54 protein-coding genes and 1 tRNA gene (1 of these 55 running past the window's edge) are annotated in these 57,671 nt (G+C 36.0%); 25 read left to right on the forward strand and 30 right to left on the reverse strand.

What is annotated here, in order from left to right; genetic code table 11:
* Window positions 1–566: 566 nt before the first annotated feature.
* From FKR84_RS09880 to uvrC, 5 genes are all read right to left on the reverse strand, one after another.
* Complete coding sequence (locus FKR84_RS09880; RefSeq protein ID WP_141422149.1) at window positions 567–1,340, reverse strand: DUF3108 domain-containing protein; 774 nt, start codon at window positions 1,338–1,340, stop codon at window positions 567–569.
* A 299-nt stretch (window positions 1,341–1,639) separates the two neighbouring features.
* Window positions 1,640–2,800, reverse strand: a complete 1,161-nt coding sequence (hppD, locus tag FKR84_RS09885; protein ID WP_141422150.1) for a 4-hydroxyphenylpyruvate dioxygenase — start codon at window positions 2,798–2,800, stop codon at window positions 1,640–1,642.
* Window positions 2,801–2,881: 81 nt separating this feature from the next.
* A complete protein-coding gene (locus tag FKR84_RS09890) occupies window positions 2,882–4,042 on the reverse strand; it encodes a homogentisate 1,2-dioxygenase (protein WP_141422151.1) in 1,161 nt (386 codons plus the stop codon).
* 145 nt (window positions 4,043–4,187) lie between these two features.
* Window positions 4,188–6,422 carry a patatin-like phospholipase family protein gene (locus tag FKR84_RS09895; RefSeq protein ID WP_141422152.1) on the reverse strand — a complete coding sequence of 745 codons (2,235 nt, stop codon included), beginning with the start codon at window positions 6,420–6,422 and terminating at the stop codon, window positions 4,188–4,190.
* Between the two features lies 1 nt (window position 6,423).
* Complete coding sequence (uvrC, locus tag FKR84_RS09900) at window positions 6,424–8,214, reverse strand: excinuclease ABC subunit UvrC (RefSeq protein WP_141422153.1); 1,791 nt, start codon at window positions 8,212–8,214, stop codon at window positions 6,424–6,426.
* A gap of 93 nt (window positions 8,215–8,307) precedes the next feature.
* Between uvrC and FKR84_RS09905 the strand changes: the two genes are divergently transcribed.
* The 4 genes from FKR84_RS09905 to FKR84_RS09920 are packed head-to-tail and all read left to right on the forward strand — an operon-like array spanning window position 8,308 to window position 11,152.
* Window positions 8,308–8,730: an ATP-dependent zinc protease family protein gene (locus tag FKR84_RS09905; protein WP_141422154.1), complete on the forward strand. Its 423-nt coding sequence runs from the start codon at window positions 8,308–8,310 to the stop codon at window positions 8,728–8,730.
* Between the two features lie 4 nt (window positions 8,731–8,734).
* The gene (rimK, locus tag FKR84_RS09910; protein ID WP_141422155.1) at window positions 8,735–9,607 is read left to right on the forward strand and encodes a 30S ribosomal protein S6--L-glutamate ligase; all 873 of its coding nucleotides are present in this window, start codon (window positions 8,735–8,737) and stop codon (window positions 9,605–9,607) included.
* Between the two features lie 4 nt (window positions 9,608–9,611).
* Window positions 9,612–10,580: a succinylglutamate desuccinylase/aspartoacylase family protein gene (locus tag FKR84_RS09915; RefSeq protein ID WP_141422156.1), complete on the forward strand. Its 969-nt coding sequence runs from the start codon at window positions 9,612–9,614 to the stop codon at window positions 10,578–10,580.
* Window positions 10,581–10,585: 5 nt separating this feature from the next.
* Entirely contained in the window at window positions 10,586–11,152 is a 567-nt protein-coding gene (locus FKR84_RS09920; protein ID WP_141422157.1) for a 5-formyltetrahydrofolate cyclo-ligase, read from the forward strand.
* 5 nt (window positions 11,153–11,157) lie between these two features.
* Here the strand turns inward: FKR84_RS09920 and FKR84_RS09925 are convergent, their stop codons facing one another.
* The 4 genes from FKR84_RS09925 to ileS form a co-directional block, all read right to left on the reverse strand.
* Window positions 11,158–11,778 carry a lipoprotein signal peptidase gene (locus FKR84_RS09925; RefSeq protein WP_141422158.1) on the reverse strand — a complete coding sequence of 207 codons (621 nt, stop codon included), beginning with the start codon at window positions 11,776–11,778 and terminating at the stop codon, window positions 11,158–11,160.
* 34 nt (window positions 11,779–11,812) lie between these two features.
* Entirely contained in the window at window positions 11,813–12,439 is a 627-nt protein-coding gene (locus FKR84_RS09930; RefSeq protein ID WP_141422159.1) for a hypothetical protein, read from the reverse strand.
* 98 nt (window positions 12,440–12,537) lie between these two features.
* Entirely contained in the window at window positions 12,538–12,936 is a 399-nt protein-coding gene (locus FKR84_RS09935; protein ID WP_141422160.1) for a TraR/DksA family transcriptional regulator, read from the reverse strand.
* Window positions 12,937–12,938: 2 nt separating this feature from the next.
* Complete coding sequence (gene ileS, locus FKR84_RS09940) at window positions 12,939–16,370, reverse strand: isoleucine--tRNA ligase (protein WP_141422161.1); 3,432 nt, start codon at window positions 16,368–16,370, stop codon at window positions 12,939–12,941.
* 174 nt (window positions 16,371–16,544) lie between these two features.
* On the opposite strand from ileS, the gene FKR84_RS09945 reads away from it, so the two are divergent.
* From FKR84_RS09945 to FKR84_RS09955, 3 genes are all read left to right on the forward strand, one after another.
* A complete protein-coding gene (locus FKR84_RS09945) occupies window positions 16,545–16,973 on the forward strand; it encodes a tellurite resistance TerB family protein (RefSeq protein ID WP_141422162.1) in 429 nt (142 codons plus the stop codon).
* A gap of 169 nt (window positions 16,974–17,142) precedes the next feature.
* Window positions 17,143–17,439 carry a type II toxin-antitoxin system HigB family toxin gene (locus FKR84_RS09950; protein WP_141422163.1) on the forward strand — a complete coding sequence of 99 codons (297 nt, stop codon included), beginning with the start codon at window positions 17,143–17,145 and terminating at the stop codon, window positions 17,437–17,439.
* A gap of 11 nt (window positions 17,440–17,450) precedes the next feature.
* Entirely contained in the window at window positions 17,451–17,822 is a 372-nt protein-coding gene (locus FKR84_RS09955) for a helix-turn-helix domain-containing protein (RefSeq protein ID WP_141422164.1), read from the forward strand.
* 294 nt (window positions 17,823–18,116) lie between these two features.
* On the opposite strand, the gene fbp is transcribed toward FKR84_RS09955, so the two are convergent.
* Window positions 18,117–19,127, reverse strand: a complete 1,011-nt coding sequence (fbp, locus tag FKR84_RS09960) for a class 1 fructose-bisphosphatase (protein ID WP_141422165.1) — start codon at window positions 19,125–19,127, stop codon at window positions 18,117–18,119.
* A gap of 75 nt (window positions 19,128–19,202) precedes the next feature.
* Here fbp and FKR84_RS09965 point away from each other — a divergent pair, with 75 nt between their 5' ends.
* From FKR84_RS09965 to FKR84_RS09990, 6 genes are all read left to right on the forward strand, one after another.
* A complete protein-coding gene (locus tag FKR84_RS09965; protein WP_233357730.1) occupies window positions 19,203–19,682 on the forward strand; it encodes a GNAT family N-acetyltransferase in 480 nt (159 codons plus the stop codon).
* A complete protein-coding gene (locus FKR84_RS09970) occupies window positions 19,682–20,941 on the forward strand; it encodes an aspartate kinase (RefSeq protein ID WP_141422166.1) in 1,260 nt (419 codons plus the stop codon). Before FKR84_RS09965 ends, FKR84_RS09970 begins: the two co-directional genes overlap by 1 nt.
* Before the next feature lie 45 nt (window positions 20,942–20,986).
* Entirely contained in the window at window positions 20,987–22,795 is a 1,809-nt protein-coding gene (locus tag FKR84_RS09975; RefSeq protein WP_141422167.1) for a GNAT family N-acyltransferase, read from the forward strand.
* Window positions 22,788–23,828 carry a carboxypeptidase-like regulatory domain-containing protein gene (locus FKR84_RS09980; protein ID WP_141422168.1) on the forward strand — a complete coding sequence of 347 codons (1,041 nt, stop codon included), beginning with the start codon at window positions 22,788–22,790 and terminating at the stop codon, window positions 23,826–23,828. Before FKR84_RS09975 ends, FKR84_RS09980 begins: the two co-directional genes overlap by 8 nt.
* A gap of 14 nt (window positions 23,829–23,842) precedes the next feature.
* Entirely contained in the window at window positions 23,843–24,940 is a 1,098-nt protein-coding gene (locus FKR84_RS09985; RefSeq protein WP_141422169.1) for a carboxypeptidase-like regulatory domain-containing protein, read from the forward strand.
* 88 nt (window positions 24,941–25,028) lie between these two features.
* Complete coding sequence (locus FKR84_RS09990; protein WP_141422170.1) at window positions 25,029–25,670, forward strand: SDR family oxidoreductase; 642 nt, start codon at window positions 25,029–25,031, stop codon at window positions 25,668–25,670.
* Window positions 25,671–25,752: 82 nt separating this feature from the next.
* On the opposite strand, the gene FKR84_RS09995 is transcribed toward FKR84_RS09990, so the two are convergent.
* The 10 genes from FKR84_RS09995 to FKR84_RS10040 all read right to left on the reverse strand — a co-directional run bounded on the left by FKR84_RS09995 (window position 25,753) and on the right by FKR84_RS10040 (window position 36,848).
* Window positions 25,753–26,829 (reverse strand): TlpA family protein disulfide reductase, encoded by a 1,077-nt coding sequence (locus FKR84_RS09995; protein ID WP_141422171.1) that lies wholly within the window; start codon window positions 26,827–26,829, stop codon window positions 25,753–25,755.
* A gap of 298 nt (window positions 26,830–27,127) precedes the next feature.
* On the reverse strand, window positions 27,128–28,072 hold the full coding sequence (locus tag FKR84_RS10000) for a 2-hydroxyacid dehydrogenase (protein ID WP_141422172.1): 945 nt from the start codon (window positions 28,070–28,072) through the stop codon (window positions 27,128–27,130).
* Between the two features lies 1 nt (window position 28,073).
* Window positions 28,074–28,472 (reverse strand): acyl-CoA thioesterase, encoded by a 399-nt coding sequence (locus FKR84_RS10005; protein ID WP_141422173.1) that lies wholly within the window; start codon window positions 28,470–28,472, stop codon window positions 28,074–28,076.
* Window positions 28,473–28,654: 182 nt separating this feature from the next.
* Entirely contained in the window at window positions 28,655–30,007 is a 1,353-nt protein-coding gene (mgtE, locus tag FKR84_RS10010; RefSeq protein WP_141422174.1) for a magnesium transporter, read from the reverse strand.
* Window positions 29,988–30,845: a 16S rRNA (adenine(1518)-N(6)/adenine(1519)-N(6))-dimethyltransferase RsmA gene (gene rsmA, locus FKR84_RS10015; protein ID WP_141422175.1), complete on the reverse strand. Its 858-nt coding sequence runs from the start codon at window positions 30,843–30,845 to the stop codon at window positions 29,988–29,990. Before rsmA ends, mgtE begins: the two co-directional genes overlap by 20 nt.
* The gene (locus FKR84_RS10020) at window positions 30,829–31,149 is read right to left on the reverse strand and encodes a DUF4286 family protein (protein WP_141422176.1); all 321 of its coding nucleotides are present in this window, start codon (window positions 31,147–31,149) and stop codon (window positions 30,829–30,831) included. The genes rsmA and FKR84_RS10020 overlap by 17 nt, the downstream gene beginning before the upstream one ends.
* Window positions 31,150–31,178: 29 nt before the next feature.
* Window positions 31,179–32,966 (reverse strand): tetratricopeptide repeat protein, encoded by a 1,788-nt coding sequence (locus tag FKR84_RS10025; protein WP_141422177.1) that lies wholly within the window; start codon window positions 32,964–32,966, stop codon window positions 31,179–31,181.
* A gap of 292 nt (window positions 32,967–33,258) precedes the next feature.
* Window positions 33,259–34,530, reverse strand: a complete 1,272-nt coding sequence (gene serS, locus FKR84_RS10030) for a serine--tRNA ligase (RefSeq protein WP_141422178.1) — start codon at window positions 34,528–34,530, stop codon at window positions 33,259–33,261.
* 81 nt (window positions 34,531–34,611) lie between these two features.
* On the reverse strand, window positions 34,612–35,934 hold the full coding sequence (locus FKR84_RS10035; RefSeq protein ID WP_141422179.1) for an HTTM domain-containing protein: 1,323 nt from the start codon (window positions 35,932–35,934) through the stop codon (window positions 34,612–34,614).
* The gene (locus FKR84_RS10040) at window positions 35,934–36,848 is read right to left on the reverse strand and encodes a bifunctional riboflavin kinase/FAD synthetase (protein WP_141422180.1); all 915 of its coding nucleotides are present in this window, start codon (window positions 36,846–36,848) and stop codon (window positions 35,934–35,936) included. Before FKR84_RS10040 ends, FKR84_RS10035 begins: the two co-directional genes overlap by 1 nt.
* A gap of 98 nt (window positions 36,849–36,946) precedes the next feature.
* Here FKR84_RS10040 and FKR84_RS10045 point away from each other — a divergent pair, with 98 nt between their 5' ends.
* On the forward strand, window positions 36,947–40,225 hold the full coding sequence (locus tag FKR84_RS10045; protein WP_141422181.1) for a reprolysin-like metallopeptidase: 3,279 nt from the start codon (window positions 36,947–36,949) through the stop codon (window positions 40,223–40,225).
* Between the two features lie 164 nt (window positions 40,226–40,389).
* Here the strand turns inward: FKR84_RS10045 and pth are convergent, their stop codons facing one another.
* The 3 genes from pth to FKR84_RS10060 all read right to left on the reverse strand — a co-directional run bounded on the left by pth (window position 40,390) and on the right by FKR84_RS10060 (window position 42,716).
* A complete protein-coding gene (pth, locus tag FKR84_RS10050; protein WP_141422182.1) occupies window positions 40,390–41,019 on the reverse strand; it encodes an aminoacyl-tRNA hydrolase in 630 nt (209 codons plus the stop codon).
* Between the two features lie 75 nt (window positions 41,020–41,094).
* Window positions 41,095–41,742, reverse strand: coding sequence for a 50S ribosomal protein L25/general stress protein Ctc (locus FKR84_RS10055; RefSeq protein WP_141422183.1), 648 nt, complete (start codon window positions 41,740–41,742; stop codon window positions 41,095–41,097).
* Between the two features lie 32 nt (window positions 41,743–41,774).
* Entirely contained in the window at window positions 41,775–42,716 is a 942-nt protein-coding gene (locus tag FKR84_RS10060; protein WP_141422184.1) for a ribose-phosphate pyrophosphokinase, read from the reverse strand.
* Between the two features lie 142 nt (window positions 42,717–42,858).
* Here FKR84_RS10060 and FKR84_RS10065 point away from each other — a divergent pair.
* The 3 genes from FKR84_RS10065 to FKR84_RS10070 all read left to right on the forward strand — a co-directional run bounded on the left by FKR84_RS10065 (window position 42,859) and on the right by FKR84_RS10070 (window position 44,876).
* Window positions 42,859–42,940, forward strand: a tRNA-Leu gene (locus tag FKR84_RS10065).
* 407 nt (window positions 42,941–43,347) lie between these two features.
* The gene (locus FKR84_RS13380) at window positions 43,348–43,686 is read left to right on the forward strand and encodes a hypothetical protein (protein WP_233357731.1); all 339 of its coding nucleotides are present in this window, start codon (window positions 43,348–43,350) and stop codon (window positions 43,684–43,686) included.
* A 26-nt stretch (window positions 43,687–43,712) separates the two neighbouring features.
* Window positions 43,713–44,876 (forward strand): FMN-binding glutamate synthase family protein, encoded by a 1,164-nt coding sequence (locus FKR84_RS10070; RefSeq protein ID WP_233357732.1) that lies wholly within the window; start codon window positions 43,713–43,715, stop codon window positions 44,874–44,876.
* Window positions 44,877–44,898: 22 nt separating this feature from the next.
* Here the strand turns inward: FKR84_RS10070 and FKR84_RS10075 are convergent, their stop codons facing one another.
* The 3 genes from FKR84_RS10075 to FKR84_RS10085 all read right to left on the reverse strand — a co-directional run bounded on the left by FKR84_RS10075 (window position 44,899) and on the right by FKR84_RS10085 (window position 47,917).
* Entirely contained in the window at window positions 44,899–45,954 is a 1,056-nt protein-coding gene (locus tag FKR84_RS10075) for a serine hydrolase domain-containing protein (RefSeq protein WP_141422185.1), read from the reverse strand.
* A gap of 167 nt (window positions 45,955–46,121) precedes the next feature.
* Window positions 46,122–46,874, reverse strand: coding sequence for a SpoIIAA family protein (locus tag FKR84_RS10080; RefSeq protein ID WP_233357733.1), 753 nt, complete (start codon window positions 46,872–46,874; stop codon window positions 46,122–46,124).
* An 86-nt stretch (window positions 46,875–46,960) separates the two neighbouring features.
* Window positions 46,961–47,917 (reverse strand): DUF481 domain-containing protein, encoded by a 957-nt coding sequence (locus FKR84_RS10085; protein ID WP_233357734.1) that lies wholly within the window; start codon window positions 47,915–47,917, stop codon window positions 46,961–46,963.
* Between the two features lie 261 nt (window positions 47,918–48,178).
* On the opposite strand from FKR84_RS10085, the gene FKR84_RS10090 reads away from it, so the two are divergent.
* The 4 genes from FKR84_RS10090 to FKR84_RS10105 all read left to right on the forward strand — a co-directional run bounded on the left by FKR84_RS10090 (window position 48,179) and on the right by FKR84_RS10105 (window position 52,128).
* A complete protein-coding gene (locus FKR84_RS10090) occupies window positions 48,179–49,315 on the forward strand; it encodes a mechanosensitive ion channel family protein (protein ID WP_141422188.1) in 1,137 nt (378 codons plus the stop codon).
* A 195-nt stretch (window positions 49,316–49,510) separates the two neighbouring features.
* A complete protein-coding gene (locus FKR84_RS10095) occupies window positions 49,511–50,092 on the forward strand; it encodes a HupE/UreJ family protein (RefSeq protein WP_141422189.1) in 582 nt (193 codons plus the stop codon).
* Between the two features lie 15 nt (window positions 50,093–50,107).
* A complete protein-coding gene (locus FKR84_RS10100; protein ID WP_141422190.1) occupies window positions 50,108–50,542 on the forward strand; it encodes a deoxycytidylate deaminase in 435 nt (144 codons plus the stop codon).
* A complete protein-coding gene (locus tag FKR84_RS10105; protein WP_141422191.1) occupies window positions 50,539–52,128 on the forward strand; it encodes a S41 family peptidase in 1,590 nt (529 codons plus the stop codon). The genes FKR84_RS10100 and FKR84_RS10105 overlap by 4 nt, the downstream gene beginning before the upstream one ends.
* Window positions 52,129–52,136: 8 nt before the next feature.
* On the opposite strand, the gene FKR84_RS10110 is transcribed toward FKR84_RS10105, so the two are convergent.
* Together FKR84_RS10110 and FKR84_RS10115 are read right to left on the reverse strand one after the other, a co-directional pair.
* Entirely contained in the window at window positions 52,137–52,340 is a 204-nt protein-coding gene (locus FKR84_RS10110; RefSeq protein WP_141422192.1) for a hypothetical protein, read from the reverse strand.
* A gap of 2 nt (window positions 52,341–52,342) precedes the next feature.
* On the reverse strand, window positions 52,343–52,918 hold the full coding sequence (locus tag FKR84_RS10115) for a MarC family protein (protein WP_141422193.1): 576 nt from the start codon (window positions 52,916–52,918) through the stop codon (window positions 52,343–52,345).
* Window positions 52,919–53,157: 239 nt separating this feature from the next.
* Here FKR84_RS10115 and FKR84_RS10120 point away from each other — a divergent pair, with 239 nt between their 5' ends.
* Window positions 53,158–53,742: a DUF3109 family protein gene (locus FKR84_RS10120; protein ID WP_141422194.1), complete on the forward strand. Its 585-nt coding sequence runs from the start codon at window positions 53,158–53,160 to the stop codon at window positions 53,740–53,742.
* A 4-nt stretch (window positions 53,743–53,746) separates the two neighbouring features.
* On the opposite strand, the gene FKR84_RS10125 is transcribed toward FKR84_RS10120, so the two are convergent.
* The gene (locus FKR84_RS10125) at window positions 53,747–54,946 is read right to left on the reverse strand and encodes a sensor histidine kinase (protein ID WP_233357735.1); all 1,200 of its coding nucleotides are present in this window, start codon (window positions 54,944–54,946) and stop codon (window positions 53,747–53,749) included.
* A 272-nt stretch (window positions 54,947–55,218) separates the two neighbouring features.
* The gene (locus FKR84_RS10130) at window positions 55,219–55,944 is read right to left on the reverse strand and encodes a LytR/AlgR family response regulator transcription factor (protein WP_141422196.1); all 726 of its coding nucleotides are present in this window, start codon (window positions 55,942–55,944) and stop codon (window positions 55,219–55,221) included.
* Window positions 55,945–56,215: 271 nt separating this feature from the next.
* On the opposite strand from FKR84_RS10130, the gene FKR84_RS10135 reads away from it, so the two are divergent.
* The 3 genes in view from FKR84_RS10135 to FKR84_RS10145 are tightly spaced (at most 39 nt apart) and all read left to right on the forward strand, a layout consistent with a single transcriptional unit that may run on beyond the window.
* Window positions 56,216–57,016, forward strand: a complete 801-nt coding sequence (locus FKR84_RS10135; RefSeq protein ID WP_141422197.1) for a hypothetical protein — start codon at window positions 56,216–56,218, stop codon at window positions 57,014–57,016.
* An 18-nt stretch (window positions 57,017–57,034) separates the two neighbouring features.
* Window positions 57,035–57,382: a DUF4870 domain-containing protein gene (locus FKR84_RS10140; protein ID WP_141422198.1), complete on the forward strand. Its 348-nt coding sequence runs from the start codon at window positions 57,035–57,037 to the stop codon at window positions 57,380–57,382.
* 39 nt (window positions 57,383–57,421) lie between these two features.
* Window positions 57,422–57,671, forward strand: partial view of an outer membrane protein gene (locus FKR84_RS10145; protein WP_141422199.1) — the 5' portion only. It continues 263 nt past the right edge of the window; the window shows 250 of its 513 coding nt (coding positions 1–250); the start codon lies at window positions 57,422–57,424; its stop codon lies off the right edge, out of view.

A 57,671-nucleotide genomic window follows, 5' to 3' on the forward strand; every position in this document is an offset into this window, starting at 1 on the left:
GAGTACAATCAATGTGATCAGGAACAAATTACTAGCCAGGATTTTTGCAGTTGTAAAACGGAGAACGCCATATGTTGATACCTTGAAATATGCAGCTTAAAAATGTTGAAAATTTTAACTAAAAAGCTTTTTTTAACCATAGAATACGGGAGAACCAATCCCAAACTCAAGCTGGGGACTAGGCTTAACCGATTTTTGCGAAAAACTTCCCTCGTTACGGCGCAAACTAAAGGTATTTGTAGGTTTTTATAAATTTATAAAGCTCATAATTTTGCTTGTGCCTATTCAATTTTAGCGACTGGCGCTAGTTTGCTTAACCCTCCACTCACATCATTTTTTGTGCATTACTCTCGTTATTCTTCCTCGTTGTATGCAAGAACTTCGCTTAGGCCATAAAAAAATAAAAAACCTTAAAGAAAGGTATCATACTATAAATCTCTCAAACCCTTGGCTATTTATTGGCGTGTCATTCGTTTTGATTATTTTAATCGGACACTAGTAACTTAAATACAAAAATTAACTATTTAATTCTTTAAATAGTTGCTCTCCTTTACGGAAAGAAAAGCTTACTTTTTAAACTGAAAAGAATGTTTTAAACCTCTAAATGCATCTAGGTCTGCTTCTAACGACCCTACTGCTAAATCTGCTCTTATTTTTAAAGGAATTTTATTAGCATCATCGCTAACCCAAAAAGTCAAACTTTCTTCTTCTTCAAAAATACGACCTGCTTGCACATAAGGTCTGAATTTTAAAGCTTTTATTTTCCCAAATTTGGTTTTAATGGTTTCCCTACCCAAGAATACCGTTTTAAATTTATAGTTTTCATCATCAAAAAACATATCTACCACCACGGCATCGTTTTTCTCAATTGTTTTTTCATCTATTTCATTCCGTAAAAAGTAAAAAACAGAAATCATGTCTTGCACCTTAGGTTTGGTATCAAATCTATTACGGGTATTGCGTTTTTTATCGTGTACCAACGCCCTGTTGTTAACTTGATCAAAATTAATTATACGGTCTTTGGTATGGCCGCCTTCGTTAATATCGCGTATAAAACGCAGAGGCAATTGGTTATCTTGGCGCACATAACTCTCGTACCTATCGTCTACTTTAAAAAACAAATCTAATAAACCGGTAGATTTACCCCTGCCTTTAATATGATACACCGGCATATCAAACAAGGTTTCTTCATGCACTGCTAAAGTTGCATAACTGGCATTAAACCAGCCGTAATGTATTCTAAATTTAAACCACTCTCCAGGTTGGTAAGCAGAACTTTGTGCAGAAATAGACCCAACGGAAAATAAAACGCTAAAAAACGCAAACAACAACTTCTTCATGAATATGTATTTAAGTTTAGAATTTGAAATTTACAATATTTATTCCAAAATTGGTTTAAAACACATAAAACCCTATCAAATACATGATAGGGTTTTACGCTTATTAACCAACTAAAACTTAAATTTATGAAAAAAATTACTTTTTCAAATGCACTCAAGGAAACCACCCCCTGAATGCGGATGCAAAAATACGTCAGCTTTGAAATATCTGCAATGAAAAAGTAATATTTAACCTTTTTATTAACATATTTTCATTAAATTTAAGATTATCTGTTTATTTGTTAATTTATTCGTAATACTTACAAGGTTCCTCGCAATCCTTGCTCGCGTTCTATAGACTCAAACAAGGCTTTAAAGTTACCGGCACCAAAGCCTTTTGCGCCCATTCGTTGAATTATTTCAAAAAATAAAGTCGGTCGGTCTTGTAAAGGTTTGGTGAAAATCTGTAACAAATAACCTTCTTCATCGGCATCTACCATGATACCCAAACTTTTTAGCTTATCTAAATCTTCTCGTAATTCGTGGCTGTGCTCTTCTAAACGTCCGGGAACGGCATGGTAATATTCGTCTGGCGGAACCGATAAAAACTCCACTCCTCTTTTACGCAATTCTGATACGGTGGTAATAATATCGTCTGTAGAAACCGCTACGTGCTGTACGCCGGCGCCTTCGTAAAAATCTAAATATTCTTCAATTTGCGATTTTTTCTTGCCTTCGGCAGGTTCGTTAATCGGGAATTTAATTCTTCCGTTCCCGTTACTCATTACTTTACTCATTAAAGCCGAGTATTCGGTATGGATTTGCTTATCGTCAAAAGATAAAAAGTTAACAAAACCCATCACGTCTTCATACCATTTTACCCAGGTGTTCATCTCGTTCCAACCTACGTTTCCTACCATATGGTCTATAAATTTAAGACCGGTTGCCTCCGGGCGGTAGGCAGATTCCCAAGCTACATAGCCAGGTAAAAATGTGCCATCAAAATTTTTGCGTTCTATAAACATATGTACGGTTTCGCCATAGGTGTAAATACCGGCTTTTACCACTTCGCCACTAGCGTCTTTATCTGTAGTTGGCTCCATATACGATTTTGCACCTCTTTTGGTGGTTTCTTCCCAAGCTGCTTTGGCATCTTCTACCCAAAGGGCAATTACTTTTACGCCATCACCATGTTTTACAATATGTTCGTTGATATGGTTTTTAGAAGTTAAAGGCGAGGTAAGCACCAATCTAATTTTATCTTGTTGCAATACATACGAAACCTCGTCTTTACTTCCGGTTTCCAAACCTTTATAGGCTAAAGACTGAAAACCAAAAGCGGTTTTATAAAAATGCGCTGCTTGTTTAGCATTTCCTACATACAGTTCGATATAATCGGTACCTAATAAAGGAAGGAAATCTTGCGCTCCTTCAAATATCTTTTCGGTACCATAGTTTACCGATTCTATTTTCTTGCTCATTCTGTTATAATTTAAGTTTTAATTTATTCTTTTTTCTTTACGGAAGTTAAACAACCGTTTCTGCTACATTGAAATTGTCTTTTATTCTTCTAACCAGGATTTGTAATAGCTGTCATCTGCTATTTTCATTCCATCTTCGGTAACCTGCAAGGGTTTAAACGTATCTACCATTACTGCCAACTCTTCTGTTTTGGTTTGACCAATACTTCTTTCTACAGCGCCCGGATGCGGCCCGTGCGGAATACCTGCCGGATGTAACGAAATATGGCCAGCTTCAATATCGTTCCTGCTCATAAAATCGCCATCTACATAATATAAAACCTCATCGCTATCTATATTGCTGTGGTTGTAGGGCGCCGGAATACTCTCTGGATGATAATCGTATAAACGCGGACAAAAACTACATACCACAAAAGCATCTGTTTCAAAAGTTTGATGCACTGGCGGCGGTTGATGAATTCTGCCGGTTATGGGTTCAAAATCATGAATGGAAAACGCATACGGATAGTTATACCCGTCGTAACCCACAACATCAAAAGGATGCGTGGCGTAAACCATATCAAAAATTTTGTTTTGTTTTTTTACTTTCATCAAAAACTCGCCTTTTTCGTCGTTGCTTTCCAACTCGTGCGGCTGGCGCAAATCTCTTTCGCAAAATGGCGAATGTTCTAACAATTGCCCAAAATGATTTCGGTAGCGTTTTGGGGTGTAAATTGGTCGGGTAGACTCTACAATAAAAAGCCGGTTGTCTTCGTCGTCAAAATCTAATTTATAGATTACCCCTCGTGGAATAAGCAGATAATCGCCGTATTTAAAATCTATATTACCCAAATGGGTCCGTAGTTTTCCGCTGCCTTTATGTACAAAAATCAGCTCGTCTTCGTCTGAATTTTTGTAGAAATAATCGTTGGTAGATTGTTGCGGCGCGGCCAAAATAATACTTACATCTGCGTTGGTAAGCACGGTTTTACGGCTCTCTAAATAATCTGGCGCCGGCACTACTTGAAAGCCTTTTAGGCGGTAAGAATGCAGGTTATTTTCTACAGCTATTTTTGGACTTACATCATAGCTGCCTTTTATTTCTTTTACTTGGGTTGGCCGGTGAATGTGGTACAGGTTAGATGACATACCGTCAAAACCAATGGTACCAAATAATTGTTCGTGATACAGACCGCCATCTGGTTTTTTAAAAACCGTATGGCGCTTATGCGGGATTTTTCCTAATTTATGGTAAAAGGGCATTTTTTAACGTGTTTTAAAATTTCGCCAAAAAATAAGCATTATTAAGGGTAATTAAAAACAAAATCTCAAAATTCATACGATTAATACATTTTGTGTTTTTTCCGTAAAGGAAATAAAAAAGAGAATTATAAGTAGTTTTTATATTCTAAAACCAAAATCCAAGACTTAAAAACCACTCGCTTTCTGCCCTTTCCGGGGAATAGGAGTATTTGGCTTCCAGCGGACCTAAAAAAGTTTCTAGGCCGTAACCTATTGCAAAACCGGTATAATCTGGCGTAGAAATCCACTCGGTTGTTCTAAAAATATCGTCTTCTGCATTAGCAATATTGTAGCTGGCAATAAGGTGATTTTTTTTAAAGATTTCGTAATCTAACTCCAGCGATGCTTTTATATAACTGTCTCCCGAAATGCTTAAAAAATCGTAACCATAAAAAGGTTTTATATTGTTTACGTAATTATTTCCGTAGCCACCAAGGTAAAAGTTGAGCACATTGCTTTGGTCGCTTCCTATTTTAAAACCGGTTTCTGTACTTAACCTTACGGCGAAATTCTTAAAAATAGTTTTTGCCACTCCCAAGCTGCCGCGCGCCAGAGAAAATTCAGAAAAATTAATACTGGTATTGGCTTCTACCAGATACAGGTGGAAATCTCCCATAAAATGCGCACCTTCTGTAGGGAAATAAGCGTGGTTATAGGTATCGTACTCCAAATAGCCATAAGGTGCAAACAAACTGCTTTCTTCTAAAATAGTAAAACTGGGGTTTTGGCTGTCTTCCGTTAAAAAAGTTTTGGTTTTCACCCGCATGTATTTATGCTCCAGTCCCATGCCAAATTTAAACACTCTGTTTAAAAAAGTTTCTATATAAAAACGGTTACTAAGGTCTAAATAGTCTATGTTTAACTCATTAATATCTAAAATGGAAAAAGAAGAATTACCGTCTAAAAAATCGACGCCCACTTCTCTATCAAACTGATTTAGTGTAGAGTTTAGGCCAATGCTCCAATAATTACCTTTATCTATATAGTAATTAAAATTATACCTAAAATTATCTCCCACTATTATGTCTAAAGAAGTAACATCGTTAGTTAAAAATAGACTTTTGTGGGTAAGGTTAACCAATGCAGCACTTTCATACAATTCGTCATAATGTAAGGCAAAGCGTAAATTGGTGTTGTTTTGGTTTTCACGAACAATTAAATTAAGGTTTTTAGACGCTTGCTTGGTGTCTTTCAATTGGTACTCTACCCGCTGAAAGTTTCCGGTGGCCGAAAGTCGGTTAATTGCTTCGTTTAACTGGCGGTAACTTATTTTTTTCTTTAACGGAAGTTTTAACTTTCCGGTTATATAATTTCTGGGATAGGTACTGTTTCCACTAATTTTTATATGATTAATGCTAATAGAGTCTAAACGATTTAATACTGTTTCTTGAACTTTAGACTTGGCGCTCTGTCGTTTTGCAAGTTGCTTTAAAGCTATTATGTTTTTTCTGGCTGCTGTCTCGCCACTATCTATAATTGCAGCGCCTTCATCAAAAGAAAGAATAGAAAACTTTCTTATATCCGGATTAATATACAAATCTGTTTTTGCAATTTTATTTTCCATATCTTGTATGGTTCTAAAATTGTTTACTTGGGTAAGTATTTCTAAGGCACTTTGCAATTTTTTTCGGTTAACCAAAGTATCTTGCACATCTACCCCAACAATATAATCTACATTTTTTCCCTTTAAAATTTCTACCGGATAATTATTAGAGATACCGCCATCTGCAACTAGCTGGTCGTTTATAAGAACCGGACTAAACAAAGAAGGAATGGCACCACTGGCAGCAACGGCTTGTGGCAATGAGCCACTATCTAAAATTACTTGTTTCCCCGTTTCTATATCTGTTCCTGTGCAAAAAAACGGAATTGGCAATTTGCTAAAATCTTCTATGTTATGCACGTGTGCGGTAAGCCTGGATAAAAGATTATACAAATTCTGACCTTTGCTTAAGCTAGATGGTAATGTAAGATTAAAATTATTAAACGGTAAGGTAATTGCGTACCTGTCTGCTTCTTCACGTTCGTAAAAGCTTTTAACTCCCCTAGGCAAATCGTCTTGAATAAGTTTACGGAAATTGGTTTTCCTAAAAATAGAGTCTAATTCTTGTGGAGAATATCCCGAAGCATACAAAGCACCAACAATTGCGCCCATACTACTGCCACCAATATAATCTATACGCACGCCCACCTCGTCTATTACTTTTAACGCGCCAATATGCGCCAAGCCTTTGGCACCACCACCGCTAAGCACCAAGCCTACTTTTACATCTTTTTGTACAGGATTTTGAGCAAAAACCGAAAAGCTAAAAAATATAATTAAAAGGCTTAAAAATCTCATATTATTGATGGTAATGATTATAGACCAAGGTTGCCTTGGCATTTCCTACTACTTCAGAAAGTTCTTTTTTGGTAGCTTTACGGATACGTTTGACCGAGCGGAAATTCTTTAATAATTCTAAAGCGGTTTTTTGTCCAATGCCAGAAATATTTTCCAACTCTGTATCTATTGCGCTTTTACTTCTTTTGTTGCGATGAAAGGTAATACCAAAACGGTGCGCTTCGTTCCGCAATTGCTGTATTATTCTAAGCGTTTCAGATTTTTTATCTAAATATAAAGGTATAGAATCGCCAGGATAAAACAATTCTTCCAGTCTTTTAGCAATACCAATTATGGCAATTTTACCGCGAAGGTCTAGTTGTTCTAAAGCACTAACGGCCGAAGAAAGTTGCCCTTTCCCGCCATCTATAATTATGAGTTGTGGCAAGGGCTCGTTTTCGTTTAACAAACGCCTGTAGCGCCTAAAAACAACTTCCTCCATAGAAGCATAATCATCCGGGCCTTCTACGGTTTTTATATTAAATTTTCGGTAATCTTTTTTGCTGGGTTTCCCGTCTTTAAAAACTACACAAGCCGCCACCGGATTGCTACCTTGAATGTTAGAATTATCAAAGCACTCTATATGTCTGGGTTCTTCACGTAGGCGTAAATCTTCTTTCATTTGCGCCATTATTCTATTGGCGTGGCGGTTAGGGTCTACAATTTTCATTTGTTTAAACCGCTCTTGTCTAAAATACTTCGCATTCCGTAAAGATAAATCTACAATAGCTTTTTTATCGCCCAGTTTTGGAACGGTAACTTTTACCGTTTCGCCGACATCTACTTTAAAGGGCACATAAATCTCTGTAGAATTAGATTGAAAACGCTGCCGAATCTCGGTAATGCCAAGTTCTAATAATTCCCTGTCAGATTCGTCCAACTTTTTTTTCATCTCGATAGTATGCGAACGAATTATCGCCCCGTGCGAAAGTTGTAAAAAGTTAACATAGCCATAGCCTTCGTCACTAAAAATAGAAAATACATCTACGTTATTTATCTTAGGGTTTACAACGGTAGATTTGGCTTGGTATTTTTCTAGAGTTTCTATTTTATCTTTTATACGCTGCGCATCTTCAAACTCCATCTTCTCGGCATGCCCTTGCATTTGCTGTCTAAAACGGTCTAAAGAATCTTTAAAATTACCTTTTACAATTTGACGTATTTGCTCTATGTTGTTATGGTAATCTTGTTCTTCTTGATGGCCTTCGCACGGGCCTTTGCAATTGCCAAGATGATATTCTAAACAAACCTTGTATTTGCCACTTCTAATTTTTTCTTCCGATAAATCGTAATTACACGTACGCAATTTATACAAATCCCTAATAAGCTCTAACAGCGCATTTACGGTTTTTCCGCTGGTAAAGGGCCCAAAATATTCGCTACCGTCTTTTATTAATCTTCGGGTAGAGAAAACCCGGGGAAAGCGTTCGTTTTTAATGCAAATCCACGGATAGGTTTTATCGTCTTTTAGCATTACGTTAAACCGTGGCTGGTATTTTTTTATCAGATTGTTTTCCAGCAAAAGCGCATCGGTTTCAGAGTTGACAACGATATGCTTTATCTCTACAATCTTTTTTACCATTACCGCAATACGGTGACTGTCGTGCTTTTTATTGAAATAAGAACTAACTCTTTTTTTAAGGTTTTTGGCTTTTCCTACGTAAAGTATTTTTCCGTTTTTATCAAAATATTGGTACACTCCAGGGCTAGAGGGCAGGGTTTTTATCTGTATTTCTAAAGGCGGTTTTTTCATTGCTTCAAAGATAAAGCTATTTAAAAGCAAAAAAAATGCTTTTAATTAATTAGGCTTTTTGTCTATATTTTTTACGAATTAGTATATTGCACTATGAATAAAAAAATAATAGGAAGGGTAGATAAAGCAAACTTCCCAGAACTTGGGCTTAAAGATATTGCGGTAAAAATAGATACCGGCGCATATACCTCTTCAATACACTGTAAAGATATACGTGAAGAAAACGGCGTGCTACACTGTAAGTTTTTAGATCGAGACCACCCAGGTTACAATAAAAAAATTTTAACTTTTTATGACTACAGCACTATTAAGGTAAGAAGTAGTAACGGGCTTGCACAAAAACGTTACGAAATAAAATCTAAAATCCAGTTATTTGGCAAAACTTATAAAATATCTTTATCTTTAAGTGACCGTCAAGAAATGCGGTTTCCTGTTTTGCTAGGCAGAAAATTTTTAAATAAAAAATTCGTGGTAGATCCACAACAAAAAGACGTTTCTTTTAACTTGCAACAATAAACTTATGAACATAAAAATATTATCCCGTAATCCAAATCTTTACTCTACGCAACGCTTGGTAGAAGCTGCCAAAAAGCGTAAACATAATGTAGAAGTAATAGATCCATTAAAATGTGATATCGTTATAGAAAAAAGACGTCCTAATATATATTATAAAGGTGGTTATATAGAAGATGTAGACGCTATAATTCCGCGTATTGGCGCTTCTGTTACTTTTTACGGAACTGCGGTAGTACGCCAATTTGAAATGATGGGCGCTTTTACAACCGTAGGTTCTGAAGCTTTGGTGAGAAGCAGAGACAAATTGCGAAGCTTACAAGTTTTATCGCGCGCAAAAATTGGTTTGCCTAAAACGGTTTTTACCAATTACTCTAGGGACGTAGAAGGGGTTATTAAACAAGTAGGCGGGACACCTTTAGTAATAAAATTATTAGAAGGCACGCAAGGTTTAGGCGTAGTTTTGGCAGAAACCCGTAACGCAGCAGAATCTGTAATAGAGGCTTTTAACGGCTTGCAAGCCCGTGTAATTGTACAAGAATTTATTAAAGAGGCCAAAGGAGCAGATATTAGAGCTTTTGTAGTAGACGGCCACGTAGTTGGCGCTATAAAACGACAAGGAAAAGAAGGCGAGTTCCGTTCTAATTTACATCGTGGCGGTTCTGCATCTGTTATAGAACTTACAGACGAAGAAGAAGTTGCTGCTGTGCGAGCTGCAAAAGCTATGGGCTTGGGCGTTGCCGGGGTAGATTTATTGCAAAGTGGCAGAGGACCTTTAATTCTAGAGGTAAACTCTTCTCCAGGATTAGAAGGTATAGAAAAAGCTACTGAAAAAGATATTGCAAAAAGTGTTATTCGATACATAGAAAAAAACGTATAGAATTATGCGTGACAGTGAAAAAGAAGATGTTTTAGAACTTTTAAACCATAAGATTAAGCCAGGCGAAAGTGCTCGTGTAAATTTTAATACTGCCAAATTATACACTACCACAGCGGTAGAAGTACCTATTTTAATAGAACGTTCTATCAATCCCGGTCCTACAATATTAATAACCGGTGGCATTCACGGCGATGAGATTGCAGGAGTAGAAGTTGTACGACAACTCATTTCTAAAGGAATAAATAAACCTAAACGCGGTACCATAATTTGTATACCGGTGGTAAATGTTTTTGGTTTTCTGAATTTAAAAAGAGAATTTCCAGACGGTCGCGATTTAAACCGCATGTTTCCCGGCTCAAAAACCGGCGCTTTAGCCAGCCGATTTGCATATCAATTTACCCACGAGATTCTACCACACGCAGATTTTTGTATGGATTTTCATACCGGTGGCTCTACTCGTTACAACGCTGCACAAATTAGAGTGCAAGAAGGTGATGAAGATATCTTTGAATTAGCAAAAATTTTTAATGCACCTTTTACCGTATTTTCTAAAACCATTGCAAAATCTTACAGAGGAGCCTGTGCCAAATTAGGCAAACCTATTTTATTATTTGAAGGCGGAAAGTCTTTAGAAAACGATAAAACCATTTCTAAATATGGCGTTGATGGCGTAATGCGAATCTTAAAGCATTTTGATATGCTACAAGGCAATTTTGAAGTTTCCGAACCGGACTTTACCAATATACTCATTAAAAAAAGCCAATGGATGCGTGCCAAATACAGTGGTTTGCTACACGTTAAAATACCTATTGGTAAATTTGTAGAGAAAGGCGAATATATTGCAATAATTACCGATCCGTATGGTAGTTTTAGACATAAAGTACGTGCTTCCAACACCGGTTATATAATAAATGTAAACCAATCTGCTATTGTATACCAAGGCGATGCAATTTTTCATATTTCCAAAAATTAGACGGAATGTTAAAAAAAGAACTTCGGGAAAAATATAAACAAAAAAGAAAAGCTTTATCTGCGGAAGAAATTGACGAAAAGAGCTTAACAATAGCCAACAAACTATTAGAACTACCTATTTGGGATTACACCTATTACCATATTTTTTTAAGTATTGAAAAACAGCAAGAAGTAAATACCGAGTTTCTCCTACATATTTTAAGCGGAAAAGACAAGAATATTGTGGTTTCTAAAAGCGATTTTAAAATCCACCAAATGACCAACATTTTACTTACCGATAATACCAATCTAAAAGTAAATAAATGGGGCATCCCAGAGCCTACCGAAGGCATAGAAATTATGCCAAAAAAAATACAAGTGGTTTTTGTACCGCTTTTGGCTTTTGATATAAACGGCCACCGCACCGGTTACGGAAAAGGTTTTTACGATAGATTTTTAGATACTTGCGCCCCAAACACCCTAAAAATTGGTCTTAGTTTTTTTTTCGCGGAAGCTAAAATTGAAGACACCAACCCACACGACAAAAAATTAGATTATTGTGTAACCCCTAATGAGATTTATAAGTTTTCTTGAAATAATTATTTCTTGGCTTCTTTCTCTTCTTCCTGCGGAAAAGCTTGTTTGTTAAAAAACAACAATAAAATTACGCCAATTGTTATAGCAGAATCTGCAATGTTAAACACCGGTTCAAAAAAAGTAAAGTAGTTGCCACCCCAAAATGGGATCCACTCCGGCAAATAACCGCTCCACAGCGGGAAATAAAGCATATCTACTACTTTACCGTGAAAAAGCGTACCATAACCGCCCGCATCTGGCAGAAAAGTCGCAATTTGATTATGGCTGTCGTTAAAAATAATTCCGTAAAAAACCGAGTCTATAATATTACCAAAAGCTCCGGCAAAAATTAAGGCAATAGAAATAAGTAAGATTTTAGAGCCGTTTTTTCTGGCAGAATCCCAAAGCCAATAACCTATACCTACAATGGCCACCAGTCTAAAAAGTGTAAGAAAAAGCTTACCGTATTGCCCGGGAATTTTTGCGCCCCAAGCCATACCTTCATTTTCTACAAAAAGAATTCTAAACCAATCAAAGACTTTAATTTCATCGCCAAGGGCAAAATTGGTCTTTATATAGAACTTAGAAATTTGATCGATGATCAAAATTACCAAAATGAGCCAGGAAGCTTTTTTTAACGACATTTACTTAAAATTTTGGCGGTAAAAATACATTTTTTTATTCAATTTTTTTCACAACTATATCGCCAGAGATAGATTTTACTTTAATTAGGTTACCAAAACCTACACGCGGGTCTATTTTTACTGCTCCTAAATTAGATTTTGCTTCTACTTCTGCTTGTTTTGTTTTTACAAATACATCGCCGGTATAGGTTACAACAAATGCTTTTCCGGTAAAGTTAGATAAGCTGCATTGCCCTGCTTTAAGTTCGGTTTCCAGGTATTTAAAAGCGCCATTTGCATAAACAGATGCCAAGTTAGAAAGTACAACTACCTTAAAGTTTTGTGGCACATCTATTTCTAGATTTAGGGCAAATACTTTGTGGGCTGCCAATTTATCTTGCCCGCCAAGCAATAGTTTGTTGTAATGCGATTCTAGTTTTAGTTCTTTGCCTTCTATACTGTTTTTTATATAAATATCCTGCAAGTATTCTCCCTCTGCCGTTACGCTGTAGCGGATAGTTTTTCGCTTGGAAGCATTTATGGTAATTTTAAAAACCTCATCGGCTTGTACAAAAACGCTGCTAATATCTTTAGCCGAAATAATGGTTGTTTTGGTGCGTTGCGCGAAGCAATTATTTCCGTAAAGGAAAAAAACCAATAAGACAACCGTTAAATTTTTCATAGCCGAAAAATAAAAAAAAGCTGCTTCAATCCGTCTTAAAATATACTCCTAAAAATAGGCACGGTATTGAAACAGCTTTCTAAATGCAGAAGCAATAATTATTGCTGCATATTTTTTGCTTCTATGCTTAGCGTAGCGTGCGGCACCAATCTTAAGCGTTCTTTTTTGATTAGTTTACCGGTTACACGGCAAATACCGTAGGTTTTATTTTCTATACGTACCAACGCATTTTTTAAATCGCGAATAAACTTTTCTTGGCGTATGGCCAATTGGGAGTTTGCTTCTTTGCTCATTGTTTTGCTGCCCTCGTCAAAGGCTTTAAACGTTGGCGATGTGTCGTCTGTACCATTTGAGCTATCGTTCATATACGCGCTTTGGTACATTTCTAATTGTTGAGTAGCTTTTACTATTTTATCTTCTATAATAGCTTTAAACTCTGCCAACTCTGCGTCTGTAAACCTTTCTTTTTGTGTATTTTGTGCTTCTTGTGTTGTCATAGTTAGTGTTTTTTTATGGCCAATTGGGTATTTACATCATCAAAATTTATCGCTATCCCATTGTCCAAATTGCTTTCTACAATTTCGAGTTTTGCAGTAAGCGTTTCGTTTTTAATATATGTCTTGTTATCATTAACGGCATCCTCGATCATCCCGTCACTTTTAATTTTTACCTCAATTTTATCGGTAACTTCAAAACCGGAATCTTTTCGTAAGTTTTGAATTCTGTTTACTAATTCTCGCGCTATTCCTTCTTTTATTAATTCTGGTGTAAGGCTAACATCTAATGCTACGGTTAGACCGCTGTTGCTGGCTACTAACCATCCCTCAATATCTTCTGAAGCTATTTCTACTTCGTTGAGCTGCAACATAGTCATTTTCTGGTTAATTTCAATATTTATTTGGCCTTCTTTTTCCAGTTTTGCAATATCTTCCGGACCCATTGTTTTTATGGCTGCCACCACTTTTTTCATGTCTTTGCCAAATCGCGGCCCTAAGACTTTAAAGTTTGGTTTTACGGTTTTCACCAAAATACCGGAAGCATCGTCTATAAGCTCTATTTCTTTTACGTTTACTTCAGATTTAATCAAATTTGCTACTGCATTTATCTCTTCTTTTACCGCATCGTCCAACACCGGAATCATAATTCTCTGTAAGGGTTGTCGTACTTTTATCATTTCTTTTTTCCGTAAAGACAAAACCAACGAAGAAATGATTTGCGCTTTGTGCATTTTCTGCTCCAATCCTTTATCTATAAAGGTTTCTTCTTGTTTTGGAAACTCTGCTAAATGTACACTTTCTGCAGTATCTTTTTTAGTAACCTGTGTTAAATCTTTATACAACGCATCCATATAAAAAGGCGCTATTGGTGCCGCCAATTTAGCTACATTTTCTAAGCAAGTATATAAAGTTTGGTAAGCAGAAATCTTATCTGCATTGTATTGGTCTTCGCCGGAATTGATTTGGGCTGCGGGTTTCCAGAAACGTCTTCTGCTTAAACGCACAAACCAGTTGCTTAGGTTTTCTTGTACAAATTCTGAAATTGCTCGCGCAGCCTTGGTAGGCTCGTAATTAGAATAGAATTTTTCTACTTTACCAATAAGTGTATGCAATTCTGAAAGTACCCATCGATCTATTTCTGGTCTTTCTGCAATTGGTATTTCTGCTTCGGCATAGGTAAAGTTGTCTATGTTCGCGTAAAGTGCAAAAAAGTTGTACGTGTTATATAAAGTTCCAAAAAACTTTCTTCTTACTTCTGCAATTCCTTCTATATCAAATTTTAAATTATCCCAAGGATTGGCGTTGGCAATCATATACCAACGGGTAGCATCTGGTCCAAAAGCTGCCAAAGTCTCAAACGGATCTACGGCATTGCCCAAACGTTTAGACATTTTTTGGCCGTTTTTATCTAATACCAAACCGTTAGAAACTACATTTTTATAGGCCACATCGTCAAACATTAAAGTTGCGATGGCGTGCAAGGTATAAAACCAGCCGCGTGTTTGGTCTACGCCTTCGGCTATAAAATCTGCTTTACGTTCTGATTTTTCTACAATTTCTTTGTTTTCAAACGGATAGTGCCATTGTGCGTAAGGCATAGAACCGGAGTCAAACCATACGTCTATTAAATCTGCTTCGCGGTGCATGGTTTTGCCAGATGGCGCTACCAATTTAATTTTATCTACAATATTTTTATGCAAATCTATTTTATCGTAATTTTCTTCGGACATATCGCCTACCACAAAATCTTCAAAAATATCTTTTTGCATCACGCCGGCTTCCACGGCTTTTTGCATCTCTTTTTTTAATTCGGCCACCGAGCCAATTATCAATTCTTCTTTGCCATCTTCTGTGCGCCAAATAGGCAACGGAATTCCCCAAAATCTGGAGCGCGATAAATTCCAATCGTTGGCATTGGCTAACCAGTTACCAAAGCGGCCTTCGCCGGTAGAGGCAGGTTTCCAGTTTATACCTTTGTTTAACTCGTGCATCCGGTCTTTTACCTCAGTTACTTTAATAAACCAAGAATCTAACGGATAATATAAAATAGGTTTATCTGTACGCCAGCAATTTGGATAACTATGTACGTATTTTTCTACTTTAAAAGCTTTGTTTTCTTCTTTTAACTTAATGGCAATTTCTACATCTACCGATTTTTCTGGCGCCTCACCTTCGTCATAATATTCGTTTTTAACATACTTGCCGGCAAGCTCGCCCATTTGCTCTCTAAAACGGCCTTGTAAATCTACCAGCGGCACCAAATTACCGTTCTCGTCTTTTACCAACATTGGCGGAATTTCTGGTGTTGCCTTTTTAGCAACCATCGCATCGTCTGCCCCAAAAGTTGGTGCGGTATGTACAATTCCTGTACCGTCTTCTGTAGTTACAAAATCTCCGGCAATTACCCTAAAGGCATTTTCAGGATTGTCGTGCGGCAAAGCATAAGGTAAAAGTTGTTCGTATTGAACACCAACTAAATCTTTACCTTTAAATTTTTTGCCAATCCAATACGGTATTTTTTTACTTTCTTTTGTATAAGCTTGTAAATCTTCTTCGTTTTCTACCTGCTCAAATTTTTTATCAAATTGTTGTTTTGCCAAAGCTTCTGCAACAATTATGGTAATTGGCTCGAAAGTATATTGGTTATAAGTTTTTACCAATACATAATCTATTTTTGGGCCAACGGTCAAAGCCGTGTTACTAGGCAGCGTCCAAGGTGTGGTTGTCCAGGCAATAAGATTAATTTCGCCTTCGTTTTTAAGAAAATCTGGTAGGCTTTCTTCTTTTGCTTTAAATTGTGCAGTTACCGTAGTATCTGTAACGTCTTGATAAGTACCGGGTTGGTTAAGTTCGTGCGAGCTTAAACCGGTTCCTGCTTTTGGTGAAAATGGCTGAATGGTATAGCCTTTGTAAATAAGGCCTTTTTTATAAATTTCAGAAAGCAAATACCAAACGCTTTCCATATATTTTGATTTATAGGTAATATATGGATCGTCCATATTTACCCAATAACCCATTTTTTCGGTAAGGTCCTTCCAAACATCGGTGTAGCGCATTACGGCATTTTTACAAGCGTCGTTATAATCTTCTACGCTAATTTTTGAGCCAATGTCTTCTTTGGTAATTCCCAGTTCTTTTTCTACGCCCAACTCTACCGGCAAACCGTGCGTATCCCAACCGGCTTTTCGTTTTACCTGAAAACCTTGTTGGGTTTTAAACCTACAAAAAATGTCTTTGATGGTTCTTGCCATCACGTGATGAATACCGGGCAGGCCATTTGCAGAAGGAGGTCCTTCAAAAAACACGTAAGGTTTGTTTGCATCTCGGGTAGAGATACTTTTTTCAAAAATGTTTTGCTTTTCCCAAAAATCGCGTGTTTCTTTAGCTACTTTGGGCAAGTCCAGCTCTTTATATTCTGCAAATTTTTTATTCATGAATATGCCTTTTTTAATAGTCTGCGAAATTAAGGAATTTTGCCAAACAGAGACTGCAAAAAATAAAAAAACCTATCCCTTTGATGGTTAAATATTTATAATTTAACTTATCGTAAATTATTTTTATTAAAACAGCTTTCTGTATATTTGTTTTAACAAACACAAAAACTCATTATGTCGTTTACAGATTTATTTGATTCAGGGCATCACCAGCGCAATATTGGTCGTTTTGCAGCCATTGTAAATATTGCCTCAGTAGATGGCGAAATTAACGCAGAAGAAGAACGCGTTTTAAAACGATTGGCAAAAAAACTTGGCATAGAAGAAGATGAATATGCCAAAATTATTAAAAATCCTACCGGCTATCCGGTAAATCCGCCTAACTCTGCTGCAAAAAGATTAGAACGTCTTTACGAAGTACTTATCGTGATTTTTGCCGATCATAATATGGATAAAGACGAAGAATTTATGCTTAAAAAATATGCAGTAGCTTTAGGTTTTGACCCAGAAACTTCGCAAGCAATTATAGATCGTTCAGTAAGTATATTAGGTGGCAGATTAAGTTTTGACGATTACTTGTATTTATTAGAACGCAAAGATTAATTTTTTTGGCTGTAGCCGAATAATTTTGTGCTTGGCGCGATAAATTCCGTAAAGGGAGAAGTTTAACTAATAGCGATTAATAGTTAGTCTACCTTTTTAATACAAAAACACATCTATCTATGGTTCTTTATTTGAGAACTATTTGTATATTTGTCTTAGTAAATGATCAATGAAACGAATAATTGCGAAAAGTACACTGCGAGAATTCTGGAAAAATCATGCTGACTCAGAACAATACTTGAAAACTTGGTACGACACAGCAAAAAAAGCAAATTGGTTCTCGCCAAATGATGTAAAACAGACCTACATAACCGCAAGTATATTAAAGAATGGTCGAGTAGTTTTTAACATTAAAGGAAATTCTTACCGACTTGTAGTCAAGTTCAATTATGAAAAACAATGGGCGTTTATCCGATTCATCGGTACGCACCCAGAATATGATAAAATTGATGCCGATACGATTTAAATAGGACGATTATGAATTTAAAACCGATTAAAACAGATAAAGACTACCAAAACGCACTTAATAGATTAGAGGTTATTTTTGATGCCCCAATTGATACCAAGGAAGGAGATGAAGCGGAAATACTCTCGTTGCTTATTGAAAATTACGAAAACGAACACTACCCTATCGAGGCACCAGACCCAATTGAAGCAATAAAGATTAGAATGGAAGAACTGAATCTACGTCAAAAAGATTTGGTAGGCATAATTGGTGGAAAAAGTCGAGTATCAGAGATTCTAAACCGAAAAAAAAGATTAACGGTGGATATGATAAGAGAATTGGAGCAAATTCTTCAAATCTCTGCTTCTGTACTGGTCAATAATTATAAACTTGCCAAAAAATAACGAAAGAATAAATTAACTATTTTTTCGCATAGCAAAGTTTTACACTTTTTAATTCGGTTCAATATCTTCTCTTTATTCTTTTCGCTGTAGCGGAAATTTTTTTAGGATTATTCTCGTTACTATTACTGTTTATTAAACGTGGCAGATAGAATGCTCTGATAGAGAATATTGAATAAATTTTTCTCTGTAACCATGACATCTCGACTGCGTTCGATGTGACAGAGTTTCATTTGCGCTCGCTGTGACAGGTGTTAAGAGGTGAAATCGCTTAAATAATTCCAGGTCTTTCGGTGTTTATTCCGGAGCGTTTTTCATAAATTCTTCTGCCTTTTTCACCATATTCTCGCTTCCGCAGAAAAATGGGGTGCGTTGGTGTAATTCTTTTGGTTCGATGTCCATAATTCGGTTAAAACCATCGCTGGCCACGCCGCCTGCTTGTTCTGCCAAAAATGCCATTGGATTGCATTCGTAGAGCAAACGCAACTTTCCGTTTTCAGATTTTGCGGTTTTTGGATAGATGTAAATTCCGCCTTTTATAATGTTTCTATGAAAATCTGAAACCAAAGAACCAATATAACGTGAGGTATACGGTCTGTCGCCATCTTCTGCTTGGCAATATTTTAAATAATCTTTTACGCCTTGCGGGAAATGCGCGTAGTTACCTTCATTAATCGAATAAATTTTACCGTCTTTAGGAAAACGCATATTTGGGTGCGAGAGATAGTACGTGCCAATTGCCGGGTTTAGCGTAAAACCGTTTACCCCGTGACCGGTTGTGTAAACCAACATTGTAGAAGTGCCGTAAATTATATAACCGGCAGCTACTTGTTGATTACCGGGTTGTAAAAAATCTTCTTGAGTTACCGGTTTTCCGACTTCGGTTTTGCGGCGGTAGATAGAAAAAATGGTTCCTACAGAAACGTTTACATCTATATTAGAACTTCCGTCAAGCGGATCCATCAAGACCACATATTTATTTTTATGATCGTTATTTTGACCTTGAATGGTAATATAATCGTCGTTTTCTTCGGAAGCGATACCGCAAACAATTTCGCGGTTGGTTAGGGTTTGGATAAATTTTTCGTTAGCATAAACATCTAATTTTTGTTGCTCTTCACCTTGCACATTGGTATCTCCCGCCGCACCGGTAATATCTACCAAGCCGGCTTTGTTTACCTCGTGATTAACCACTTTTGCAGCCAAACGAATGGAGTTGATAAGTCGTGATAATTCTCCTGAAGAATACGGAAAAGAAGATTGATTTTCTATAATAAATTCTCCTAAAGTTTGGTTTTTCCTACCCATTTTTTCTTGTGTTTGTGCACAAAAATAGAAAAAAAGAAAATCTAATGCCTACTTTTGTAGCTAAACCTTTTAGTTATGCAAATTAATATACGGCCCGCAACCAAAAAGGATATGCCAGAGGTTTTTTTACTGATAAAAGAATTGGCAGCATTTGAAAAAGAACCGGATGCGGTAATAATTACTACAGAAGATTTAGTACGCGATGGTTTTGGAGAAAATAAGCTTTTTACTTGCTTTGTGGCAGAATTGGATGGCAATATAGAAGCGATGGCGCTTTTCTACTTTAGGTATTCTACCTGGAAAGGCAAAACCGTACATCTAGAAGATTTGATGGTGCGCCGCGAACATCGTAAAAAAGGTTTAGGCATTGCCTTGTATAAAAAAGTAATGCAATATGCTATAGATAATGGCGTAAAACGTGTAGAGTGGGTGGTTTTAGATTGGAATACCGGCGCGATAGATTTCTACAAAAAAACCGGGGCAAAAGTACACACCAATTGGAATACGGTACAATTTGAAGAAAAAGCCATAAAGCAATTTTTAAACCAAAATTGATGGAAGTTTTTAAATTTGGTGGCGCTTCTGTAAAGGATGCACAGGCCGTGCAAAATATGGCTCGTATTCTTGATAACATTGGTGATAAACGTAAATTAGTCGTGATTTCTGCCATGGGCAAAACCACCAATGCTTTAGAAAGAGCCATTAATTATTATGTGCAAAATAAAACTGTGCCTCTTACCTATCTGGAAGAAATCAAGCAGTTTCATTTAGATGTTTCTACGCAACTGTTTTTATCTGCGCCAGCGCAACTTGGACAGAAAATTGAAGCTTTTTTTAAAACCATAATTACTTTTTTAGAAAACAATAAAAACTGGGATTACAATTATATTTATGACCAAGTGATTTGCTATGGCGAGCTTTTGAGCACGGTAATTATTAGCGAATACTTAAGTTTTAAAAACATAGAAAATACTTGGTTAGACGCCCGCGAAATTATACAAACCGATTCTACTTACCGCGAAGCAAAAGTAGATTGGGAACTTACCAAAATAGCTGTACAACAAGCGGTAAACCGGCAAAAATTGAGCATTACCCAAGGCTTTGTTGGCGGTAGTTTTAACAATAACAGCACTTCTTTGGGTCGGGAAGGCAGCGATTATTCGGCGGCTATTTTTGCCTATTGCTTAGACGCTAAACAAGTGTGTATCTGGAAAGATGTAGACGGATTTTATAACGGCGATCCTAAGATATTTCCTAACACGCGGGTTTTAGAACAAATTTCTTACAGAGAAGCAATAGAACTGGCTTTTTACGGAGCTTCTATTATTCATCCCAAAACTTTACAACCCTTACAAAGAAAGGAAATACCGCTTTATATAAAATCTTTTTATAAGCCGGAAAAAGTTGGTACTTTAATAACCAACGGACCAAAAATAAAGCCTAAAATTCCTTGTTTTATAGTGAAGCATAACTTGGTTTTAATCTCGCTTTCTACATTAGATTTTTCTTTTTTTGTCGAAGAAAATATCAGCGAGGTGTTTGCGCTTTTACACCACTACCAGGTTAAAGTAGACCTTATACAAAACTCTGCTATTAGTTTTTCGCTTTGCGTAGACAATAGGTTCAATCTGGTAGATGATTTACTGCTGCATTTAAAGAAAAAGTATAAAGTAAGCTTTAACAAAAATGTTTCTTTATATACCGTTCGGCATTTTGATAATGCTACCATAGCTTCTATAGAAAACGTTAAAAACATCCTTTTAAAACAACAAACCCGAGAAACCGTGCAGTGGGTAACCCAAGAAAAAACTTAAGCAAGTTTTAGATTTTGTTATATTTGTTTATAAACTGAGCATTAAATGGGATTTGTAACTGCCAAAGAAGTGGCCAAAGGCTTAAATTTAAGTAAATTTGGTTTTTTAGGAACCGCCTTGGGCGCATCTGTAATGGGTTTAACCAAACTCAACAAACTCAACAAAATTTACGAAGACCGTAAACATTTGAGCGGTTTAGAATTTTTACATTCGGCGCTTTCGCATTTGGAAGTAGATTATGAAATTCCCGAAAAAGACTTAAAACGTATTCCTAAATCCGGCGCTTTTATTACAATTTCCAATCATCCGTTAGGTGCCATAGACGGTATGATTTTACTGCAAACCCTGGCAAACCGTCGCGAAGATTATAAGGTAATTGCCAATTTTTTATTGCATCGGCTTAAGCCTTTAAAGCCTTATATTATGCCGGTTAATCCGTTTGAAGACCGCAAGGAAGTAAAATCGAGTTTAGAGGGAATAAAAACGGCCATACAACATTTAAAAGCCGGGCACCCGTTGGGCATTTTCCCTGCCGGGGAAGTTTCGACACATCGCGAAGATAAAATAATTGTAGATCGTGAGTGGTTGCCGGAAGCTATGAAGCTTATTCAAAAATCTAAAGTGCCAATTGTTCCCATTTATTTTCACGCAAAAAACAGTCCCTCGTTTTACCGTTTGGCAAAAATAAACGACTCGCTGCGTACCGCTAAAATACCTAGCGAAATGCTAACGCAGAAAAAGCGTAAGATAAAAGTGCGTATTGGTAATCCAATTTCGGTAGAAGATCAAGAAAAACATCGCGATATAGAAGATTTTACGCATTTCTTACGGAAAAAAACGTATATGCTGGCGAGCGCCTTCAGTAAAAAAAGTTTCTTAAAAAACATTCAAATTCCTAAGCAGATAAAAATACCGCGCTCTCCGCGAAAAATTGCCAACGAAACTGCCGAACCGGTGATGCAAAAAGAAATAGAGTTTTGCCGGGAGAACGAAAAGCGTTTGCTAAGCAGTAAAAATTATGAAGTGTTTTTGGCAGAACGTAAATACATTCCTAATATCGTGAACGAGATTGGGCGTCTGCGCGAAATCACCTTTAGAGCAATTGGCGAAGGAACAAATAATGAAACAGATTTAGATGAATTTGACGAGTATTACCACCACATGTTTTTGTACGATAATCAAGCGCATAAAATTGTGGGCGCATACCGAATGGGATTTGGTTCTAAGATTTTCCCAAAATATGGTATAGACGGCTTTTACTTGCAACAATTGTTTCGGTTTGAGCCGGAACTTTACAAATTAATGCGGCAGTCTATAGAAATGGGTCGGGCTTTTATTGTAAAAGATTACCAGCAAAAACCTATGCCTTTGTTTTTGTTATGGAAAGGAATTGTGCATTGCACCTTGCGTTTTCCGGAACATAAATACTTGATTGGCGGCGTGAGCATAAGCAATAAATTTTCAGATTTTTCTAAATCTATGATGATCGAGTTTATGAAATCCCATTATTACGATCCTTATGTGGCGCAATATGTTAGGCCTAAAAAAGAATTTAAGGTAAAACTAAAAGACGCTGAAAAAGATTTTGTTTTTGACGAAAGCAAAGCAGACCTCAACAAATTTGATAAATTAATAGACGAGCTGGAGCCGGACACTTTACGGATGCCAGTGCTGCTAAAAAAATACATCAAGCAAAACGCCAAGGTGGTAGCCTTTAACGTAGACCCTCTTTTTAACAACTCTGTAGATGGTTTGATGTACATTAGAATTGCAGATTTGCCGGAAAGCACGGTAAAACCCGTAATGGAAGAATTTCAGGAAGAGTTGGAAAAGAAGATGGAAAATAATGCTTAAAAAGTTGCTTTTTTTACTGAGTATTATAGCATTTTGTTTTTCCGCGAAAGCGCAATACAGCATTAGCGGAAGGGTTATAGATTCTATTACTTCTAAACCTGTAGAAAATGCCAATGTTTATATAGATGGTACTGTTTTTGGTACAATTACAGACGCGCAGGGTAAATTTGTTTTAGAAATAGAAAAACAAGTTAACTTTCCTCTTGTGGTAAGTTCTGTTACTTATAAACCAAAGGTTTTAAGCTTGAATTTTACTTCAAAAAACATAGCTTTTGGTACTATAGCTTTAGAAGAGGAAGTAAATAATCTTACCGAAGTTTATATAGAAAACGACCCGTGGTCGCGTAAACGAAAGCTTAAGTATTTTAGAAAATGGTTTTTGGGGGAAGAATATAAAGCTAAAAAAACAAAGATTTTAAACGAAGCTGCTATTCGACTCAAATTTATTCCTTCTACCAATAAATTAATTGCCTACGCAGACGAAGCTTTAAAAATTAGAAACAAAAAATTGGGATATCTTATAAGCTATGATTTAATGGAATTTGAATTATTATTTAGCCAGATAGAATTTGTGGTAAACAATAAAAAGAAAACCAATTATAAAGAAGAATCTTCTTACTTTTTGGGCACCTCTTTTTTTAAAGAATTAAAACCAAAAAAGATTGAAAAATATAGAAAAGTACGTAAGAAAAGGTATCAAGGCTCTACCCTGCATTTTATGCGTGCTTTGTACAACAACCAGTTAAAAGAGAAAAATTATCGGATTTTTATTAAAAAAACCGAGATCGAGCCGTCTCAAATTTTTGAAGTATTGCAAACAGATAATTTGACGCACGTGCGTTTACACAACAAAAAAACCACCGTTTTATACGACGATTTTTACCAGTCTTTTATAAAAGTGGACCAAGTGCCAACAGATTTTAGCATAGACAAAAACGGCAATTACAAGCCTGTTAATGCATTATACCTTGGCGGCGAAATGGGACAAGAAAAACTATCTGATTTTTTGCCATTAAACTATAAACTCGAGTAATTCAAAACAAAACTATGCGTCTTATTCTTTCTATACTTTTGGTTGCTTTTTGCTGCACACCAAGCTGGGCGCAAGATGCAATTAGAGGTTTTGTAGTAGACTCTGCCACCAATAAACCTATAGAAGGTGCTGCGGTTTTTTATGAAAACACAATGCGTGGCACCAGTACTAACCAACACGGTTTTTTTGTGCTTCGCGCGGAAACGAAAATCAAATCTCTCCTAAACATTAGAGCTTTGGGTTATAAGCAAGTTCGTTTAGAGAAACCCAAATTAAACCAAAATCAGCGCTTTTTGTTGGTAGAAAAAGACACCCAATTAGAAACCGTATATCTAAATACAGCAAGTAAACCTACTACAAAAAGCCATAGCCGCGAAAGCGAACCGCATTTTCGGGAATATTTTCTATCTTATTTTAAGTATTACTTTTTAGGAGGCGGGCATCGTAGAGGTACCCGCATTAAAAATTTAGATAAAATAAACATAAGCCATTCGCCAGATAAAAAGAATATTAAATTCTCCAGTAAACGTCCTTTAGAGATAGAAAATGAATATTTAGGCTATACGATTACTTACTATTTAGACAATTTTGTTATAAACCGTAAAGAAAGTGAGCTGGCATCCAATCTGGCAAATGATTCTTACCAACACTTAGGAAACGGTTTTTTTAAAGAATTAAATCCGGATAGGGTAAAAAACAAGTATAAAAAAAGACGTAACGAGGTTTACCAACATTCTATTCTGCGATTAATGCGTGCTCTGGCAGATAGCAGTCTGGCCAAAAACGGATTTAAATTGGTAAACGAAAAAGGAGAAGATATTGCCTTGCAAAGAACCAAACACAAGAGCTTTACGGAAATTAAACCTCCGTCTGTCTTTTATGTTTACCGGGCGGGAGATATCAAGAACCATGATAAAAAAACATGGGAACAAATTCAGTTTATTTTAGAAAAAATAAAGCCTACCCCTCTTACCAAAGTAATTGCTAAACAAAATTTTGGCATAGATAAGTGGGGCAATTTCTTTCCGCACGACGCGCTTCGGTTTGAAGGTTATTTGGGCAAAAAAGGATATAGCGATGCTTTACCCTTAGATTTTCAGCCGTATGAATAAAAGAAGGTTTTGAAGCGTTAAGCCTTTGTTATTTAAGCCTTTTTTTAGACTATTTACCACAAATCTTCTTATTTTTAAATAAAAAATTATGGAAAAAGTATTGGTAGCCGGTGCAAACGGCACGACAGGAAGAGAGATAATAAACATTTTGCAAAATCACCCGGATTATGAACCGGTGGCAATGATTAGAAAAGAAGAGCAAAGTGCCTATTTTGATAATAAAGACGTAAAAACCACCTTGGCAGACCTAGAAGGCGATCTTACCGAAGCGGTAAAAGGCATAGACCGCGTAATTTTTGCAGCAGGTTCCGGCGGAAATACCGGGCCGGACAAAACTACTTCTGTAGACGAAAAAGGTGCTATGCATTTAATAGATAAAAGCAAGGCTGCCGGCGCACGAAAATTTGTAATGTTAAGCGCAATGGGAACCGACAAACCAGACCAAGTAGATGGCTTAGAACATTATTTACGCGCCAAAAAAACAGCCGACGATCATCTTAAAGCCAGCTTTTTAGATTACAGTATTGTAAAACCCGGTATGCTTACCAACAACGAGAAAACCAATAAAATAAAAGCAGCAGAAAAGCTAAACGAGCACGGCGAAATCTCCCGAAAAGATGTAGCCCAAGTATTGGTAGATTGCCTGCCGGCCAATATGATGAAAAACAAAGAATTTGAAATCCTATCTGGCGATCAAGCTATTGAAATTGCTTTGGAAAGCCTAGAATAACTATAATCTAAAGAAAATTTAAACCCCTGTCCAAATTAATTTGGGCGGGGGTTTTTGTGTTTTAAATCTGGTTCATTATTTTCTAATTTCTTAATGCCATATTTATTATGTCAATTATTTTTGATTCTTCTTCTTTACGAACTCCTGAACCAGAATAGAGTATTTCTTTATTTTTATCGATAATCACGATTGCGGGATAGGCTTTTATGTTATACGCATTATTCTTTGCAAGTAATACTTCGTATTGTATATTAAAATCTTCCGTAAATTTTCTAATTTGTTTTTTATTTTCATCAATAAGATTGACACCTAAAACTACTACGTCCTCCTTAGTAAAATCATTACGTAATTTATTTATAAAGGGTATCGCTTTTATGCACGGGTAGCAGCTCATATACCAAAAATCTAAAATTATTATTTTTCCGTAATAACTACTAAGGCTTAGCGTTTCGTCTTGAGAAAGCAAATAACCTTCAAAGTCTTTGACTTTAATACTGTTTTTAGAAACTGGTTTTTGCTTCTTCTCGAAAGAATCGTAGCGATATTTTTTTAAATTTTCAATTTCGCTTTTGAAATTAACGTCCGATTTTTGTCTAATATTTTCGAATAAGAATTCTTTATACTGACTGTTTCCTTGAAAATTAACGTGCGAAGTAATTTTATAAGAAAGCCTGTTTTTTAGGTCGATATAATAGTTGAAATAAATATTATTAAACTCCTTAAAATCTTTTTTATCTCTTCTTATAACTACTTCTCTTCTATTTTTCTCAATTATTCTTAAACTATCGGATAAATCTTTAGCTTTTATATACCTGTTTGGTAAAAGAAGATTTTTTATATTCAAGTCTACTTTCTTAGAAGTAGTATAAACTTTATCTTTTTTAGAAATACTGTAAAGTGTATTACCCCAGTTTATATAAAGTGTATGCCTATTGAAAATTTTAAAATTATAACCATATAAACTGTCTTGCTTATTTTTTTCTAAAACAACTGTATACTGTCTATTAGTGGTATCTGTTTTAAAAAAATATTTCATCTTGACGTGCACGTTATACAACAAAGTTTCATTTTCAAACAAATCATTTTCTATACCATTTGCTTGGGAAAAACCAAATGTAGAAAATAAGATTACTACGTAGACAAGTTTAATTTTATTCATTTTAGGTTTAATAAATGGCTCCCACAAGCGCTCTCCCGACGCTTCAGGATGCAATGCGTGCTTTGTACAACTTTGTAAAACATATATTCCATTTTTTCAAATTCTATACTTTTCATAAATTTATAAAACGCATTTGGTGTAAAACAAAAATGTAAAACAAAAAATCGCAGCGGGTGCTAGTCATAGACGAGCGATAAGGGATTTTTCGTTAATAAGCAGACATCAATCTAATGTTATTTTATGCTTTCTACAAATTTTAATCAGAATTATTTACCTTTAAACCAATAGTTAGAAATGTTTATTTACTAAAAACTGCCGCTATTTTATCTACTATTACTTGTGCTAATTTTTCTTTGCTCTCTATTGTCCATCCCGCAATATGCGGACTTAATAAAACATTGTTGGCTTGAATAAGGTATTGAAAAGCTGCCGGCATGTTTTCTTTGTTGCTGAATAAATTTTCAAAAGAACTTTTCTCGTATTCCAATACATCTAAGCCGGCTCCCAAAACTTTTCCACGCTTTAAAGCTTCTATCAAATCTTGGGTTACCACGCTTTGTCCGCGAGCGGTATTAAGCAACCAAAAATTCTTTTTAAAGCGGGCAATAAAAGTTTTATCTACCATATTTTTGGTTGTTGGTGTTAGTGGCGTGTGCAAACTAAGTACCTCTGCGTTTTCTTGCAACTGCTCTAAACTTACTTGCTTGGCGTCTTTATTACCTACATTTTCTTTAATATCGTAACAGATTACCTCGCAATCAAAACCGCGTAATTTTTTGGCAAATGCTTTGCCCATATTGCCGTAGCCAATTATGCCAATTGTTTTGCCGTCTACCTCCAAACCTCTGTTTTCTTCGCGTTTCCAAATACCTTGTCGCACTTCTGCATCGGCTGTTTTTAATTTATTAAATAGAGCCAAGAGCATTCCTAAAGCGTGCTCGCCAACTGCATTACGATTACCTTCTGGGGCAGAAAAAAGCTTTATACCTTGTTTTTTGGCAAATGCCGTATCTATATTTTCTAAGCCGGCCCCTAACCTGCCAATAAATTTTAAGTTGCTTGCCGCCAAAAGAAATTTTTTATCTATGGTAAACCTACTGCGTATTATTAGTCCGTCGTAAGCTTGTATTTTTGTCTGAATTTCTTCTTTAGAAGCCGTATATTCTTCTTCGTTTTGGAAACCGAGTTTGTGCAGTTCTTCTAACAATAACGGATGGTTTTTATCTACGTGCAATATTTTCATACTATTCAAAATAAGGTTGGGTTATTTCGGGCGTAATGCGGGTTGGTTTTTGGGTTTTCAAATTAATTAAACACCAAGTGGTTTTTGCTTTTACCACCAATTTATTATCGCTTTTGCGGATTATCTCTGTGCGGCGTTCACATTTAATATTGCCGTAGTTGTGTATCCAGGTTTTTAAGATAAGTTCTTCTTTTTTAAAGGCGGGACGTTTATATTCTATAAAATGGTCTAAAACCACCCAACCCACTTTTTGACGTATGTCTTGCGAGGTTTTGTTTTCCCAGTGTTTTTGTGCCACATCTTGAATCCATTGTAGATATTTTACATTGTTAACATGGTCTAATTGATCGATAGCCGAATTGGGCACCTCAATAATATATTGAAAAGAAATAGGCTGCATACAAAGACTTTTTTCAAAGATACTTATAAATTAAAATTTCCCTATGTCTTTAAAACAACTTTAAAAGCTGCTTTTTGCGTTAGGGATAGCAGTGGTAGCTTTTTTATGGCAGCGCCTAAAAAACTACAAACGTATAGCCCGACCTTGGCCGCCTTAAAGCGGACAAGGAAACGCCCAAATTATTAAAATCCTAAAATAAGTTTAGCGATGCTAAAGTAGATAAGAATACCAAAAATATCGTTGCTCGTAGTAATAAACGGTCCGGTTGCCATAGCTGGGTCTATGCCTTGTTTATCTAAAATAATTGGAACAAAAGTGCCAATTAACGAGGCGTTAATGATTACCAATATCAAAGAGATGCCAACCGTTAAAGAAAATCCCCAGCCTAAATCAAGCAAGAACATTCCGCCGCCTATTAACAGACATGCCAAAACAAAACCATTGAGCAAACTAAGGGAAACTTCTTTTAGCAAACGCTTAAGCAACGAACCTCTAAGACTACGATTGGCCAAGGCCTGCAATACAATTGCCGAAGATTGTACGCCAACATTTCCTGCCATTGCGGCCATAAGCGGCACAAAGAAAAACAGTGCGGCGTGGGTTTTTATAGCTTCGTCAAAGGCTTCTAATACATTTACACTCACAAAACCGCCCAAAAGTGCCAAAATTAACCACGGCAAACGTGCCCGGGTAAGCTGCCATAAACTGTCGTTTGCCTCTACATCTTCTGAGATACCCGCTGCCATTTGGTAATCTCTTTCGGCTTCTTCTCGTATAAAATCTACAATATCGTCTATGGTAATGCGACCAACCAGTTTGCCCATTTCGTTAACTACGGGAATGGCTTCCAGGTCGTATTTTTGCATTATGCGCGCCACTTCTTCTCCCGGTGTGTTTACGTTTACATAGTCTACTTTTTTTATATAAACATCGCTTATTTGCGCGTTACTTGGCGCGGTAAGCAAATCTTTGAGCGAAAGCCTGCCTTTTAGATGGTTTCTATTATCTACTACATAAATACTGTGTACGCGGGTTACGTTTTCGGCTTGTTCGCGCATCTCGCTCATACAGCCGGTAACACTCCAGTTTTCGTTTACTTTTACTAATTCTTTTGCCATTAAACCGCCGGCAGAATCTTCGTCATAGCGTAAAAGTTCTACAATATTGTCTGCGTGTTCTTCGTCTTGAATATATTTTATAACACGCGCTTTAACATCTGGAGAGAGTTCTGCCACAATATCTGCGGCATCATCTGTATCCATCTCTTCAATCTCGTTGGCAATTTCTTTTGCAGAGAGATTGTTTAAAACTTTTTCGCGGTCGTCGTCGTTAAGCTCTAATAGAACCTCGGCGGTTTTATCTGTTTTTAGGAGTTTTATAACGTAGGTGGCATCGTCTAACGAGAGTTCGTCTAAAATTTCGGCAATATCGGCGTGGTGCAAATCTTCTAATTGCAGCAGGAGTTGCTTGTTGTTTTTTTCTTCAACAAGTTGCTCTATTTTTTCTATAAAATCGTTACTGATTTGAAACTGCATCCGCTTCTATTTTTTGTGTAAGATTTATAAATTCTTCTACCGAAAGTTGCTCGGGCCGTTGCCCAAAAATAATTTCTTCTCTTAATTCTTGGCTTAAGCCGAAACTTTTTAGGCTGTTGCGCAAGGTTTTTCGCCTTTGCTGAAAAGCGGTTTTTACCACTTTAAAAAATAATTTCTCTTCTACCGGAAGACTAAAATCTTCTTTCCGCGTTAAGCGTAAAACCCCGCTGTCTACTTTTGGCGGCGGATTAAAAACGCTCGGTGGTACGGTAAATAAATACTCTACCGTATAAAACGTCTGGGTTAAAACAGACAAAATACCGTAAGCTTTACTGCCCGCCGGCTCGCAAATGCGCTTGGCTACTTCTTTTTGAAACATACCGGTAAACTCCGGTATTTGCGTTCTGTTCTCTAAGGTTTTAAAAACAATTTGGGTAGAAATATTGTACGGAAAGTTACCGGTAACGGCAAATTCTTCTTGACCAAAAATGTTTTGTAAATCAATTTTTAAAAAATCTGCTTCTATAATAGAAAAATTGTCTTTTATGTCTAATTGCGGATGTTCTAAAGCAAAGGACTCCTGCAAATAAGCAACCGACTCCCGGTCAAGGTCTAAAGCGACAACTTTTATGTCTTTTTGTAATAAATATTTGGTAAGCATCCCGGTGCCGGGCCCAATTTCTAAAACCTGCTTATAGCCGTTTAAACTTAGGGTTTCGGCTATTTTTTTGGCTATATTTTCATCGGTAAGAAAATGTTGCCCTAAATGTTTTTTAGCGCGAACAGGTCCTTGTTCAAGATTTTTTTTTTGAGACTTATAATTATTGCGCTTCTTCATGTTGACTAACTATCTCTAATTCTGTGCGAAAACTAACACATTTATCTTTAAATTGTTTTGATTCTGCCCGTAACTTTTTTGCATCTTCTGCATAATAGCGTTCCAGCAAAGCTTTGCTCTCTGCTGTATATTGCACAGAATAGGTAATGCCGCCCATTGGTTCTTGTACCAAAACTTTACTCATTAAAGCTTTGGTAAATTTGCCGGTGGCCAACATTTGCGGTATGTGTTCTTGCCGCATCCATTTTACCCATTTATCGTGTACAGATTCTTGTACGTTTATGGTTACGTTATAAATATACATAGCTGTTTTTTTTGTAAAGTTACGTTAAATCACTGGATAGCGTCTCCCCTTAATTTTCTAAATTGCTTGCGCGCTTCTACAAAATGAATGCTGTCTGCAAAATCAAAAATGATATTTTGATAGTGCTTTTTAGCTTCTTCAGGTTGGTTTAGTTGGTACTGATACAATTCTGCCAAATAAAAATGCGCGTCGTCTGCCAGAATATCATCGCCGTAATACCTTATAATTTTTTGATAGCTTTCTGCAGCTTCTTGGTAGCGCTTTTCTTTTTCTAAAATTTTGGCTTTTCTGTAAAGCGCTTCGTCTTCTATTTTTTCGCCTTTATGCTGACTTAAAATACTATCTAAAAAAGTTTTTGCCTTTTTATTTTCTTGCTGAAAAGCATACAAATCTGCCTTGGCAAATAGTTTTAAGGCAGTTTGTGTAGAATCTTCTTGCGAGTTGTCTGAAATAAGTAAATGCAATTCTAAAGCATCGTTGGCAATAAGTTGCGAGCTGGAGCTTTTTAGAACTTTAAGTTGCGTTTGTGCCCAATCAAAATCTCCTTTATAGTAACTGGTGCGCGCTACCCTAAAGCGTGCTTCTTGTGCTAAATTGGTGTTTTTTATTTTTTTCTGAATTTGACTGTAATAAATCAAAGCTTGGTTAAATTGCTCTTGAAACACCAAAATATCTGCTAAAAGTAATTTTATTCTTCCTTCTTCAAACCGGTTTAAATTCTGATTTAGTAAAGCTTGCAAAATGTTTTTTGCTCTTGCCGGTTCTTTTTTGGTAAAGGCCAAAAACTCTGCAAAAGCGAGTTGCAAACCTAAAGTATTGGTGGCGCGGCCGTAGTCTTCTAACAGGTTTTCAAAATCTTTGGTGATATCTTTATAATCTTCCGGTTCGGCCTTTGTTATTGCCAATTGCAGCAACTTTAAATGCGCATTTAATTGCTGCCGCTCACGATTGGAGTTTTCTATTACATACTCCAAAATATCTTTGCTAAGCTCTGTTTGTTTGTTTTTGGTAGTAATTTCGGCCAAATCGAAAAAAGGGTGTAATTGCTTTTTTTCCGAACGCATAAAAATCGCTTTTTGCTGGATAAAAGCTTTTTTAAAATCGTTTTGTTGTGTAAATAACCAAGCCAGTAATTCGTTATACAGAACTTTTGGTTGCTGCTGATTTTTTCTCAGCAATAGTTTACGCAATTCTACATTGGCTTCATTATCTACATCTTCTGTAATATATTGTGAAAAATTTCGGTTAACCGAATAAAAATATTCCGGTTTTTCTTCGATTAAATCGGTATAGGTTTCAAACATTTTTGCCAGTTTGCCTTGCTCACCATAAATCCTGGCCAGTTGCACGGTAAAGTTTGTATTGGGTGCATTTTTTAATCCAATTTCATAGACCTCAACGGCTTCGTCCAATAAATTATAATCCTGAAAAGCATTACCAATAACATAGGTATAATTGGGTTTTGTTTTTACTTTATCTATCGCCTGTTCATAAAAGTCGGCTGCTTTTTCCGGTTTTTGCATCAATTGGTAGTTATAACCAATTTCTACCAAAAGGTTTGGATAAAAATTGGCCTGATCTTCGTTTTTAAGCAATAGTTTTTCTGCCAATTGGTATTGCTCCAATTCTTGATAAACTTTGGTAAGCTGTTGCATATACCGAAGGTTGTTGGGCGCTTTTTCTAACAGTTTTTGGTAGATGCTTTTTGCCTTTTCGTATTCGCCTTGGTCCATATAATTATCTGCCAATTGTGGCGACTGTGCGAACAAATTTCCGCAAAGAAAAAACAAGGCTATATATAAAAGTGAAAAACGCATTTTGCTAAGATAACAAAATGCGTTTTTATTGGGAGTTTTGTGTGTTAAAGATTTAATTAGCTTAAATTATATTCAACCTAAGCATTTCCAACAAAAAATCAAACAAGAATATTAATCTTGCATTCTTAGAAACTTTGTTCATTTTCTTTGCTCGTCCAAAGAAAACGAACCAATCCCCAACTCTAGTTGGGGACAAAAATTCTTTACGGAAAAGTTTAGCTATACGGAAGAAAAAGAACCAAACACATTAAAATTCAGATTATATTCACATTTAAAGCTTCTTTAAAACCCATTAATTTATCAAGTCAAATCCTGCATACGGCACCAAAACTTCGGGTACTTTTATGCCGTCTTTGGTTTGGTAGTTTTCTAAAATTCCGGCTAAAACACGAGGTAAGGCCAAAGCACTTCCGTTTAAGGTATGCACCAACTCTTTTTTACCTTCTTTGTTTTTGTACCGAACTTTTAAGCGGTTTGCCTGAAAAGTTTCGAAATTTGAAACCGAAGAAATTTCTAACCAACGATCTTGCGCGGTAGAAAACACTTCAAAATCGTAGGTTAAAGCCGAAGTAAAACCAAGATCGCCACCGCAAAGACGCAAAATACGATAAGGTAATTTTAAATCGCGCAGCAATTCTTTTACGTGCGCTACCATCTCGTCTAAAACTTTATACGAATTCTCTGGTTTTACCACGTTTACCAATTCTACTTTATCAAATTGGTGCAAACGATTTAAACCTCTTACGTGCGCGCCGTATGAACCGGCTTCGCGTCTAAAGTTAGCAGTATAAGCCGTACATTTTTTTGGCAAATCTGCATCTGTTAACAAATCGTCCCGAAACATATTGGTAAGCGGCACTTCTGAAGTAGGAATTAAATATAAATCGTCGCTTGCTATATGATACATTTGTCCTTCTTTATCGGGCAATTGTCCCGTGCCAAAACCCGAAGCTTCGTTAACCACCAACGGCACTTGATATTCTGTATAACCGGCTTGAATATTTTTGGTTAAAAAATAAGTAATTAGAGCGCGTTGCAAACTGGCTCCTTTTCCTTTATAGATAGGAAAACCGGCACCGGTAACTTTGTTTCCCAGTTCAAAATCTATCAAATCATATTTTTTGGCCAATTCCCAATGTGGTAAATAACCTTCTTCTAAGACCGGAATATCACCTTCTTTAAATACTTCTTCGTTGTCTTCTTCTGAGCTTCCTGCCGGCACCGATTGGTGTGGCACATTAGGAATATTATAGAGAATTTGCTCCATATCGTGAATGGCAGCATTCAAATCTTCGGTAAGTTTTTTAGAGTTTTCTTTTAAATCTGCCGTCTGCTCTTTTACTTTATTGGCTTTTTCATGCTCGCCAGATTTAAAAAGCATGCCAATTTCTTTAGACAGTTTGTTAGATTTTGCTAAAATGTTGTCTAATTCTTGTTGGGTAGAACGGCGTTTTTCGTCTAAAGCCAACACCTCTTCAAAAAGCTGTTCGGCATCAAAATTACGCTTCTCTAAAGCTTTGATAAAAGCTTCTTTATGCATTCTAATTTGCGCTACTTGTAACATGAAAATTCGGTTTAAATAAAAAGTAATTTAATTTAGTAAGATTTTCTGCATCTTAAACCTGCAAATGTACTTATTTCTTGTTTAAGATTTATCTAAGTTAGAAGGTAAAATCCACGGGTTGTGCCAGAAATAGTTCCATTCGGCTGCAGCCATATCTACCTCATTATCTATAAAGCGTTCGTAAGGTCTTTGGTTTACGCTTACGCGGGAATCTACATATATTGCAATATTCTTACCTTTTTGAGCATATTCTTTTTTAAGCCGTTGCGAAAATTGCCAAATCATATCTGGCTTGGTCGCCAAAGCCCGGCGCTGTTTTTTGCTTAGGTAATCTTTTAAATTTACAAAATGTTCGTCGCCGGTCTTTTTATTGACAATCTTAAAATTAATAATGCCAGATTTGGTGCGCAACATCATTCGCCAGCTTAAACGGTGGCCTTCTTCTGTCCATAAAACATTTTCTTTTATAAGCCAATGTCTTAGCGGCAAACCTATTTGTACAATAAACCAAATACCAAAAAAAGTAACTAGCAAAGGTTTATAATTTGGCACAATTACTTCGGCTTTGTTGTAAAAAAGCTTTCGTTTTAAAAAGCGTTTATGAATGCTTTCTTCCGAAAAGAAAAACAAGCAAAATGCCAAAGATAAATAAGGAAAAATACCAATATGAAAAACTGCACTATTAAAAAGGTGAAAGAAAACCGCTAAAATAAAAACCGGCAACCTGGTTTTGCGCCACAACAATAAAGGAACAATTAACAAATCGAAAAATATACCAAAATAAGCTACCACCACCGGTACCCAATCCGGTTTAAGTAAAAACCCGATGTAGGGCAAACGTGAGCGGGCATCCATAAGTATTGTTGGCATGGTTAAATCTAACCAATCTGGATACAATTTTGCTACGGCGGCATAGGTATAAACAACTCCCAATTGTAAAATGATAAAGATTTTTACCCAGCGTGGCATGCTTATTTTCCGTAAAGCCGGATTTTGACGCGCATCTAAAGAAAGATACCGATTTGCCGGCACGATAAGCATAAAAATGCAAATTAACAGCAGCAAATAATAATGGTTGTTGTAACTGGATTTTTGTAGAAAATAAACACCGGCCCACATAAGGGTAAAGCCAAACATACTAAAACGGTATTTATAACCTAGAGCTACAAAAACGCCAAAAACGCCCATAATAAAAAAGTAAAGGTACATTTTTGGTCCTAGTAGTGCTTGCAAAAAATCGAGGCCTATAAAGTTAAAAGTTTGCGAAGGCTCTACCATAACCCGTTTTACCCAGCCGGTAGCAATTGCGCCCCAAGCTTCTAAGGTAATTAGAACACCAAAAAACACCCGAAAAAGCACTAACGAGCTATTGTCTATATGCGTAAAGAGCCAACGATTGAGCATTAGTGTAGATCTTTAGAAAGCTTGGCAATGTATTGTCTTGCTATTTTCTCGTCGTTTTGCATAGCTTCTACGAGTTTTTCTGTGGAGTCGAAATTTACTTCTTTTCTGAGGTGCGATAAGATTTCTATTTGCAATTTTTTACCATACAAATCTTGATCAAAGTCTAAAAAATACGTTTCTATTGTTTGTTCTTTTCCGCCAACAGTGGGATTGGTGCCAATATTCATCATCCCAAAAAGGCTCTTGCCGTCTAAGTTAGTTTTTACAACATATACGCCGTTAGCCGGAATGATTTTATAGCTTTCTTCTATTTTAAGATTTGCGGTAGGATAACCAAAACCTTTACCCAAACCCTTGCCGCTTATCACCGTGCCCGTTAAAATAAAAGGCTTGCTTAAATATTTGTTGGCTTTTTCTATTTCGCCATTATTTAGGGCTTTCCTGATTTTGGTAGAACTTACAGCAACTTCTTCTACATCTTGTTTACTAATTTCTTCTACGCTAAAGCCGTATTGTTTTCCAAATTTTTTCAGGTCTGTAATATCTGCGGTGCGGTTTCTTCCAAACCGATGGTCGTAACCAATAATCACGTGCGCCACATCCAATTTTTTCACCAAAATCTCTTCTATATATTCTTGTGCTTTTAATCGAGAAAATTCGCGCGTAAACGGGTGGACTATTAATTTGTCTATTCCGGTGTTATAGAGTATTTGTTTCCTTTCTTCTATGGTATTGATTAGCTTTATACCGGCCTCTTTTTGCAACACCATTCTAGGATGTGGAAAAAAGGTTAAAACCGTAGAGGTGAGCTCGTTATCGCCCCCATAATCTATCAATCTTTTTAAAATTTTGCGATGACCAATATGCACCCCATCAAAGGTGCCAATAGTAACAACAGATTTTCCGGTAGCCATATTTAAGAAATTGATTTTGTTAATCTTAAGGATTTTTACTTCTAAAAAATAAAAAATTACTAATTTTGAGAAAATACCTTAACCCTAAAAATTATTCTATGAAAACAAATTTACGCCAAGTTTTTTCTTTGCTAATGTTTTTTGCTGTTTTTTCTATGGCAGCTCAAAATAATTACTGGGAGAAAACATCGGTTTCTACCCTAAAAAATGAAAAGACTATTGAAAGGGCAGTTACCCCAACCAAATTTGAAGTATTTAAATTAAACTTAAATGCTTTTAAAAACGCTTTAATTGGTGCGCCCTTACGGGGTAGCATTTCCGGAAAATCTACAAAAATTGTAGAATTCCCCACTCCGGAGGGAAAACTAGAGAAATTTCGAGTGGCAGAATCTCCAATAATGGAGCCTGGTTTAGCAGTAAAATTTCCGGGTATCAAAACCTATAAAGCTACCGGAATTGACGATCCTACCGCTACTATGCGTTTTAGTGTTACGCAGTTTGGTGTACACGCTATGAGTCTTTCCGGCCAACGTTCTACCACTTATATAGATCCTTATACAGAAGACAGAACTTCGTATATGATCTTTAGTAGAAAAGATATTGGTGCAAACCCGCAAGACTTTGAATGTCTTACCGAACAAGGTATAGATCTTAATTCTATTGAAGAAGAAGTAAGCACCAATAGAAACGATACAGACGATAGTGTTTTACGAACCTACAGATTAGCACAATCTAATAATGCTCCTTATGGTAACATTTTTGCCAATCCGGGAACAGAAGTAGAAGATATTCAAGCGCAAATGGCTATCACTATAAATCGCGTAAACGAAATTTATGAACGTGATTTGGCAATTACTTTAGTATTTGTAGCCAATAACGACCAATTAATTTATTGGGGAGATAGCGCAGACGATCCTTGGGACGGCGAATATAACAACACCACACAACAAGTTATTGATAGCACGATTGGAAGTGCCAATTATGACATTGGCCATAATTTTAACACCACCGGTGGCGGGAACGCAGGCTGTATTGCATGTGTATGTATAGATGGTAGTAAAGGAAGTGCATATACTGGAAGCGACAATCCTGTTGGCGATCCTTTTTATATAGATTATGTGGCACACGAAATGGGACACCAATTTGGTGGTTATCATACCATGAACACCTGTAGTAGAAGTGGTGATGGCACTACAGAAGTAGAGCCCGCTAGTGGTAGCTCTATAATGGGCTACGCGGGTATTTGTAGTACTAACGTACAATCTAACTCAGATGCGCATTTTAATTATGTAAACGTTCGTGATATTTCAGAAAACATTCAACCCGGAGGTAATAGTACTTGTGGGGCGCAAACGCCTTTAAACAATCAGCCTCCGGTTGCAGATGCTGGGACAGATTATACCATTCCTATTTCTACTGCCTATGTATTGCGTGGCAGTGCCACTGATCCTGATGGGACTGCGACTTTAACCTATAACTGGGCACAAAACGATCCAGAAGAAGCTCCGGGAACAGGAAGTCCACAACCTACTTGGACAGCAGGACCACTATATCGTTCTATTATGCCAGCACAAACCCCAGATCGCTATATGCCAAAATTATCTGATGTAGTTGCCGGTAATTTGACCCCTACCTGGGAGGTAACCCCTTCTGTATCTAGAATTATGAATTTCTCATTTATAGTTCGCGATAACGGTAGCGGTTTTGCAGCAGGAATAGGACAGACAGATGCAGATCTTATGCAAGTAACTGTAGACGATAGCGCAGGACCATTTGTGGTTACTTCGCAAAATACCGGAACAACTTGGACGGCTGGAGAAACCCAAACCGTAACTTGGGACGTAGCTAATACGGATGTAGCACCAATAAATGCTGCTAATGTAAATATCTTATTATCTAATAATGGTGGTTTGAGTTTTGATACCGTTTTAGCATCTAATGTTCCTAACAACGGCTCTTACGATATAACCGTTCCTGCAGTACAATCTACTCAAGAAGCTAGAGTTATGGTAGAAGCAGCAGATAACATTTTCTACGCCGTAAATACAGAAGCATTTACTATAGAAACAGCAGAATTTGAGATAAACTTTACGGAAGATGAAGTGGCAACCTGTCAACCAAATAATGCAGAATACAACTTTACGTACAACACATTAAATGGTTTTAACGAAGAAACAACTTTCTCTGTTTCGGGATTGCCAGCAGGAACCACGGCAAGTTTTAGCCCCGCAACTGCAACAAATGATGCTACCGCTGTAGACTTAACTATTACAGATATAGCCAATGCAGCTGTTGGAGAATATGTACTTACCGTTACCGGTACTTCAACTTCTATAACCAGAACAGAAGATATTGTATTAAATATTTATAGCGACAATATAGATCCTGTAGTACTTTCTACTCCAAATGACGGAGAGTTAGATTTAGATTTGGTACCTTTATTTGCTTGGGAAGAAGATGAAAATGCAGAAAACTATCAAATACAAGTTGCAGAAGATGCAGACTTTAACAGTATAGTTTTAGAGGAAATAACAGATAGTAACTCGTATACTTCCTCTGTTACTTTTGAGGAGGAAACTACTTATTACTGGCGTGTTAGAGCAATTAACTCTTGTGGAAACGGTTCTTATTCTTCTGTAAGAAGTTTTACGATAGGAGAATGTAGCCTATGTAACTCTGTTGCCAATACAAGCTTTGAAACTAGTGTAACAAAAGTTATATTGAATACCATTGATAATTCTAGCGGAAAACCGTCTGGTTATAGTGATTATACAGATATCTCAACCACCTTGGTACAAGAAGAAAGCTACGACCTTACAGTAAATGTGAACACAGATGGTGATTATCTAGCAGCCGCCAAAGTATGGATAGATTGGAACCAAGATTGTAATTTTGACGGTCCGAATGAAGAGTACGATTTAGGTTCTGCTACCAACACAGCAGATGGTCCTACCGCAGCTTCGCCACTTAACATTACCGTTCCGGCAAATGCTGTTTTAGGCAATACCACTATGCGTGTGTCTGTTCAATACAATTCAGCCACAACAGCTTGTGCTAATGGTTTTGACGGAGAGGTAGAAGACTACACCATTAATGTAACAGACGAACTTTCTGTAGACGCTAATAATTTAGATGCTTTTAGTATATATCCTAACCCTAATAGCGGTCAGTTTACTTTAGGTCTATCTAGCGGCACACAAGAAAAAGTAAAAGTTAACGTGTTTGACCTTAGCGGAAGATTGGTTTACGAAAAAGAATTCGAACCTAGCAATTCTTTCGAAAACCAAATAAATCTTGGCAACGTACAAAGCGGAGTTTATTTAATAAATATTTCCTCAGGAAATAGTAATACTACCAAAAAACTTATTGTAGAATAAGCTAGATTGGTGTTAAACAATAAAAAGGGAAGCAATTTTTGCTTCCCTTTTTTTATTCTATTTATTGGTTGCGAACAGTATTTTATTTTTCAGTAAAGATTATTCTAATTGGTTTACGGAACTTTTTCTTCCGTAAAGGAAAAATCAAAGAATTTCTTAAGCCTTTATTTATTATTAAAATTATTCATGGTATTATGTATTCCTGCGGTGCCAAAAGACTTTACCAATTGCCAGGCTTTCTCCAACCTTTGAGGTAGTTTTTCTTCTTCTTTCGCAGACCACTTGCCCAAAACATAATCTACTTGGTTTCCTTTAGAAAAAGCATCGCTAATGCCAAACCTAAATCTGTTGTATTTGGTGGTCTGCATTTGCTGCTGAATATCTTTTAGACCATTATGCCCACCATCGCTACCTTTTTGCTTTAAGCGTATGGTGCCAAAATCAAGGTTTAAATCGTCTGTGACTACAAGTAGGTTTTCTAAAGCAATTTTCTCTTTATTTAACCAATATCTAACAGCTTTCCCGCTTAAATTCATATAAGTGTTTGGCTTTAATAAAATAAAAGTTCTTCCTTTAAACCTAAACTCGGTTCTATCTGCTAATTTTTGTGTTTCGAAGCTTACTTCTTCTTTTTGAGCTATATAATCTAAAATTTTAAAACCTATATTATGACGGGTATCGGCATATTTTGGCCCGGGATTGCCTAAACCAACTATCAAAAATTTCTTCACTGGATCTAGCGTTTTTTTATTTTTATTTTTCTGCGATAATATTCTACCAAAGAAAGCGAGCATATTTTTATTTTTTATAAAAATAAAAAAAAGCACCTTATTAACATAAGATGCTTTTTTATAAAACTTTTTCTCTGCTTATTGGTCGTCAGAAGCTGCGGCTGCACCTTCATCTTCTACTTCTGTAGCAGGAACATCACCAGCATCTACTTCTTCGTCGTCGTCTTCATCAAGAACCGCAAGGTTACGTGAAGTTCTTACTTGACAGATAACTGTATTGTCTGGATGTAAAATGTTGTAATCGTCACTCTTAACAGCTGTTACATACATTTTATCTCCAATTTTAAGCGGCGTTACATCTACTTCTATGTAATCTGGTAAGATGTTTGCTAAACCACGAACACGCATACGGCGTAGGTTGAAACGTAAAACACCACCATTTTTAACCCCTTTAGGAACACCTTCTGAGTGTACAGGAATTTCCATAGTAATTTCTTGGTCGTCGCCAAATTCATAGAAATCCATATGTAAAATGTTGTCTGTAACCGGATGAAATTGCAAGTCTTGCAATACAGCATTGTATTTCTTACCGTCCAAATCCAATACAACAACGTGTACATCTGGGGTATATACCAAATTATTAAATGCTATTTCGGGTGCCGAAAAGTGTATTGGTTGTTCTCCTCCGTATAATACGCAAGGAACCATTTCAGCATTACGTAAGGCTTTTGTTGCTTTCTTGCCTACGCTTTCTCTTTTAGATCCTTTAATCGTAAGTGACTTCATTCTTAAAAAATATATTAATTAATAAATAGTTTCTACATTAAAAATTTAGAACTTATAGAACGGTTCTCGTGTACGCGTCGCATTACATCTGCCACCAAATCTGCACAAGAAACCACTTTTATTTTAGGAGATTCTTGCCTTAACGGTATACTGTCTGTTACAATAAGTTCTTGTATTTTAGATTTCTCTATACGCTCGTATGCATTGCCAGATAAAACCGGGTGGGTACAAATTGCCCGTACGGTCAAAGCGCCACGCTCTATCATTACATCTGCAGCCTTGGTTAAGGTTCCGGCAGTATCTACCATATCGTCTACCAAAACAACGTTTTTTCCTTCTACTTCTCCAATTAACTCCATATGCGAAATTACATTGGCTTTTGCCCGTTGCTTGTAACAAATTACCACATCGCTTTCCATTGTTTTAGCATAAGCGTAAGCACGTTTGGAGCCGCCCATATCCGGCGAGGCCATCATCAAATCTTTTAATTTCAAATTTCTCAAATACGGTAAGAAAACCGTAGAAGCATATAAATGATCTACAGGCTTCTCAAAAAATCCTTGAATTTGATCTGCGTGCAAATCCATTGTGATAATGCGAGTTGCGCCGGCTGTTTCCAACATTTTTGCCATCAATTTGGCAGCAATTGGTACGCGAGGTTTATCTTTCCTATCTTGTCTAGCCCAGCCAAAATAAGGAATTACCGCAGTAATATGGCGGGCAGAAGCGCGTTTGGCAGCGTCTAACATCAATAGCATTTCCATAATATTATCACTATTGGGATGTGTAGATCCAATAATAAAAACTCTAGAACCTCGCACAGACTCTTCAAAAGAAGGCTGAAACTCGCCATCGCTATACGTTGAGGTAATCACGTTGCCCAGCGGCGTTCCATAAGATTCGGCTATTTTTTTAGCCAATTCTGTACTCTGGGAACACGCAAAAATTTTAGCATCTGCAACTGCCTTAACCATAACGAACTAAAGTTTTGTAAACGAATTATTTATGTTTTCTAACGCGCTGCAAATTTAGGAATTTATTTTGATCTTAAAAGTAATATTTTTAGTATTTTTTTAGTTTGGTATTATTTATTTTTTTACTTTTGCCCTCGCAAATGCTCGAGTGGCGGAACTGGTAGACGCGCTGGATTCAAAATCCAGTTTCTTCGGAAGTGTGGGTTCGATTCCCACCTCGAGTACTTAAAGTACCTCAGTAATCTAACTTTAGATTGTTGAGGTTTTTTTATGGAAAATAAAATTCTCTTCTTCTTTTGCATTATAATTTAAAACGACCCATATTTTTCCCTAGATAAAAAAATTAAGAGTTTTTGCGTGGTTTTAGAATTTGCGCGACCTTAAATATTCTAATTGAGGTTGTTTATCTTCTCAGGTAAGTTGTTTGAATTACCGGAAAATAATTCCCCCGAAAGGGAGTTGCAAAATAATAGTTGCTCTAATCTACTCTAATAAGAAGATCAAAAAAGAGGGGCTCAAAATTGGTAGTAATTGCAAGTATTAGTAAATTTATATAGTGCTATGAATCCTAGCACTTAAAATTGGCTGGATAACTCTTCCGTTTCACTTGGTTCAGCAAATCATCTAAACATTGTTTTATGAGAGAAGCAATTCACTTTACCTTTATTTTATTAGCGATAATAGCGCTCATTACCGGCATAATAATTTGGCCGCTTTACGGATTTATAATTCTGGCCATGCTTGTTTTTGGTTTAGGAATTTACAACCTTCAGCAAAAAAACATACCATTTTGCGTAATTTTCCGGTTATTGGCTATGTCCGGTATATGATGGAAATGATTGCCCCGGAGTTGCACCAGTATTTTGTAGAAAGCGGTGTAGATGGGACTCCGGTAGACAGAAACCATCGTAGCTATATTTACGAACGCGCGAAACGTCAAAATAAAACCCACCTTTTGGTACCGAGTTAAACGTAGAAGAAGAATACTACAAATGGATGGAGCACAGCATCTATCCTGCAAAAAAACTGGAAGCTTTTCCGTGGGTTCTTATTGGGGGCAAAGCTTGTAAACAACCTTATTCTGCAAGTCTTTATAATATCTTTGCGATGAGTTTTGGCGCTTTGAGCAAAAACGCCGTGGAAGCACTAAATTTAGGAGCAAAAGCAGGTAATTTCTTTCATGATACCGGAGAAGGCGGTATTTCTGAATACCATAGAAAAGGTGGCGATTTGGTGTATGAAGTAGGCACAGGTTATTTTGGTTGCCGTACGGAAGAAGGAAATTTTTCGGCAGAAAAATTTAAGGAAAAAGCAGCTTATCCGGAAGTTAAAATGATAGAAATCAAACTATCGCAAGGTGCCAAACCCGGACACGGCGGCGTTTTACCGGCAGAAAAAAACAATGAAGAAATTGCCAAAATAAGAGGTGTAAAACCACATACCACTGTTTTATCATCCCCGGGACACAGCGCTTTTGAAGATGCTGAAGGTTTACTGAAATTTGTACAACAAATGCGCGAACTATCTAACGGAAAACCTATTGGTTTTAAATTGTGTATTGGCAGTAAAGCAGAGTTTATACAAATTTGTAAAAAGATGTTAGAAACAGGCATTAAACCAGATTTTATAACCGTAGATGGTAGTGAAGGCGGAACCGGCGCCGCCCCGATAGACTTTTCTAATTATGTGGGAATGCCGTGGGAAAGTGCTCTTATTTTTGTAGTAGATACCTTGCGCGGTTATGGCTTAAAAGAAGAGGTTAAAGTTTTAACCGCTACCAAAATTTTTACTGCTTTCGATATTTTTAAAGCGCTTTGTTTAGGCGCAGATGTCTGTAATTCTGCGCGCGGAATGATGTTTGCCTTAGGCTGTATACAAGCCTTAAAATGCGACACCAATAAATGCCCGACAGGTGTTACTACCAACGACCCCAGTTTGCGACGTGGCCTAGTGGTTTCAGATAAGTGGAAACGTGTTAAAAATTACCAAGAACAAACCTTAGAAGAGTTTTTAGAACTTTTTGCAGCGGCAGGTTGTAAAAAATTATACGACCCCAACCGTTCTCTTATCTATAAAAAACTGGAAGGTAAGATTAGCAGTTATGAAGAGCTTTACCCAAGTATTGCAATGGGAAGTTATCTTACCAGTGATAGTAACTAATTTTTAAATATCAATAAAAAAACTACTCCAAAACTTGTTCATAATTGGTGTTGAACAATTCTCGTATCAAATCTGAGTTATGTTGATTTATTAAAATAACCATACCCCAATCTTCTTTTTTATTATACGCCATTATAGAAGAACACGCAAATGTGTCGCCTGTTTTGTAAAAAAACTTATCTTCTTTACTTCTGGCAATTTCCTGTCCCAATCCCACTTCTCTCTTAGTGTTTTGGTAATAAGTAGCTTCTGTAATTTTGGTTGCATTTGCAATTTTGCCGTTATTAGATAAAAGTATATCCAACAACTTAACCATATCTGCAGTATTAGATTTTAATAAACCTGCCGGACCCGTCCAGGAATTCCATTTAAAATATTCTTGTTCTACTCCATTAATATCGTAACCACAAACCTTATTTTGCCCTTCAACATTGGAAGTAAAAGTATTTTTCATTTGAGCCGGATCGAGTATTTTTTCTTTTACCAATTCCGTAAAGTTCTTCGCATAGACTTCTTCCAAAATTATTCCCATTAAGGTGTAACTTATATTAGAATAGCGGTAATTGCCGTAATCTAGCAATTTTGTACTATTGTTTAAGATAGCGTGCAAAGTTTTTTTAGTAACATCTAAGGGTTGTTGCGGTTTGGTCTGCATTAACTTTTTAAAATCAAAGTCTGGTAAGCCGGATTGGTGCGAGGCTAAGTCTGAAATTTTTATTTTATTTCTTATCTCTTTAGGTAAATTATATTCGGTAGGCAAATACTTTCCTATCAAGTCGTTTACATTTAATTTCCCTTCTTGTTGTGCTTGCGCGATTAGATTGGCAGTTAATAACTTGGTAATAGAGCCAATTTCGTAAATAGTATTTTTATTAACCTCTAGATTGCTTTGGCGATTAATTTTTCCGTAATTGAAAAAATATTCTTTTCCCTTATCAATAAAACCAATACTAATTGCAACTTGTGGGTTTTTAGTGAAAATTTCTTTACTAATAGCGTCTATTTGTGCTGCCCGTGATTGTGCGAAAGTAAACTGACTTAAAAGAAGTAGGCATAACAGATTGCAAATAATTTTCATAAGCTTTGGTTTTCTATACAACGCTTTAAAAATGCTTTTGCTACCAGAATTTAGGTTTATTTGTTTTTCACTTTCGTGGAAACGAAAAAGCGCGTATTAATAGAAGTTAAACTTAAGCTGCTTTGGTAATAAATATTGTAGATTAGAAGTTTTGTTTATTTTCTCTTCTAAGCTTTTAACCATTTAATAGCTTCTTTTTCTTCTTCGAGAGAAAAATATTTTAAAGTAACAGATTGAAAGATTTTATCTTCTAAGGTCAAAATTTTCTCTATCCATTTTTTATTGCTAACAACGGCATATTTATTTACTTGAGAGATGCTTTCAAAATCTACTTTTATGCTTTTAAGAAAAGTTTTAAAACTATCAAAGCCATCAAAATTTTTAAAAACCGCCAATAAGTTTACCTTTTCTTCTTTGTTTTTTATAATTCCGTAAAGCGCTTCTATTGCTCCTTGATCTATTTTACCATCTATAGTAAATTTATAAATATTAGAATTATCTAACTTTTCGAAATCTAATTGGGTTAAATATTCTTCTTCCGTAAAGGTTTTATGATACGATTTGTTAAGCCAGGTAATTGCCTGGTCTTTTTCTTTTGCAGCAAAATGCTTGATGGGTATTCTTGGCGTTAGTAAATTGCCCAAAGGCGTAAAAGCTTTTATCCAACCGGCATCAGATACCACCGCGTATTTCTCTATATTGGTTAGGGCTTTAAATTTTAGTTTAAAGGTCTCGCTAAAAGCTTTAAAACTTTCAAAACCCGGAAATTCTTTAAATTCTGCCAACAGTTTTATTTTCTGTTTTTCTTCTAATTTCCGGTCTAACAAATAATAAAAATCTTCTAAATCGCGGGTGTTTAATTCTCCTTCTACCGTGAAGGCATAAATTTGGGTTCCTTCTATTTGGTGTAGGTTAAACATAGATTTTTTCTTAAAGTTACACATTATCTAAGCCCTAGAGGGTTAAAACTTCTGTAAAAAAAGTTTAATTATATCTTATTAACCGCTTACCACTCCCAGCCCAAAATGCTTTGAAAAACATAATCTGTTTCGCTTCCATTTTTAACCGGACGGTTATCGTAGTTTAAACCAAGCCCTAAGTTGATGTAAAAATTAAACGGTAAATCGTATTTTAAGTCTAAGCTGTAATCTATTCGCATACGTTCAGACTCTGTTAAACTAGGATAAAACGCTACTTTGGTTAGCAAGTTAATATCGCCCACATTGTATAAATTTAATTCAGAGCCTAAAAAAGCTTCCGCACTATTTTTGGAGGTGGTGCCTTCGATTACATCGTAACTTTCGTTGTTATAAGATGCACCAACTTGCGACCCCCAATACATTTTATTGGTACGAATTATAAATTTACCAACTCCAACTTTGCCCAATGTACGCAGATCTAAATTTTGAGCGGTATTAGAAAGCCAAGAAACATCTGCGGTTAGAAACCAATCTTTTTTAATCGAATATTGGTAGCCCAAATTTGCATCTATACGACTTACGTTTTCTACATCGTCTTGGTACGAGCGTATATCGTTGTAAGAACCGTCTATACTCCATCTTGTAGCTTTATAACCCAAAGTGCTGCGCACGCTAAATTGCTGTAAATTTTTTGCTTTGGTATAATTGTATCCTAAACCAACGCTGGCAGAAAGTCTGCTCCAAAAATTGGTTTTTACCACGTCTAGAAAAACAATGGCGGCACGATCTACTTGTGCTAAAGTGTCTTTGTTTTTTACAATGTTTATCTTTCTAACACTATCTGCTTGAGTAGATACTAATTGGCCATTAAAACGTTTGCCGTTTACCAAATTTATAGAAAATTCTTGCTTGGTTTTAATGCGTTTAATCTTGCTCCATTCTATTTTAAAATCTTTATCGCTATAAGCGGTTTCTATGCTAAGCACATTTTTATTTAGGCCTTTTATTTCACCAACAATAACATCTTGATTGGTTAAAATCAAACTATCTGTTTGGCTGTAGCCGAAAAATGACAGTAGTAAAAAAAATAAATTTAAGTATAAAAACTTATGCTGCATAGCGTTCTACATTTCGATATCTTGCAAGATATTTTATTTTTTCAGCCTGACGAATTGCGGTAGACATTTTTTAAATTTAGAATGCTTTACAAGCTGTAAAATACTCCCTTTCTATTCCGTAAAGAAAAAAGGACAAAAATTTACTTACTTTTGAAAAAGAACCTTGCAAGGGAAAAGCAACCGATTATGAAAAAATTTTTTATCGCACATAAAGACGATTTATTGTTTATAGGTTTTACCCTTTTAACCGTAATTTTACTTTTATGGCTTACCCAATTTACCTATACATTTCTAAACAAAAAACTGCAAGCTAAATTTAGTCGCAAAAGCCTGAAAAGTTTATTGCGCGTAAAGCAGATTTTAAACACTTTATGGGTTATTATTGGGTTAGGAACAATGAGTTTTGTATTCTTAAACCAAGAAACGGTTGATAAGGTAAAAGATCAATTGGAATTGATTGTTTATGTGGGCGTAATTATAATTCTTACCATATTGTTTGCGGCGGTAATGCAATTGTTTTTTAGCAAACAAATTCAAGAGAAAATAAACGAAGGAGAAGATTCTACCAACCTGCGCTTTATACAGTATTTGGCCACTATTGCAGTTTATTCTTTAGGTCTTTTACTAATTATTTTGGCTTTTCCTTCTTTACGAACTTTGGCCGGTACCATTTTAGGCGGTGCAGGAATCTTAGCCGTGGTAATTGGTATAGCTTCGCAAGAAGCCTTGGCAAATTTGGTGAGCGGTATTTTTATAATCACTTTTAAACCTTTCAAAATTGGCGATATCGTTAAAATTACAGACGAGATGATGGGAACCGTACACGATATTACTTTGCGACACACCGTAATTCGTGACTTTCAAAACAAAATGATTGTAATTCCCAACGCGATTATTAATAAAGAGCGCTTAATAAATTATGATTTAAACGATAATAAAGTACGCCAATGGGTTTTTATACGTGTTTCGTACGACAGCGATTTAGATCTGGCAAAGAAAATAATGTACGAAGAAAGCATGAACCATCCCTTTACCATAGACAACCGCAGCCCATTAGAAAAAGCCAATAAAGAGCCGGTGGTTTTGGTAAAAGTGGTAGAACTGCAAGAATCTTGTGTAATGCTGCGGGCGTGGGTGTGGACCAATAATTATGAAAACTCATTTGATCTTAAATGCGATTTATACGAAAGCATTAAAAAACGCTTTGACACGGAAGGAATTGTAATGCCATTCCCGCATCGTATGTTGGTTTTTAAAGATGAAAATGCCCAAGAATATTACGACACAACCAATTCTAAAGAAGATTCTAAAACCAACGAATAAACTTTCTTAAATTATAAAATTCTTCTCAAGTTTATTCTTAAAATAGTAACCGACAAGGCTTAGCGTTTTCTTTACGGAAAATTTTTCCTAAAGAAGTTTAAAAAAATAAAAACACCTACGGTTTTTATCTAATTATTTAGGCTTTTAATCTCGAAAAATGTAAGTTTGGAGCAGTTTTGTAATGTCTAACAAACCATGAACGATTTTTCAATTTACTTTAATTTAGGCTTAACCCATGTTTTAGACTGGAATGCCTACGACCACGTTTTATTTTTAACCGTTTTGGTAGCTGCTTCTACTTTTAAAGATTGGAAACGCGTGGTTGGTTTGGTAACCTTATTTACCATTGGTCATACTGCCTCTTTGGTTCTTGCTGCCTACGATGTTTTGGCAGTTTCGGGTAGTTTAATAGAGTTTTTAATTCCCGTTTCTATTTTAATTACTGCTTTTTATAACTTGTTTACTGCCGGCAAAACAAAAAATGGTTCTATTTTATTGCTGTATGTGGTAACTTTATTTTTTGGCTTAATTCACGGTTTCGGATTTTCGTCTTTCTTTGTAAGTACTACCGGTAGCGGCGGAATAGAAGTTTTACGCTTACTTGCATTTGCGGTAGGTATAGAGGCCGCACAATTAATTGTAGTCTTAATCGTTTTGCTATTAGCCTTTATTTTTCAGAATATATTTAGGTTGTCCAAACGCGATTGGGTGCTTATAATTTCGGCAATTATAATAGGGCTTACCATTCCTATGTTGCGCGAAAATTGGATATTATAACAACTTTTTTTAACCATGTCTTTAAAAAAACAATTAAAATTTGACAAAGCCTATCTGCGCATTGCAAACGAGTGGGGTAAACTCTCGCATTGCAAACGCCGGCAAGTAGGTGCCATTATTGTAAAAGAACGCATGATAATTTCTGACGGTTATAATGGTACTCCAAGCGGATTTGAAAACGTTTGTGAAGATGAAGCCGGTTTAACAAAATGGTTTGTTTTGCACGCAGAAGCCAACGCCATATTAAAAGTGGCAGGTTCTACACAATCTTGTAAAAATGCTACCTTATACATTACAATGTCTCCTTGCAAAGATTGTAGTAAATTAATTCACCAAGCTGGCATAAAACGTGTAGTGTACCAAAATAACTATAAAGATAATGCCGGCTTAGATTTTTTAAATCGTGCCGGTGTAGAAATAACGCACATAACAGAATTAAACGAAGATTGAAAACCTATTCTAAAAAATATTTACCCCTCATAATTGGCGCTGCTTGCGCCATTGGTGTTCTTATTGGCGCTTCGTTAAACTTTTCAGATAGTCCGGAGACGTTATTTAACGGCAACAGCAAAAGACAAAAATTAAACCGACTTATAAATTATATAGACTACGAGTATGTAGACGATGTAAATACAGATAGCATCGTAGATGTTACCGTAAATAGTATTTTAACCAATCTTGACCCGCATTCTATTTATATTCCTAAAGCAGATTACCAGAATGTTGCACAAAATATGAAAGGCGATTTTGTTGGTATTGGCATTCGTTTTTATACTATAGATGACACTATTGCTGTGGTGCGGCCATTGCCTAATAGCCCAAGCGAAAAAGCAGGTATAAAAGGTGGCGATAGGATTTTATTTGCAGATAAGCATCAATTGTTTGGTAAAGAAATTTCTAACGATTCGCTTACCAAAATCCTACAAGGCGAAGAAGGTTCTACCGTGAATTTAAAAATTTATCGTAAAAATCAAGACAGTCTTTTTAATGTCAGCGTAAAGCGTAGCAGCATACCTCTAACCAGTGTAGACGCTGCCTATATGCTTTCTGATAAGTTGGGGTATATAAAAGTAAATCGTTTTTCGGAAACTACTTATCGCGAGTTTAGAGAAGCAGAGAAAAACTTACGAAAAGAGGGCGCCAAAGAACTGGTATTAGATTTACGCGATAATGGCGGCGGCTATTTAGATGAGGCCGTAAAAATAGCAGACGAGTTTTTACCGAAGGGAAAACTAATTGTTTTTACAAAAAATAAATCGGGTAAAATAAAGAAAACCTATGCTACTCCAGATGGCGATTTTGAAAACGAGCCGGTTTATGTTTTAATTAACGAAAATACCGCTTCTGCCAGCGAAGTTATTGCCGGCGCTTTACAAGATAATGATATTGGTACCATAATTGGCAGACGTTCTTACGGAAAAGGTTTGGTACAACGCGAGATGGAATTGGGAGATGGCAGCGCAGTAAGATTAACTGTTGCACGCTATTACACACCTACGGGACGTTCTATTCAAAAACCCTATACCAACGGCAACAAAGCATATTTTGAAGATTATTTGCAACGCTATGAAAACGGCGAATTAAAAGAACGCGATAGTATTAATGTAACAGACTCCTTAAAATATAAAACCCCAAAGGGTAAAACTGTATATGGTGGCGGCGGAATAATACCCGATGTTTTTGTAGGCAAAGACACCAATTTTGAGCGCGAAAGCTTAAGTTATATGCTACGTGGCGGCGTGATGGATCGTTTTATTTTTGATATACTAGAAAAAGACCGCGAATATTACAATAATTTAGATCTGCAAAGCTTTAAAGCCAAAGAAATTGTAGGACCGCAAATTGTAGACGATTTTATTGCTTATCTAAAAGAATTTAATTTTGATTTTGATGCCCTACACTACCGCAATTTAATGCAACGCTATCTTAAAGCTACAATGGCACAACAATTATTTGGCACCAATGCTTTTGAGCAAATAGTAAATAAAAAAGACCTAATGCTGCAAAAAGTGCAAGATTTAGCTACAAGCTCTTAACAAACAATTTAAGAAGCCTCGTTTACACGCTTTTGAATAGCGCGACTTACAATCAAGATAAACATAAGCACAATAACACACAAAGCTGCAACAACCCCAGCCAGGGCCGTGCTACTTTCTTCCCCGAAAGGGTGATCAAAATCTAACAAACTGGCATTATAAACCATTAAAGCCATTGCAGAAAATAATATAAAATAGATGAGGTACTTCATAACTAAGAAAATAAGTTTTGAATATTAGTGGCAAATAATTTTACCGCAATTGCCAACAAAATTACACCAAAAATTTTACGTACCACACTAATACCTTGACTTCCTAATACTTTTTCTATTTTTCCCGATAGTTTAAGGACAATATATACAATTACAATATTGCCAATTATGGCGCCAATTATATTTATGGTTTCGTATTCTGCTCGCAAAGAAAGCAAGGTAGTCATAGTACCCGCGCCGGCTACCAACGGAAAAGCTAAAGGTACAATAGAAGCTGTTTCGGGCGCATCGTCTTTATAAAGTTGTACACCCAAAATCATTTCTAAAGCCAAAAAGAAGAGAATAAATGCCCCGGCAACGGCAAACGAGTTTACATCTATCCCAATTAGACCTAAAATCTCTTCACCTACAAACAAAAATAAAATCATTAATATGCCGGCAACAATAGAGGCCTTTTCGCTCTGTATATGTCCCGCTTTTTTGCGCAGATCTACAATAATGGGAATGCTTCCTGTAATATCTATTACCGCAAATAAAATCATTCCGGCAGTAAATATTTCTTTAAAATCAAGGTTCATAGTATAAGTCGTTTAAAAATCGCGCAAAAGTATTCTAAAATTCAAAGCTGGCAAGTGTTTTTCTGCCAAAAATTTTATTAAAATTTAATCGATAATAAACAGTCTATTACGACTTAAAAAACACTCAAAAAAATGAGGTCTTTTTGGGCTTTACGGAAGTTATTGCGCTTTATAAACTAAACCTTTTTTCCGTAAAGTACATCCTTGTTTCTTTTAAAATAACTTTTACCTTTGCCCTTATGTTTCAATTAGGAAAAACCATACTGTCTGAAGACATCATTAAAAAAGATTTTGTCTGTAATTTATCTGCTTGTAAAGGCGCGTGTTGTGTAGAAGGAGAAGCCGGGGCCCCGGTAGAAACCGCCGAAGTAGATTTACTGGAAAAGCACTACCCTACAATTAAACCTTTTTTACGCACAGAAGGCGTAAAAGCAATAGAAGAACAAGGCACCTACGTTACCAACGATTTTGACGAAATAGAGACGCCCTTGGTAAACGGCAAAGAATGTGCGTATGTAACTTTTGACGATAGAGGCATTGCTTTATGCGGAATTGAAGCGGCTTATCGGGCCGGAAAAATAGATTGGAAAAAACCTATTTCTTGTGAGCTTTACCCTATTAGATTGCAAGAGTATTCCCAATTTACCGCTTTAAATTACCATCGTTGGCCAATTTGCGATCCCGCTTGCAGTTTGGGCAAAGAATTACAAACGCCAATTTATAAATTTGTAAAAGAAGCTTTGGTAAAGAAATTTGGAGAAGCTTGGTACGAAGAATTAGAGGAAATTGCTTTGGCTATGCAAAAAGACACAAAACGCAGCTAAGTTTTTATTCAAAATAAAAAATCACTTTGGTACCTATTGCTTCCTCGTTTTTATAGAGGTCTATTATTTCGAAGTGGTGATTTTTATCGTGTTCTGTATTAAAATAACGCAAGCGTTCTTTGGTCATTTTTAAACCAACCGAATTTCTCTTCCAGGTTTTTTTGCTTTTATATTCTGCAGATTTTTTGCGACCAATGCCGTTATCTTCCATTTCTAACAAGACTTTATTGTCTTTTTGATAAATTTTTATTTCGAGGCGTTTTTCGCGTTTGCTTAAGGTTAACCCGTGCCATAAAGCATTTTCTACAAAAGGTTGTAAAATTAAAGGTGGCACTTTTAAACTGCTAAGATCTGGGTTGCCTTCTATGTTTATAGAAAAATGTATGGTATCTTCAAAACGCATATTTTCTATACCCATATACAATTCTATTAATTCTACTTCTTCTTGTAAACTATGTTGTTTGGCGCGAGAGCCTTCGAGTATTTTTCTAATAAGTTTAGAAAATTTATTCAGGTAATAAATAGCTTTTTCTTTATCGTTGTCTATAAAATATACTTTAATAGAGTTAAGGGCATTAAAAATAAAATGCGGATTCATTTGGCTTTGTAAAGAAGTAAGGTGCAACTCGTGTATTTCTTGTTTAAACTTTGTCTTTAATTGATTGATACGGTCTTGCTCTGCTTGAGCGTTAAGTTTTAAAACCTCATCTTCTTTTTTTTCCAACTCCCATTCTAACAATATGTTTTGTTCGTTTTTTATACGTTGGTTTTCTTGTAATTGATAAATAAGTTTCCGGTTTATAGTGCGCACTTTATAAGCAAGCCCTAAAGCAAAAACCAGGTGTTCTAAAAAAATACCTATATAAAAATAGACAATTGGCATAAGCAGCAATTGTCCATAATCTTCGTATCCAAAGCTGAGTATTAAGGCATAAACTGCCAAAATAATATAGGTGATACTACCAAAACAAATAAAGTATTTTAAATTACCCGGCAACTGCAAAACGCGTATAATAACGTAAACACCCAATAAAAACATGCCCGGAGTAAAGGCGTATAAAAAGAATTTTTGATAGAAAAAAGCAGGTAACCAAAGCATGGCAATTACCAAAAGAATACTAGAAGCTATAAAAACGGTGGTTACAATTTTTTTGAGGCTTTTATAGAGTTTTTTTTTATAGACATAGAGATCTACAAATTCCATAAAAAACAAAAAGTATAAGCAATTATATATTACTTGAACATACCAATTTAAGGGTTGTAAACTAGTGGTTAATATCTTATCCCTTAACGGAATGTCATAAGGTGTTTTTAGCAATAAAAAGCATAAAAGAAAAAAACTGTAGAAAGCATATTTCTGAAAACTCCTTTCTTTTGAATGGTAGCTTATTATGCTACTAATTATAAATAGCAGAAATACGGCCGTGGTGCTTAGGTGCCATAAAAAGTGATGTGGTGCAAAATCTAAGCTGCCCATTACATTTTTTCTAAGAATGAAGATTTTTTATTGCGCGACACCGGTATTTTCTTTCCGTTATCTAACATTACATAACCTTCTTGTTTTAAATATTCTCGTATGCGTTTCATATTTACCACATAAGAATTATGTACGCGGTAAAACTTATCTTCTGGTAAAATTGCCTGAATTTCTTTTAATTTTTTGCTCACAAACAAAGACTTTTCGTCTTCTAAAAATATCCTGCAATAATTGCCGTCGCTCTCGCAATACAAGACTTCTTCGGGATGCAGAAAAACCAGTTTCCCGTCAACGGGAATAGCTACACGTTTGTTAGAATTAGAAAGATCAAGTAAACTCTCTTCTAACAAATCTTTTACTTTAGGAGCTTTTCTTGCTTTTATTTTTTCTATTGTAGTGATTAAATCGTCTGAGTCTATTGGTTTTAATAAATAATCTAAGGCACTTTCTTTAATCGCCTTTACTGCGTATTGATCGTAAGCAGTAACAAAAACTACCTCGAAATTGCGTTCTTCAAAATTTTGTAGAAATTGAAAACCATCCATATTAGGCATTTCAATATCTAAAAAAACACAATCTATTGGGTGGTTTTTAAGATAGATCAAAGCCTCTTCAGGATCGGTAAAAAAAGCATCTACTTTTACATTGCTACAAAAACTTTCCAATTCCCACTTTAGGCTTTTTATAGATTTTAATTCGTCGTCTATGAGGAGTACATTCAACATGGTCTAAAAGTTTTTTCAGGTATCTGCCCTAATTTACTGAAAATAAATAGAAGTTTAAACATTTTTGTATAACCGGTTACATTTTACGTATAGATGTATAAATTTTGCGTGTAACTTGTAATTTCTTCCCTAAAAAAATACGAGAGGTTTAATTTTCCAATTATACAGCAAACTTCACCAACTATACATTTTTTAGGTGCCATTATATACTTTGTCTTTTATGTAAGCTTTTAAGCTGTGATATTTGGGACAACCTAAAACACAACACGTTATGCAGAATTTACTGAAAATAGGATTTTTAGGACTTGTCTTCCTACTATTCTATCAACCCGCACAAGGACAGTTTTTAGAAAAACTAAAAAAGAAAGTAGAAAAAAAAGCCGAAGATGTAGTCTTAGACAAAAGTGCCAACAAAACCGGAGACGAGGTTGGCAAGGGCATGGATGGTATTTTTAATTCTACTAGAAAGAAAAAGAAACGCTCAAAAAAAACTACTGTTAAAAAGGCGCCGCAGAGCACTTATAGTTTTGATTATCGTTATACGATGCAAATGAAAACGCAGGATCACGAAATGAACATGGTTTACTTTTTAACTAAAAAAGGAGATTATATGGGCATAGAAACCGGTCCCGCTTCTGTAGGAATGTTTTTAATAACAGATGGCGATAGCGATATGCAATATACTTTTATGAATGCCGGCGGAAGAAAAATGATGCAGTCTTCCAGCTTAGACCTCTCGCAAGTGCAAAACCAAGATGCAACCAACGATTATACCTATACAGATTTACCCGGAAAAACATTTTTGGGTTACCAATGTAAAGGTAAGCGTTTTGAGAATGAAGACTATAGCATAGATTTTTATTACACAACAGACGCACCCGTAAGTATGGTAGGCTTTGGGCAGGATAAAAATACCAATTTTCCAGAGGAGCTAGCTATGGCAGAAAATGCTTTGGTTATGTATATGAAAATGAAACATAAAAGAAAAAGCAAAAGAAATATGGAAATGCGCTGCGTAGAATTAACCGAAACAGATTATGACTTTTCTACCGGTGGTTACCAACAGTTTTAAACGCTAAAGACAAAAATTATGCAAACACAAGCAGAACATAAAATAGAAATTGCAGACAAAGAGAAAAACATTGGCATTATAGCCTATCTAACCTTAATAGGATTAATTGTAGCCTTTGTGATGAATAATGAAGAAAAAAGCAGTTACGCCCAATACCATATAAAGCAATCTTTAGGATTAATGCTAAGCGGTCTTGCACTGGGGGTAATTGGCTTAATACCAATTCTAGGCTGGATTGTTTCTATTCTAGGAACTTTCTTTCTTCTTTATTTATGGATTATGGGATTGTTAAACGCAATAAATAGCAAACAAAAACCAGTACCTATTTTAGGAACCCATTATGAGAAATGGTTCCAAAACCTATAATTAACGTAAACCTTTAACCATTTATAAATCACAAACATTATGAAACTAAAATTATGTATTACCAGCCTTTGCTTACTAATAGGCGGTCTTTTTGTAAGTAACGCCCAAGTAGAAACCAGAGTTGGCGGTATGTTGGCCTATGGCTCAGAAATAGAAAACTTAGGAATAGGCGCAACAGCAGAGTTTGGCATTTTAGAAAAGTTAAGTATAGCTCCAAGCTTTGTCTACTATCTCCCTAAAGAAGAAGGTCCTATAAAATGGAACTGGTGGGAGCTTAACGCAGATGCAA

The organism is Haloflavibacter putidus (genome assembly GCF_006546625.1).
In the GTDB taxonomy this organism is placed as follows: Bacteria; Bacteroidota; Bacteroidia; order Flavobacteriales; family Flavobacteriaceae; genus Mesonia; species Mesonia putida.

Coding starts and splice junctions, on each gene's coding strand:
- FKR84_RS10100 (WP_141422190.1), top strand. CDS start 50,108: ATGTCTTTAAAAAAACAATTAAAATTTGACAAAGCCTATCTGCGCATT.
- FKR84_RS09930 (WP_141422159.1), bottom strand. CDS start 12,439: ATGAAAAATTTAACGGTTGTCTTATTGGTTTTTTTCCTTTACGGAAAT.
- FKR84_RS09985 (WP_141422169.1), top strand. CDS start 23,843: ATGCGTCTTATTCTTTCTATACTTTTGGTTGCTTTTTGCTGCACACCA.
- FKR84_RS10080 (WP_233357733.1), bottom strand. CDS start 46,874: ATGTTTAACCTACACCAAATAGAAGGAACCCAAATTTATGCCTTCACG.
- FKR84_RS10055 (WP_141422183.1), bottom strand. CDS start 41,742: ATGAAGTCACTTACGATTAAAGGATCTAAAAGAGAAAGCGTAGGCAAG.
- rimK (WP_141422155.1), top strand. CDS start 8,735: ATGAACATAAAAATATTATCCCGTAATCCAAATCTTTACTCTACGCAA.
- ileS (WP_141422161.1), bottom strand. CDS start 16,370: ATGAATAAAAAATTTGCAGAATATAAAGAGCTGGACTTGCCCAAAGTA.
- FKR84_RS09880 (WP_141422149.1), bottom strand. CDS start 1,340: ATGAAGAAGTTGTTGTTTGCGTTTTTTAGCGTTTTATTTTCCGTTGGG.
- mgtE (WP_141422174.1), bottom strand. CDS start 30,007: ATGCAGTTTCAAATCAGTAACGATTTTATAGAAAAAATAGAGCAACTT.
- FKR84_RS10095 (WP_141422189.1), top strand. CDS start 49,511: ATGAACGATTTTTCAATTTACTTTAATTTAGGCTTAACCCATGTTTTA.
- FKR84_RS10070 (WP_233357732.1), top strand. CDS start 43,713: ATGGAGCACAGCATCTATCCTGCAAAAAAACTGGAAGCTTTTCCGTGG.
- FKR84_RS09945 (WP_141422162.1), top strand. CDS start 16,545: ATGTCGTTTACAGATTTATTTGATTCAGGGCATCACCAGCGCAATATT.
- FKR84_RS09975 (WP_141422167.1), top strand. CDS start 20,987: ATGGGATTTGTAACTGCCAAAGAAGTGGCCAAAGGCTTAAATTTAAGT.
- FKR84_RS10120 (WP_141422194.1), top strand. CDS start 53,158: ATGTTTCAATTAGGAAAAACCATACTGTCTGAAGACATCATTAAAAAA.
- FKR84_RS10020 (WP_141422176.1), bottom strand. CDS start 31,149: ATGTATATTTATAACGTAACCATAAACGTACAAGAATCTGTACACGAT.
- FKR84_RS10000 (WP_141422172.1), bottom strand. CDS start 28,072: ATGAAAATATTGCACGTAGATAAAAACCATCCGTTATTGTTAGAAGAA.
- rsmA (WP_141422175.1), bottom strand. CDS start 30,845: ATGAAGAAGCGCAATAATTATAAGTCTCAAAAAAAAAATCTTGAACAA.
- FKR84_RS09995 (WP_141422171.1), bottom strand. CDS start 26,829: ATGAATAAAATTAAACTTGTCTACGTAGTAATCTTATTTTCTACATTT.
- FKR84_RS09955 (WP_141422164.1), top strand. CDS start 17,451: ATGAATTTAAAACCGATTAAAACAGATAAAGACTACCAAAACGCACTT.
- FKR84_RS10140 (WP_141422198.1), top strand. CDS start 57,035: ATGCAAACACAAGCAGAACATAAAATAGAAATTGCAGACAAAGAGAAA.
- FKR84_RS09970 (WP_141422166.1), top strand. CDS start 19,682: ATGGAAGTTTTTAAATTTGGTGGCGCTTCTGTAAAGGATGCACAGGCC.
- FKR84_RS10040 (WP_141422180.1), bottom strand. CDS start 36,848: ATGGCTACCGGAAAATCTGTTGTTACTATTGGCACCTTTGATGGGGTG.
- FKR84_RS10135 (WP_141422197.1), top strand. CDS start 56,216: ATGCAGAATTTACTGAAAATAGGATTTTTAGGACTTGTCTTCCTACTA.
- fbp (WP_141422165.1), bottom strand. CDS start 19,127: ATGGGTAGGAAAAACCAAACTTTAGGAGAATTTATTATAGAAAATCAA.
- hppD (WP_141422150.1), bottom strand. CDS start 2,800: ATGAGCAAGAAAATAGAATCGGTAAACTATGGTACCGAAAAGATATTT.
- FKR84_RS10115 (WP_141422193.1), bottom strand. CDS start 52,918: ATGAACCTTGATTTTAAAGAAATATTTACTGCCGGAATGATTTTATTT.
- FKR84_RS10075 (WP_141422185.1), bottom strand. CDS start 45,954: ATGAAAATTATTTGCAATCTGTTATGCCTACTTCTTTTAAGTCAGTTT.
- FKR84_RS09920 (WP_141422157.1), top strand. CDS start 10,586: ATGTTAAAAAAAGAACTTCGGGAAAAATATAAACAAAAAAGAAAAGCT.
- serS (WP_141422178.1), bottom strand. CDS start 34,530: ATGTTACAAGTAGCGCAAATTAGAATGCATAAAGAAGCTTTTATCAAA.
- FKR84_RS10090 (WP_141422188.1), top strand. CDS start 48,179: ATGAAAAAATTTTTTATCGCACATAAAGACGATTTATTGTTTATAGGT.
- FKR84_RS09935 (WP_141422160.1), bottom strand. CDS start 12,936: ATGACAACACAAGAAGCACAAAATACACAAAAAGAAAGGTTTACAGAC.
- FKR84_RS09965 (WP_233357730.1), top strand. CDS start 19,203: ATGCAAATTAATATACGGCCCGCAACCAAAAAGGATATGCCAGAGGTT.
- FKR84_RS09905 (WP_141422154.1), top strand. CDS start 8,308: ATGAATAAAAAAATAATAGGAAGGGTAGATAAAGCAAACTTCCCAGAA.
- uvrC (WP_141422153.1), bottom strand. CDS start 8,214: ATGAAAAAACCGCCTTTAGAAATACAGATAAAAACCCTGCCCTCTAGC.
- FKR84_RS10060 (WP_141422184.1), bottom strand. CDS start 42,716: ATGGTTAAGGCAGTTGCAGATGCTAAAATTTTTGCGTGTTCCCAGAGT.
- FKR84_RS09950 (WP_141422163.1), top strand. CDS start 17,143: ATGAAACGAATAATTGCGAAAAGTACACTGCGAGAATTCTGGAAAAAT.
- FKR84_RS09895 (WP_141422152.1), bottom strand. CDS start 6,422: ATGAGATTTTTAAGCCTTTTAATTATATTTTTTAGCTTTTCGGTTTTT.
- FKR84_RS09915 (WP_141422156.1), top strand. CDS start 9,612: ATGCGTGACAGTGAAAAAGAAGATGTTTTAGAACTTTTAAACCATAAG.
- FKR84_RS09980 (WP_141422168.1), top strand. CDS start 22,788: ATGCTTAAAAAGTTGCTTTTTTTACTGAGTATTATAGCATTTTGTTTT.
- FKR84_RS10005 (WP_141422173.1), bottom strand. CDS start 28,472: ATGCAGCCTATTTCTTTTCAATATATTATTGAGGTGCCCAATTCGGCT.
- FKR84_RS10025 (WP_141422177.1), bottom strand. CDS start 32,966: ATGCGTTTTTCACTTTTATATATAGCCTTGTTTTTTCTTTGCGGAAAT.
- FKR84_RS09925 (WP_141422158.1), bottom strand. CDS start 11,778: ATGTCGTTAAAAAAAGCTTCCTGGCTCATTTTGGTAATTTTGATCATC.
- FKR84_RS09990 (WP_141422170.1), top strand. CDS start 25,029: ATGGAAAAAGTATTGGTAGCCGGTGCAAACGGCACGACAGGAAGAGAG.
- FKR84_RS10125 (WP_233357735.1), bottom strand. CDS start 54,946: ATGGAATTTGTAGATCTCTATGTCTATAAAAAAAAACTCTATAAAAGC.
- FKR84_RS09890 (WP_141422151.1), bottom strand. CDS start 4,042: ATGCCCTTTTACCATAAATTAGGAAAAATCCCGCATAAGCGCCATACG.
- FKR84_RS10110 (WP_141422192.1), bottom strand. CDS start 52,340: ATGAAGTACCTCATCTATTTTATATTATTTTCTGCAATGGCTTTAATG.
- FKR84_RS10035 (WP_141422179.1), bottom strand. CDS start 35,934: ATGCTCAATCGTTGGCTCTTTACGCATATAGACAATAGCTCGTTAGTG.
- FKR84_RS10045 (WP_141422181.1), top strand. CDS start 36,947: ATGAAAACAAATTTACGCCAAGTTTTTTCTTTGCTAATGTTTTTTGCT.
- FKR84_RS10130 (WP_141422196.1), bottom strand. CDS start 55,944: ATGTTGAATGTACTCCTCATAGACGACGAATTAAAATCTATAAAAAGC.
- pth (WP_141422182.1), bottom strand. CDS start 41,019: ATGCTCGCTTTCTTTGGTAGAATATTATCGCAGAAAAATAAAAATAAA.